General features: G+C 68.9%; 42 protein-coding genes, 4 pseudogenes and 1 riboswitch (1 of these 47 running past the window's edge). Of the genes and pseudogenes, 22 read left to right on the forward strand and 24 right to left on the reverse strand.

Features of this window, described 5'->3' with window-relative positions:
- Both D3869_RS31975 and D3869_RS31980 read right to left on the reverse strand, forming a co-directional pair.
- Positions 1-834, reverse strand: partial view of a ribonucleotide-diphosphate reductase subunit beta gene (locus D3869_RS31975; protein ID WP_137143607.1) — the 5' portion only. 258 nt of this gene lie to the left of the window's left edge; the window shows 834 of its 1,092 coding nt (coding positions 1-834); it begins with the start codon at positions 832-834; its stop codon lies off the left edge, out of view.
- A 67-nt stretch (positions 835-901) separates the two neighbouring features.
- Positions 902-2,830, reverse strand: coding sequence for a ribonucleoside-diphosphate reductase subunit alpha (locus tag D3869_RS31980; RefSeq protein ID WP_137143608.1), 1,929 nt, complete (start codon positions 2,828-2,830; stop codon positions 902-904).
- A gap of 122 nt (positions 2,831-2,952) precedes the next feature.
- A riboswitch (cobalamin riboswitch) is annotated at positions 2,953-3,200 on the reverse strand.
- Between the two features lie 125 nt (positions 3,201-3,325).
- Between D3869_RS31980 and D3869_RS31985 the strand changes: the two are divergent.
- Positions 3,326-3,436 (forward strand): annotated as a pseudogene (locus D3869_RS31985) (methylmalonyl-CoA mutase family protein); the annotation flags it as partial.
- A gap of 96 nt (positions 3,437-3,532) precedes the next feature.
- Here the strand turns inward: D3869_RS31985 and D3869_RS31990 are convergent.
- Entirely contained in the window at positions 3,533-4,429 is an 897-nt protein-coding gene (locus tag D3869_RS31990; RefSeq protein WP_137143609.1) for a LysR substrate-binding domain-containing protein, read from the reverse strand.
- Between the two features lie 135 nt (positions 4,430-4,564).
- Between D3869_RS31990 and D3869_RS31995 the strand changes: the two genes are divergently transcribed.
- The 3 genes from D3869_RS31995 (at position 4,565) to D3869_RS32005 (ending at position 7,268) form a co-directional block, all read left to right on the forward strand.
- Positions 4,565-5,794 (forward strand): MFS transporter, encoded by a 1,230-nt coding sequence (locus tag D3869_RS31995; RefSeq protein ID WP_137143610.1) that lies wholly within the window; start codon positions 4,565-4,567, stop codon positions 5,792-5,794.
- Positions 5,795-5,831: 37 nt separating this feature from the next.
- Positions 5,832-6,593: an SDR family oxidoreductase gene (locus tag D3869_RS32000; RefSeq protein WP_137143611.1), complete on the forward strand. Its 762-nt coding sequence runs from the start codon at positions 5,832-5,834 to the stop codon at positions 6,591-6,593.
- Positions 6,594-7,088: 495 nt separating this feature from the next.
- On the forward strand, positions 7,089-7,268 hold the full coding sequence (locus D3869_RS32005; RefSeq protein ID WP_175426701.1) for a hypothetical protein: 180 nt from the start codon (positions 7,089-7,091) through the stop codon (positions 7,266-7,268).
- A 93-nt stretch (positions 7,269-7,361) separates the two neighbouring features.
- Here D3869_RS32005 and D3869_RS32010 read toward each other — a convergent pair whose 3' ends face one another.
- Entirely contained in the window at positions 7,362-7,985 is a 624-nt protein-coding gene (locus D3869_RS32010; protein WP_247896092.1) for a helix-turn-helix domain-containing protein, read from the reverse strand.
- A 65-nt stretch (positions 7,986-8,050) separates the two neighbouring features.
- Positions 8,051-9,487: an FAD-binding oxidoreductase gene (locus D3869_RS32015; protein WP_137143613.1), complete on the reverse strand. Its 1,437-nt coding sequence runs from the start codon at positions 9,485-9,487 to the stop codon at positions 8,051-8,053.
- 220 nt (positions 9,488-9,707) lie between these two features.
- Here D3869_RS32015 and D3869_RS32020 point away from each other — a divergent pair, with 220 nt between their 5' ends.
- From D3869_RS32020 to D3869_RS32040, 5 genes and pseudogenes are all read left to right on the forward strand, one after another.
- Entirely contained in the window at positions 9,708-10,862 is a 1,155-nt protein-coding gene (locus D3869_RS32020) for an alpha-hydroxy acid oxidase (RefSeq protein ID WP_137143614.1), read from the forward strand.
- 371 nt (positions 10,863-11,233) lie between these two features.
- Positions 11,234-12,132, forward strand: a pseudogene (gene dapA / locus D3869_RS32025) (4-hydroxy-tetrahydrodipicolinate synthase).
- A 172-nt stretch (positions 12,133-12,304) separates the two neighbouring features.
- Positions 12,305-13,159: a transporter substrate-binding domain-containing protein gene (locus D3869_RS32030; protein ID WP_137143615.1), complete on the forward strand. Its 855-nt coding sequence runs from the start codon at positions 12,305-12,307 to the stop codon at positions 13,157-13,159.
- A 107-nt stretch (positions 13,160-13,266) separates the two neighbouring features.
- Complete coding sequence (locus D3869_RS32035) at positions 13,267-13,929, forward strand: amino acid ABC transporter permease (RefSeq protein ID WP_137143616.1); 663 nt, start codon at positions 13,267-13,269, stop codon at positions 13,927-13,929.
- Positions 13,930-13,982: 53 nt separating this feature from the next.
- The gene (locus tag D3869_RS32040; RefSeq protein WP_137143617.1) at positions 13,983-14,747 is read left to right on the forward strand and encodes an amino acid ABC transporter ATP-binding protein; all 765 of its coding nucleotides are present in this window, start codon (positions 13,983-13,985) and stop codon (positions 14,745-14,747) included.
- A 31-nt stretch (positions 14,748-14,778) separates the two neighbouring features.
- Here the strand turns inward: D3869_RS32040 and D3869_RS32045 are convergent, their stop codons facing one another.
- Positions 14,779-15,684: a LysR substrate-binding domain-containing protein gene (locus D3869_RS32045; RefSeq protein WP_137143618.1), complete on the reverse strand. Its 906-nt coding sequence runs from the start codon at positions 15,682-15,684 to the stop codon at positions 14,779-14,781.
- 161 nt (positions 15,685-15,845) lie between these two features.
- Between D3869_RS32045 and D3869_RS32050 the strand changes: the two genes are divergently transcribed.
- The 11 genes from D3869_RS32050 to D3869_RS32100 all read left to right on the forward strand — a co-directional run bounded on the left by D3869_RS32050 (position 15,846) and on the right by D3869_RS32100 (position 25,302).
- Positions 15,846-16,880, forward strand: coding sequence for an ABC transporter substrate-binding protein (locus D3869_RS32050; protein WP_137143619.1), 1,035 nt, complete (start codon positions 15,846-15,848; stop codon positions 16,878-16,880).
- A 67-nt stretch (positions 16,881-16,947) separates the two neighbouring features.
- Positions 16,948-17,991: an ABC transporter ATP-binding protein gene (locus D3869_RS32055; protein WP_137143620.1), complete on the forward strand. Its 1,044-nt coding sequence runs from the start codon at positions 16,948-16,950 to the stop codon at positions 17,989-17,991.
- Positions 17,992-18,017: 26 nt separating this feature from the next.
- Positions 18,018-18,920, forward strand: a complete 903-nt coding sequence (locus D3869_RS32060; RefSeq protein WP_247896116.1) for an ABC transporter permease — start codon at positions 18,018-18,020, stop codon at positions 18,918-18,920.
- Entirely contained in the window at positions 18,917-19,717 is an 801-nt protein-coding gene (locus D3869_RS32065; protein WP_040137502.1) for an ABC transporter permease, read from the forward strand. The genes D3869_RS32060 and D3869_RS32065 overlap by 4 nt, the downstream gene beginning before the upstream one ends.
- Positions 19,718-19,725: 8 nt before the next feature.
- Positions 19,726-20,859, forward strand: coding sequence for an NAD(P)/FAD-dependent oxidoreductase (locus D3869_RS32070; RefSeq protein WP_137143622.1), 1,134 nt, complete (start codon positions 19,726-19,728; stop codon positions 20,857-20,859).
- The gene (locus D3869_RS32075) at positions 20,840-21,136 is read left to right on the forward strand and encodes a (2Fe-2S)-binding protein (RefSeq protein ID WP_035681439.1); all 297 of its coding nucleotides are present in this window, start codon (positions 20,840-20,842) and stop codon (positions 21,134-21,136) included. The genes D3869_RS32070 and D3869_RS32075 overlap by 20 nt, the downstream gene beginning before the upstream one ends.
- Positions 21,137-21,141: 5 nt before the next feature.
- Entirely contained in the window at positions 21,142-22,551 is a 1,410-nt protein-coding gene (locus D3869_RS32080; protein WP_137143669.1) for an NAD(P)/FAD-dependent oxidoreductase, read from the forward strand.
- Between the two features lie 17 nt (positions 22,552-22,568).
- A complete protein-coding gene (locus tag D3869_RS32085) occupies positions 22,569-23,696 on the forward strand; it encodes an NAD(P)/FAD-dependent oxidoreductase (protein WP_137143623.1) in 1,128 nt (375 codons plus the stop codon).
- 38 nt (positions 23,697-23,734) lie between these two features.
- Positions 23,735-24,097 carry a RidA family protein gene (locus tag D3869_RS32090; RefSeq protein WP_172428371.1) on the forward strand — a complete coding sequence of 121 codons (363 nt, stop codon included), beginning with the start codon at positions 23,735-23,737 and terminating at the stop codon, positions 24,095-24,097.
- 35 nt (positions 24,098-24,132) lie between these two features.
- Positions 24,133-24,912 (forward strand): transporter substrate-binding domain-containing protein, encoded by a 780-nt coding sequence (locus tag D3869_RS32095; protein ID WP_137143624.1) that lies wholly within the window; start codon positions 24,133-24,135, stop codon positions 24,910-24,912.
- A 42-nt stretch (positions 24,913-24,954) separates the two neighbouring features.
- Positions 24,955-25,302, forward strand: a complete 348-nt coding sequence (locus tag D3869_RS32100; protein ID WP_094302727.1) for a RidA family protein — start codon at positions 24,955-24,957, stop codon at positions 25,300-25,302.
- 104 nt (positions 25,303-25,406) lie between these two features.
- On the opposite strand, the gene D3869_RS32105 is transcribed toward D3869_RS32100, so the two are convergent.
- From D3869_RS32105 to D3869_RS32130, 6 genes are all read right to left on the reverse strand, one after another.
- Positions 25,407-26,081 carry a TerC family protein gene (locus D3869_RS32105; protein ID WP_137143625.1) on the reverse strand — a complete coding sequence of 225 codons (675 nt, stop codon included), beginning with the start codon at positions 26,079-26,081 and terminating at the stop codon, positions 25,407-25,409.
- A gap of 280 nt (positions 26,082-26,361) precedes the next feature.
- On the reverse strand, positions 26,362-28,740 hold the full coding sequence (locus D3869_RS32110) for a TIM-barrel domain-containing protein (protein ID WP_137143626.1): 2,379 nt from the start codon (positions 28,738-28,740) through the stop codon (positions 26,362-26,364).
- An 81-nt stretch (positions 28,741-28,821) separates the two neighbouring features.
- Positions 28,822-30,123, reverse strand: a complete 1,302-nt coding sequence (locus tag D3869_RS32115; RefSeq protein WP_137143627.1) for a TRAP transporter large permease — start codon at positions 30,121-30,123, stop codon at positions 28,822-28,824.
- Between the two features lie 31 nt (positions 30,124-30,154).
- A complete protein-coding gene (locus D3869_RS32120; protein WP_137143628.1) occupies positions 30,155-30,664 on the reverse strand; it encodes a TRAP transporter small permease in 510 nt (169 codons plus the stop codon).
- A 46-nt stretch (positions 30,665-30,710) separates the two neighbouring features.
- Positions 30,711-31,703: a TRAP transporter substrate-binding protein gene (locus D3869_RS32125; RefSeq protein WP_137143629.1), complete on the reverse strand. Its 993-nt coding sequence runs from the start codon at positions 31,701-31,703 to the stop codon at positions 30,711-30,713.
- Positions 31,704-31,717: 14 nt separating this feature from the next.
- Positions 31,718-33,562, reverse strand: a complete 1,845-nt coding sequence (locus tag D3869_RS32130; protein ID WP_137143630.1) for a glycoside hydrolase family 2 protein — start codon at positions 33,560-33,562, stop codon at positions 31,718-31,720.
- 208 nt (positions 33,563-33,770) lie between these two features.
- Here D3869_RS32130 and D3869_RS32135 point away from each other — a divergent pair, with 208 nt between their 5' ends.
- A complete protein-coding gene (locus D3869_RS32135; protein ID WP_137143162.1) occupies positions 33,771-34,853 on the forward strand; it encodes a LacI family DNA-binding transcriptional regulator in 1,083 nt (360 codons plus the stop codon).
- Between the two features lie 517 nt (positions 34,854-35,370).
- Here the strand turns inward: D3869_RS32135 and D3869_RS33380 are convergent.
- Entirely contained in the window at positions 35,371-35,511 is a 141-nt protein-coding gene (locus tag D3869_RS33380; RefSeq protein WP_175426660.1) for a hypothetical protein, read from the reverse strand.
- Between the two features lie 54 nt (positions 35,512-35,565).
- Entirely contained in the window at positions 35,566-36,000 is a 435-nt protein-coding gene (locus D3869_RS32140) for a DUF983 domain-containing protein (RefSeq protein ID WP_137143163.1), read from the reverse strand.
- A gap of 39 nt (positions 36,001-36,039) precedes the next feature.
- On the opposite strand from D3869_RS32140, the gene D3869_RS32145 reads away from it, so the two are divergent.
- Positions 36,040-37,440 carry an MFS transporter gene (locus D3869_RS32145; RefSeq protein WP_137143164.1) on the forward strand — a complete coding sequence of 467 codons (1,401 nt, stop codon included), beginning with the start codon at positions 36,040-36,042 and terminating at the stop codon, positions 37,438-37,440.
- 311 nt (positions 37,441-37,751) lie between these two features.
- Here D3869_RS32145 and D3869_RS32150 read toward each other — a convergent pair whose 3' ends face one another.
- The 10 genes and pseudogenes from D3869_RS32150 to D3869_RS34315 form a co-directional block, all read right to left on the reverse strand.
- Positions 37,752-38,021 (reverse strand): hypothetical protein, encoded by a 270-nt coding sequence (locus tag D3869_RS32150; protein ID WP_137143165.1) that lies wholly within the window; start codon positions 38,019-38,021, stop codon positions 37,752-37,754.
- Positions 38,022-38,157: 136 nt separating this feature from the next.
- Entirely contained in the window at positions 38,158-38,544 is a 387-nt protein-coding gene (locus D3869_RS32155) for a hypothetical protein (protein WP_137143166.1), read from the reverse strand.
- A gap of 34 nt (positions 38,545-38,578) precedes the next feature.
- The gene (locus D3869_RS32160) at positions 38,579-39,703 is read right to left on the reverse strand and encodes a LacI family DNA-binding transcriptional regulator (protein ID WP_137143631.1); all 1,125 of its coding nucleotides are present in this window, start codon (positions 39,701-39,703) and stop codon (positions 38,579-38,581) included.
- 44 nt (positions 39,704-39,747) lie between these two features.
- A complete protein-coding gene (locus tag D3869_RS32165; RefSeq protein ID WP_137143168.1) occupies positions 39,748-40,794 on the reverse strand; it encodes a succinylglutamate desuccinylase/aspartoacylase family protein in 1,047 nt (348 codons plus the stop codon).
- A gap of 121 nt (positions 40,795-40,915) precedes the next feature.
- On the reverse strand, positions 40,916-41,260 hold the full coding sequence (locus tag D3869_RS32170; protein ID WP_137143169.1) for a RidA family protein: 345 nt from the start codon (positions 41,258-41,260) through the stop codon (positions 40,916-40,918).
- 35 nt (positions 41,261-41,295) lie between these two features.
- Positions 41,296-42,099 (reverse strand): transporter substrate-binding domain-containing protein, encoded by an 804-nt coding sequence (locus D3869_RS32175; RefSeq protein ID WP_137143170.1) that lies wholly within the window; start codon positions 42,097-42,099, stop codon positions 41,296-41,298.
- 94 nt (positions 42,100-42,193) lie between these two features.
- Positions 42,194-42,920: pseudogene (locus D3869_RS32180) on the reverse strand (amino acid ABC transporter ATP-binding protein).
- A pseudogene (locus tag D3869_RS32185) lies at positions 42,907-43,556 on the reverse strand (amino acid ABC transporter permease). Before D3869_RS32185 ends, D3869_RS32180 begins: the two co-directional pseudogenes overlap by 14 nt.
- A 298-nt stretch (positions 43,557-43,854) precedes the next feature.
- Positions 43,855-44,016: a hypothetical protein gene (locus D3869_RS34310; RefSeq protein WP_247896125.1), complete on the reverse strand. Its 162-nt coding sequence runs from the start codon at positions 44,014-44,016 to the stop codon at positions 43,855-43,857.
- Between the two features lie 11 nt (positions 44,017-44,027).
- A complete protein-coding gene (locus tag D3869_RS34315) occupies positions 44,028-44,234 on the reverse strand; it encodes a hypothetical protein (RefSeq protein WP_247896093.1) in 207 nt (68 codons plus the stop codon).
- Positions 44,235-44,323 lie beyond the last annotated feature (89 nt).

A 44,323-nucleotide genomic window follows, 5' to 3' on the forward strand; every position in this document is an offset into this window, starting at 1 on the left:
GATGTAATGGACATAGGCGCGGATGTCCTCGGGAGTCATGCCCTCCACCGTGCCCAGGCCGAAGGCCAGCTCGATGAAGCGCTCCTCCAGCCCGACCATGGTCCGGCAGACGTCCAGGATGTCGTCGCGCACCGCGGGTGTCATGGCGCCGGTCTCGCGGTTCCATTCGTGGAACAGCCGGATGATGCCTTCGCAGTGCAGGCTCTCGTCGCGCACCGACCAGGTGACGATCTGGCCCATCCCCTTCATCTTGTTGTGGCGCGGGAAGTTCAGCAGCATGGCGAAGCTGGCGAACAGGGCCATCCCTTCGGTGAAGGCGCCGAACATCGCCAGGGTGCGCGACACGTCGGCCACCGTGCCGACGCCGAAGCTGTGCATGTAGTCGGCCTTGTCGCGCATCTCGGCATAGTCGCGGAAGGCGGCGAACTCGGTCTCCGGCATCCCGATGGTGGTCAGCAGCAGGGCGTAGGCGTCGATGTGCACCGTCTCCATGTTGGTGAAGGCGGCCATCATCATCTGCACCTCCAGCGGCTGGAAGATCGGCATGTAGCGCTTCAGGTAATTGTCGCTGACCTCCACGTCGCTCTGGGTGAAGAAGCGGAAGATCTGGGTCAGCAGGTTGCGCTCGCCGTCGGTGACGCGGTCGGAGGTCCAGTCCTTGATGTCCTCGCCCAGCGGCACCTCCTCGCCCATCCAGTGGACCTGCTGCTGCTTCTTCCAGTAGGCGTAGGCCCAGGGGTAGCGCGAGACGTTGTAGGCGGCCGAGCCCTGCAACAGGCCGACGCGGCCGGTGCCGATCAGGCTGACCGGGTTGATGTGGAGAAGCGAGCTCATGCGAACGGGTCCGTGATGGCGGGGGAGCGGGCGGTGGGCGGGAAGGCCGGCGGTCACTGGCAGGTGGTCACTGGCAGGCGAGGCATTCCTCGTAGTCGGTGCGCGGCGCCTGCATCGCGGCCGGTCCCACGGCACGGTCCTTGCCGGCGAAGGCGGCGCGCTGCACCGACTTGGAGCGGCAATAGTAGAGGCTCTTCAGGCCCTTCTCCCAGGCGGTCCAGTGCAGCATGTGCAGGTCCCACTTGTCGATGTCGCCCGGCAGGTAGAGGTTGATCGACTGGCTCTGGCAGATGAAGGGCGTGCGGTCGGCGGCGAACTCGATGATCCAGCGCTGGTCGATCTCGAAGGCGGTGCGGAAGACCGCCTTCTCGTCGTCGGTCAGGATGTCGAGATGCTGGACCGAGCCCTCATGCTCGATGATCGACTGCCAAACCTCCGGCCGGTCGGCGCCCTTGGCGGCCAGCAGCTTTTCCAGATGCGGGTTGCGCACGCTGATCGAGCCGGACAGCGTCTTGTGGGTGTAGACGTTGGCCGGGATCGGCTCGATGCAGGCGCTGGTGCCGCCGCAGATGATGCTGATGGAGGCGGTCGGCGCGATCGCCAGCTTGTGGCTGAAGCGCGCCTTGATCCTGCGCTCGGCGGCGTCCGGGCAGGCGCCGCGCTCCTCGGCCAGCAAGACCGAGGCGGCGTCGGCGTCGCGGCGGATCTTGCGGAAGAAGCGCAGGTTCCACACCTTGGCCATGGCGCTCTCGAAGGGGATGCCGCGCGCCTGGAGGAAGGAGTGGAAGCCCATCACCCCCAGCCCCACCGACCGTTCGCGCATCGCCGAATAGACGGCGTTCTCCATCCCTTCGGGCGCTTCCTCGATGAAGCGGGTCAAGACGTTGTCGAGGAAGCGCAGCACGTCCTCGACCAGCCCCTCCTCACCGTTCCAGTCATCCCAGGTCTCCAGGTTCATCGAGGCGAGGCAGCACACCGCCGTGCGCTCGTTGCCCAGATGGTCCTTGCCGGTCGGCAGGGTGATCTCGCTGCACAGGTTGGAGGTGGAGACGCGCAGGCCGAGGTCGCGCTGGTGCTTGGGCAGGGCGCGGTTCACCGTGTCGCCGAACAGCAGGTACGGCTCGCCGGTCTGCATGCGGGCTTCCAGGATCTTCTGCCAGACCTGACGGGCGTTGACGTGCCTCAGGACGGCGCCGGTCCTGGGGCTGATCAGCGGAAAGGGCCTGTCGTCGCGCACCGCCTCCATGAAGGCGTCGGTGATGATGACGGCGTGGTGCAGGTTCAGGCTCTTGCGGTTGAAGTCGCCCGAGGATTTGCGGATCTCCAGGAACTCCTCGATCTCCGGATGGTGGATGTCGAGATAGACGGCGGCGGAGCCGCGCCGCAGGGAGCCCTGGCTGATCGCCAGCGTCAGGCTGTCCATCACGCGGATGAAGGGAATGATGCCCGACGTGCTGCCGCAGCCTTTCACCGGCTCGCCGATGGAGCGCACGCCGCCCCAATAGGTGCCGATGCCGCCGCCGTTGGAGGCCAGCCGGACGTTCTCGTTCCAGATGTCGACGATCCCGTCGAGCGAATCGGGCACCGCGTTGAGGAAGCAGGAGATCGGCAGGCCGCGCGTGGTGCCGCCGTTGCTGAGAACCGGCGTGGCCGGCATGAACCACAGGCGGGAGATCGCGTCGTACAGGCGCTGGGCGTGCGCGGCGTCGTCGGCGTAGGCCGCGGCGACGCGGGCGAACAGGTCCTGGTAGCTTTCCCCCAGCAACAGGTAGCGGTCGTCCAGCGTCGCCTTGCCGAAGGCGGTCAGCAGGGCGTCCCGGCTGCGGTCGATGCGGATGGCGGAGGGATCCGGCGGCGTCCAGCGCTCCGCCGGGGCGCGGCCGCCGGACCGCTCGGGCGTCCGCCGGGGCAGCGCCAGCAGGTTTCCGTGACGGTCGAAGCCGTTGGCGAGGTCCTGGGTGAAATCCTGGGCGAGGTCCTGAGCGAGCGCCGGCATCCGTGATCCCTTGTGCTTGTGCGGCTTCTTGTGCGGCGGGAGGGCACGGGAGCACGACTTGCGGAAGCGCGGACGGAAACGCCGCGCGGGGGCAAGCGTACCACCGGGACACCCCGCCCGTGGACGTTCATTCGGTTACGGCAGGTCTCCTGGCTCACGGGTCGTTGCGGCTCCGTCCGGCCTTCCCGGCGCCGTCGTCCCGAACCGGGATGGGCACCAGTGACGCTGAAACGACGCAGCCGCTCTCCGCTCACAGTTGCGGGGGCAGCGCCGGCCTTGCCGCGATCCACCGTTTGGGGTGGCGACGCACCGGCTTCCCTCTTAGCCCTAGATATTGGATATCCAGAGAACCGTAACGCAAGATGGAGTAGCGGGAAGCCCGCAGCCTGTCAAGCCATACGGATGCGACGGGGTCCCCCCGTTCACGCGCCGTCAGGCCGAAGCGTTCCTCCAGGCACCGCCGAGGCGTCGGGCGCCTCGGAGCCGGCCCGCGCCATGCACCTGACCGCCCGCACGGCGCGGCGCATCATGGCGCGGCGCGATCCTTGGGTGAACACGCTGCGCACCACGGTGGCCGGATTGGTCGCCGGGGTCGGCGGAGCAGACGCGGTGGCGGTGCTGCCCTTCGACGCGGCGCTGGGCGAATCCGATGACGTCGCCGGCCACAGGTCGAGATCCGGCACCGCGGATTTGCCCGGCCCGTCACCGTGGTCCTTGGGCTTCTCCGACCAGCCAGTCGACGAAGCCGGCGACCAGGTTTCCGGCATCGGCCTGACGGGGAACAAGCGCGACGTACCCCGTCCTCGGAACCCGGATCTCTGGCAGCGGCGTCATCAGCCGTCCGCCGGCAACGTCGATCTCCAGCATCGGCAGGGGGCCGATCCCGATGCCAAGCCCGTCTTCCACCGCCTGACGGGTTACGAAAAAGTGATCGAACATCTGGCGGGGAAGCCCGGCAAGGTGCTGGAGCCCGGCCGCATCGAGCCAGCTCGCCCAGTCGCCGGCCCGGGTTTCGCTTGCAAGCAGGCTATGCCCCTCGATGTCGGCGGGCTTCAGGATCGGCCGTTGCGCGAACAGCGCCGGGCTCATGATCAGCGTGTCCACGTCATCCAGCACCGGGACGATACGATGCTGAGGCCACACATGCTCCCGGGCAACGCCGCGCCGGATCGCCACGTCGACACCCCCGCGCAATTCCTCGAGCACGGTGGAAACCGTCGTAACCGCGACTTCGACATGCGGATGGTCGGCGTGGTAGCGATTGAGACGCGGGATCAGCCAGCGCATCGCGAAGCTGGTCGGAGCGCTTACACGCAGGATGCGGCGCGCGTTGGGCCGGCCACACGCTTGCGCCGCGACAGCCAGGCGATCGAAGGAAAGACCGACCTCGGCGGCGAAGATCCTCGCCATCGGCGTCGCGACCATGCGGCGCCCCTCCTTCATGAAAAGCCTCTGCCCGAGCCAGCTTTCAAGCGCGGCGATCTGCCGGCTTACCGCGCCGTGGGTAAGGCCGAGTTCGGTTCCGGCTTCGGCATAGCTGCCGGTCCGGGCCGCGACCTCGAAAATGCGCAGGGCGTTCAAGGGGGGAAGGCGGCGCATCGGCGATCCGTGAGAAAAACGAACGTTATCCGTGATTCAAAGCATACTAGTCGATGAAACAACACACGTATACCATGCCTTCGGTACGGACCCAGCCGGGCAATGCCCGTTGTGCCTCCGAGGAACCCGTTAAAGATGAAATCGAAAGACTGGTGGGATCAGAAAAAGAAAAGCCTGACAGGCGCATGCCTCGCCCACGCGCTGCATGATGGGTATACCGACGCTCTCTACGTCTTTCTGCCGGTGTGGCAGGCGCAATTCGGCCTTTCCTATGCCTCTCTAGCCATTCTTCGCGCCCTCTATTCAGGCACGATGGGAGGTCTGCAAATCCCGGCCGACCGGGTTCTCCGCGGCCTGTCGCCGCGCGCGGCGCTGATCCTGTCGACGGTCCTCGCACTGACGGGCTTGCTGATCATGGCATCGCCGTTCGGCTTTGCGGGGCTTTGCATCGGCCTCATCGTGGCCGGCATCGGATCGAGCATCCAGCACCCGTGTGGTTCGATGCTCGTCACCGTAAGTTATGGCCTGGCATCGCGGCATCCGCTCGGCATCTACAATTTTTCGGGCGATCTTGGAAAAGCCGCGTTGCCCGCGCTCGTCGCGGTGCTGTTGCCCCTTCTCGGCTGGCAGCCGGTGCTGGGGCTGATGGCGGTCTTTGGGATCGCCCTGTCGGTCGCCCTGGTGCCGCTGGTGCCGGCGACCCCAATGGCCAGGAGCGCCTCCGCCAGGACGGCTTCCGGCCGGGGCCGCGGCGGCTTCGGCATTCTGACGACGATCGGCGCGCTCGATACGGCGACCCGCATGGGCTATTTGCTCTTTCTGCCCTTCCTCATCCATGGGCAGGGCGGGGACACGGCGACGGTCGGGCTCGCCCTTGCCCTGCTGTTCGTCGGCGGCGCGTTCGGAAAGGCGACGTGCAGCCGGCTTGGGGAGCGGCTGGGTGTCGTCGGCAGCGTCATGGTGACGGAAGCCGCCACCGCCTTGCTGATCGCGGCGACGCTGTTCACGTCGCTGACGCCTACGCTCATCCTGCTGCCGTTGCTCGGCATCGTGCTCAACGGCACCTCCTCGGTGCTCTACGGCACCGTGCCGGAGCTTTCCGACGGCGATACGGGCCGGGCCTTCGCGGTCTTCTACACGAGCGTTATCGGGTCCGGAGGCCTGGCACCGGTCCTCTACGGCGCGATTGCCGACCACAGCACCCAGACGATCGGCGTGCTGGCCTCGGCGGCGACCGCCGCTCTGATCGTTCCGCTCGTCCTGACGCTGAGGCCGCATCTGAGCGGCTCCACCGCGGGACCGCAAGAGCGGCCCGGCTTCTCCCGACACCGCATGCTGAGGTGGATCGGCCAGGGCCGGCAATGAGCCGCCGGCATTTCACCCCCAAGATAAGGTTCATCCAATGAACACCGTCTCTCAGGCCCCGCTGATTCTGATAACGGGTGGCGGGCGTGGCATGGGCGCGGCGACCGCAAGGCTTGCCGCCGCACAGGGCTACGACGTCGCCATCAGCTTCGTCGCCAACGAGCCCGCCGCCCTTGCGGTTGCGGCGGATGTGGAAGCTCTGGGGCGCCGGGCCTTGCCTGTGCGCGCCGACAGCGCGGATCCGGCGCAGGTCGCCCAGCTGTTCGCCGCGATCGACCGGGAGTTCGGCCGGATCGACGTCCTGGTCAACAACGCCGCCGTGCTCGCCCGGCAGTCCCGGACCGAGGATCTCGGCTTCGAGCGGATGCAGCGCATTTTCGCGGTCAACGCGATCGGCCCGATCCTCTGCGCGCAGCAGGCCGCGAAGCGCATGTCCTATCGCCACAACGGGCGGGGCGGCGTGGTGATCAACATCTCATCGGCATCGGCCCGGCTCGGCAGTCCGAACGAATATGTCGATTACGCCGCCTCGAAGGGGGCCCTTGAAACCTTCACGACCGGCTTCGCCAAGGAGGTCGCGCGGGATGGCATCCGCGTCAACTGCATCCGTCCCGGCCACATCTACACGGACATGCATGCGAGCGGCGGAGAACCGGGCCGGGTGGATCGCGTCAAGGATTCGATCCCCATGGGGCGAGGCGGTCAGCCGGAGGAGGTCGCGCGGGCGATCCTCTGGCTGGCAAGCGCCGAGGCTTCCTTCATCACCGGCACGTTCCTCGATGTCACCGGGGGAAAGTGAGCAGCGGGATTGGCTTCGACCGTCTCGTCACCTTCGCGCAGTTTGGAACAGTATGGCTTCGGCGAGGATGACGGGGAGGCTCCATGACCTGCTGATTGCGGCTCCGCCCCGGCTTGAAGGTTGCACAAACCACCATTCCGCGGCAGCGCAGCCGCCGGCCTTCACGATCTGCGGGCATCGACAGCCCTCATCCAATCATGGGTGCTGGCTGGGAGGACAGAGGGAAGTCCCCGCGCGCGGGCACGATCCAACAGATTTTTGACCGACGCCGCCCAGGTCTGTCCACCACGGGGCGTTGTCTCCCACATTGCCTTCAACGCCTTCAACGGGGCGCCGAACGTCCGCCCGGACGCCGGGCATTTTTCCCCATATTTTTCTTGTGGTTATATATTAAACATATATAGCGCCCGCTGACAGACCCCAGCATGCGCTGTGTCCAATCAAATATAGAGAATGGGAGATGGCCTTATCGGCTTTCCTGTAACGGAGTCCGCGATGAGACTGCGCGCTTTGGCTTTGCTGGCGATGGGCATCCTTCCGGGTGCGCTGCGCGCGGAACGCCTGGAATCGAGCCTGCTCGTCCTGACCAGCTACCCCGACGAACTGGTCACGCGGTTCGAAGCGGCCTTCGAGCGGCCGGATGCCGGCACAGGACGTGGCCGGGAATCGCGATAGCGCCGCCCAAGCCGGTCACCGTCGAGGTGCCGGTGCTGTTCGCCGTGTCGGTCCGGTGAGGCGTCCGCCCGGCCGCGCCGCAAAGGCCGGACGTCACTGATACTTGGCGTAGACCCAGAGCACGCGCGCGTCCCCGTCCCCTTCCGAAACCCAGAGATGGGGGGTGCTGGCGTCGTAATACATGGAATCCCCGGCTTCCAGCCGCAGCGGCTCGTAGATCTGGCTGTGCACGATCAAGGTGCCGGAGACGACGTGCAGGAACAGCTCCGCATCGTATTTGGCCCATTCCGGATAGGCGTCGAGGGAGCGGGCGACGACGGTGGTCATGATCGGGGTCATGACCTTGTTCGTCAGGTCCGGGCAGAGCCAGGCGTTGTTGCAGGTCCCGGTCGGGAAGGGGCGGCCCTGCCCGGATCGCGTCACCGAGCGGCGGCCGGCGACGCGCAGCGCCGGGGTCGGCCCGCCGATGATCGCCGCCGCGTCCATCTCGAAGCCGGCGGCGATCTTCAGGAGGGTGGTGACGGTCGGCGACAGTTCGTTCCGCTCGATCTTGGACAGGGTGGACACCCCGACCCCGGTGCGGTCGGCCGCCTGCTGGAGCGTCAGCCCCAGCCGCTTGCGCAGATTCTTCAGCCGGACGCCGAGGTCCAACTCCCCGTCGGCCCCGCTCTGGGAAGAGGAGGGGGAGGCCGCGTCGGGCCGGTCAATCACATCCATTGCGTCGTCCGCCGCCTGTCTCGTCGCGATTCGTCGTACATGCTTGGTCGTCAGGGCGGGCCGCTTCATTGAGGGTCCTCGAACACCAGAACCTTTCCAGGATTCATCATATGGTCGGGGTCCAGCAACGCTTTGATCTGCGTCATCAGCCGGTAGCGCGCCGGGTCGATGGAGCGGGCGAGCCGTTTGCGGTTGCTGAGGCCGATCCCGTGCTCCGCGCTGATCGAACCATCGCAGGTGAGCGTCGCGGTGTCGACGATCTCGTTGACCCGCTCCGCCGTCTCCTCGAAATCGGCGCGGGACGGGAAGGCGTCGTGGTCGAAATGGATCACCGCGTGCAGGTTGCCGTCGCCGACATGGCCGACGAACAGCAGCCGCGCCTGCGGGAAGGCGGCGCGGACGCCGCGCTCCGTTTCCGCCGCGAAGTCGCCCAGCCGGTCGAGCGGCACCACGGTGTCGTAGGAGACGCTGATTCCGGCAACCTTGTTCGCCTCCGACACCGAATGGCGCAGGCGCCACAGCGCCTCGCGCTGCGCGCCGCTCTTCGGGATCACGGCGTCGGCGACGAGGCCGCGCTCCAGCGCGTCGGCAAGACAGTCCTCCAGGATGGCGGCCAGATCCATGGCGGCGAAGCTGTCCTCCGCCTCGATCAGCACGTACCAGGGGTGCGGCTCGGCGAAGGGCAGGGTGCAGCCGGGAATGTGGTCGAGCACGAGCTGCATCTGGGAGTGTGACATCACCTCGTAGGCGCTGACCCGGTCGCCGAGGCGGGAGCGGACGGCGGCCAGCAACTCCAGCGCCTGGTCGAGATGCCCGGCGCCGGCCATGGCGGTGGCGCTCGCCTGCGGCTGCGGGAACAGCTTCAGCACCGCCGCCGTGATGATCCCCAGCGTGCCTTCCGCCCCGATGAACAGGTGGCGCACGGCGTAGCCGCTGTTGTCCTTGCGCAGCCGCTTCAGGTCGTTCATCACCGAGCCGTCGGGAAGCACCACCTCCAGCCCCAGCACCATGTCGCGCATCGGGCCGTAGCGCAGCACCGCCGTGCCGCCGGCGTTGGTCGCGATGTTGCCGCCGATCTGGCAGCTCCCCTCCGCCCCCAGGCTGAGCGGAAGGAGGCGCCCGGCCTCCTGCGCGCGGGCCTGCAGGTCGGCCAGGATGCAGCCGGCCTCCACCGTCATGGTGTTGTCCAGCGCGCTGACCTGCCGGACCCGGTTCAGCCGGTCGAGCCGCAGCACCACCGCCTCGTCCGAGAAGGGCGTGGCGCCGCCGCACATCCCGGTGTTGCCGCCCTGCGGCACGATCTTGCCGCCATGCTCGCGCACCAGCAGGACGGTCGCCGCCACCTGCTCCGTGTCCGCCGGATAGACGGCGCACAGCGCCGTGCCCTGGTAGCGGCCCCGCCAGTCGCGGGTCAGCGGTTCGAGGTCCGTCGCCTGCGTGACCACATGGCGCTCCCCCAGGAGCGTACGCAACGACGTCAGCAGAGCCTGTGGGTCACGCATCGGGCAGGTCCTTGTGGCTTCGGGGCCGGAGGAGGGGCGCCGGGGTGGAGATCGGTGAGGCGGACAATCGGCCGGGACGATCGGACGTTGACGATACTGTTTGACCATGTCTAGCATACGAAAAATTGTTCCCGAAAAGATAATTTTTGTCGGAGCAGCACCCAATGGGCATACCCTGCGAATCGTGCGAGGCACGCGTCCTCCCCAGGAAACCGGGGACATGGCGGTGACCGCGTCGCTCAACATCGCCGACGCCCGGCAACGGGCACGGTCCCGCCTGCCGCGCGGCCTGTTCGAGTACATCGACCGCGGCACCGAGGACGAAACCGGCATCGCGACGAGCAAAACGGCGCTCGACGGCCTCGTCTTCAAGCCGCGCGTGCTGGTGGACGTGTCGAAACGCGACGCCGCCACCCGCCTGTTCGGGGTGAGCCAGCCCATGCCGCTGGTCGTGGCGCCCACCGCCGTGGCCGGGCTGGTCTGGTACGACGGCGAGGTCGAACTGGCCAAGGCCGCCGCCGCGGTCGGCATTCCCTTCTGCGTCTCCACCCAGTCCATCACCTCCGTCGAGCGGATCGCCGGGGAATCCGGGGCGCGGCTGTGGTTCCAGCTCTATGTCTGGCGCAGCCGCGAGCGCACCCGCGAGCTGGTGCGGCGCGCCGAACGGGCCGGGGCGGAGGCGCTGGTCCTGACCGTGGACACGGCGGTGACGCCCAACCGCGAATACAACATCCGCAACGGTTTCGGCATTCCGATCAAGCCGTCGCTGCGCGCCGGGCTCGACTGCCTCGCCCACCCGCGCTGGTTCGCCGGTGTGTTCGCCAAGTATCTGCGCAACGGCGGCGTGCCGACCTACGCCCACTATCCCGACGAGTTCCGCACCGCGCTGGGGCGGGTCGCCGTCGGGGAGGAGATCAGCCTTGCCCAGGACGTGGGGTGGGATGATGTGCGGAGCCTGCGGGACGCCTGGAAGGGCAAGCTGATTTTGAAGGGCGTGCTGCGCGCCGACGACGCGGAGAAGGCCGCCGAACTCGGGGTGGACGGGATCGTCGTGTCCAACCACGGCGCCCGCAACCTGGACCACGCCATCCACCCCGTGCGCTGCCTCGCGGACATCGCCGAGCGGGTCGGCGACCGGGTGACCGTCCTGGCCGACAGCGGGGTGCGGCGCGGCAGCCACGTCGCCGGCTATCTGGGGCTCGGCGCGCAGGGCGTGCTGCTCGGCCGCGCCGTTCTCTACGGGCTGGCCACCGACGGGGCGGCGGGGGCTCAGGCGGTGCTGGAGATGATCCGGCGCGAGCTTCTGACCACCATGGGTTTCCTCGGCGCCCCGACCGTGGCCGACATCAAGGGGACGGTGGAACGGCCACGTTGACGTGTGTTGGCGCTCCGGATTTTATCGGATCATCACTTTTCTTCCATGAAACGATTTGCTCTTGCAGCAAAAGGAGAAATAGGGTCACATCTCCTTTGTCGGAAGCGGGCGGGGCCGGGTCGAGGTCTCACAAGGGACGCTCCATCGCCCCCGTTCCTTCCGGCCCCGCCCAAGCATTGTTCAGGGCTCGGGTTCAGGCACGGATTTCCGGCGGTGCGCCGGTCTTTGTCGATTTCATCGGACTTGTTTCTTCGCGCTTTTTCCATCGTCCCGAACCGGCTTCCCGCATCGCGGGGGCGAGGCCGCCTTGCGGCCGCAACACACCCTTACGCCACGCCTCAAACGCCACGCTTAGGAAATCCGAGGACCCCATGGCACTCACCCATTCGGAGATCGGCGGCCTCTACAGCGCCATCGTCACGCCGCTGACGGCCGACGGTTCCGTCGACATCGCCGGCCTGAAGCGGCTGGTGCGCCACCAGCTCGACGCCGGGGCGTCCGGCGTCGTGCCGATCGGCGGCACCGGCGAGTATCCCGCCCTGTCGCGGGACGAGCGCAAGCGCGTCGTCGCCGCCTGCGTGGAGGAGGCCGGCGGCAAGCCGGTGATCCCCGGCGTGCTGTCCACCGGCTTCCAGGACGCGGTCGAGGCCGGACGCGACTTCGCCGCCGCCGGGGCCGCCGCGGTGATGACCGTCACCCCCTATTACGCCGCCGGCACCCAGGAGGGCATGCGCGCCTATTTCCGCGCCTACCGCGACGCGGTGGACGTGCCGGTCATGCTCTACCAGATCCCGCGCCGCACCACCGTGGCGGTCACCGCCGAGGGCGTGCAGGCGATGGCGGAGGACGGCTCCATCATCGGCATGAAGTTCTCCTCCTACGACATGCCGGAATTCATCAAGACGATGAAGTACGCCGGCGACAAGATTTCGGTGCTGAGCGGCGAGGAGCCGCTGTTCGCCACCCACGTCGCGCTGGGCGCGCGGGGGGCGTGCTGGCCTCGGCGACCATCTACCCGAAGATCTGGCTGCGCATCTTCGAGTTGGCGCGTGCCGGCAAGCTGAACGAGGCGCTGGCCGAACAGTCCCAGATCGACCCGGTGGTGAATTCCATCTTCCTGGAAACCAACCCCGGCCCGCTGAAGGCCTTCATGGCGATGGCCGGCATGCCGGTCGGCGGGGTGCGCCTGCCGCTGACCGCGCCGACCGCCGAAACCACCGAGAAGCTCCAGGCCGTCGCGCGGCACGCGCGCGACATCGCGCTCGCCTGACGGCCGGAAAGAACACTCCGGGCGCCCCGGCTTCTTTCTCGAGAGCGCCCCAACAACGCGAAGCCGCGGCGGCGGCCGGTCAACGAACACGGAATGGCCTGAACGCACGTAAAGACACACACGTCACGACACATCCGGTCGGACAGCCCGACGGACCACAAGGGAGACGGACATGGTGAATCGCAGGGAACTGGCTGGGTTTCTGGGCGCCGGCGCGGCGGTCGGGGCTTTCGGGGCCACCATGGCGGCGGGCATCGCCCCGGCCGCGGCGCAGGAGGGCGGCAGCTCCTTCGACCGGGTCCTGAAGGCCAAGAAGCTGCGCATCGGCGGCGTGGCGACCGGCGCCCCCTGGATCATGAAGGACCAGACGACCGGCCAATGGTCGGGCCAGTTCTGGGACATCGGCTCGGCGCTCGCCGCCGACATGGACGTCGGCATCGAGGTGGTCGAGACCACCTGGGGCAACGCCATCCTCGACCTCCAGGCCAACAAGATCGACGTCATGTTCGGCATGAACCCGACGCCCAAACGCGCCTTGGCCGTCGACTTCACGGTCCCGGTCTACAACAGCGCCCTGGTCGTCATCGCCAAGCCGGGCTTCGAGCCGAAGAGCTGGGCCGACATGAACAAGCCGGAGGTGAAGATCGCGGTGGACGTCGGTTCCGCACACGATCAGGTGGCCAGCCGCCTCTGCCCGAACGCCCAGATCATCCGCTTCAAGTCGCTGGACGAGGCGACGCTGGCCGTGCGCAGCGGCCGGGCCGACGCCCAGTCGATCTTCTGGATGGGCGGCGTGCGCGCGGTGAAGCGCGACCCGTCGCTGGGCAAGGTGGTGGTGCCGCGCCCGGTCTTCGGTTCCACCTCCAACGCGGCGGTGCGGCGCGAGCCGGACAAGACCCTGCGCGACTTCGTGAACACCTGGATCGTCTACGCCCAGGGCCTGGGCCTGATCCGCGAGGCGGTGGTGAACAGCCTCGCCAAGGTGGACATCGCCATGAGCGACATCCCCGAAGGCATCACCTTTTAAAGGCCCTGTCGACGGATCTGTCGACAGGGCCTGGGTTCCGATGGCGCACGGCGGCCGGCCCCGCGGGGATTCGGCCGCCGTTCCGAAGTTTTGCAAGCAGGCCCGCCATGTACACCTTCAACTTCGAGATGCTCTGGGGATACCGCTGGCTGTTCCTCAACGGCACGCTGGTCACCATTGGCCTGACGGCCGCCGTTGTCGTGCTGGGCCTGCTGCTCGGGCTGGTCGGCGGGCTGGCCCAGCTCTCGCGCTTCGCGGTGCTGCGCTGGATCTCCTGGGCCTACATCGAGCTGTTCCGCTGCACGCCCCTGCTGGTGCAGCTTCTGTGGTTCTACTACGCGCTGCCGATGCTGACCGGCATCCAGATCGACGCGGTGACGGCCTCCGTCCTCACCCTGTCGCTCTACGGCGGGTCCTTCTACGCGGAGGTGATCCGGGGCGGCGTGGTCTCCATCGAGGCGGGACAGACGGAGGCCGGGCTTGCGCTCGGACTGACGCCCGCCAAGGTGATGCGGCGCATCGTGCTGCCCCAGGCGGTCAAGCGCATGATCCCGCCGCTGATGAACCAGTCGATCATCCAATTCAAGAACACCTCGCTGGTCTCGGTGGTGGCGGTGCCCGACCTTCTCTACCAGGGACAGGTCGCCGCGACGGACACCTTCCGCCCGCTGGAGGTCTACACGATCGTCGCGCTGATCTACTTCGTCGTGCTGGTCCCCCTGACGGCCATCGTGAAGCGGGGCGAGAAGCAGCTCCAGACGGGTCATTGAAGGTTCTGGTCACTGATGCTTCCCCGGCGATCCAACGCGAGAGGCCCCTTTCCATGAACACCCCCAAGATCGAAGTCGCCGGGCTGAGGAAGCAGTTCGGCGAACTGGTCGTCCTGCGCGACATCAACCTGAAGATCGACCCCGGCGCCGTTGTCGCCCTGATCGGCCCTTCGGGGTCGGGCAAGTCCACGCTGCTGCGCTGCCTCAACCTGCTGGTGGTGCCGAACGGCGGCCGCATCCGCATCGGCGACGACGCCTTCGACTTCGAAAAGGGCAGGGCGCTGCCCCGGCCCAAGGCGCAGGCGAAGTTCCGCTCCAACACCGGCATGGTGTTCCAGCACTTCAACCTGTTCCCGCACATGACCGTGCTCGGCAACGTGATGGAGGGGCCGGTCTCCGCCAAGAACATGCCGAAGGCGCAGGCCGAGGCGATCGGGCGCCGGCTGCTCGCCAAGGTCGGGCTGGCCGACAAGGCCGACGCCTACCCGGACCGGCTGTCCGGCGGGCAGAAGCAGCGCGTCGCCATCGCCCGCGCGCTCGCCATGGAGCCGGAGGTGATGCTGTTCGACGAGGCGACCTCCGCCCTCGATCCGGAACTGGTGTCGGAGGTGCTGGGGGTGATGCGCGACCTCGCCGCCGAGGGCATGACGATGATCATCGTGACCCATGAGATCGCCTTCGCCCGCGAGGTCGCCGACCGCGTGATCTTCATGCGCGATGGCGTGATCGTGGAGGAGGGGCCGGCGCGCGACGTCATCGACCGGCCGCAGCAGGAGGCCACCCGCGCCTTCCTCAGCCACTTCCACACACGCGGCTGAATCCGGGGCTGAATCCAGGGCTGACCCGGTTTCACTCCTGCTCGGGCAGGCGGAAGGTGGCGACGGCGTCGCGGAACCCCCCCAGGAAATCCTGCGCGAGGGTGGACAGCGACCGCTGCGCCGAATGCAGCACCACCATTTCGAAGGTGATGGCCGGTTCGAAGGGGCGGATGGCGACGCCGCGCCCCGCATACTCCTGCGCCGTGAAGGGGTCGACGATGGAGATTCCCGCCCCGGCGGCGACCATGGCGCAGGCGATCATGGTGAGTTGCGTCTCCACCCGCATGGTCCGGGCGACGCCGTGCTCGGCGAACATCGCGTCGACGGAATAGCGCATCAGCGTGGCGGCGCCGAGCGCGATGAAGGCCTCGCCCGCGAAATCCTCCGGGATGAGCCGCTTGCGCGCGGCCAGCGGGTGGTTGCTCGGCACCACGGCGACCGCCCGCACCCGCGGCATCCGCTCGCACAGCACCGTCGCGTGCTCCACCGCCGACTGGCCGAATCCCAGCTCGCATTGGCCGGCGGCCACCCAATCGAGCACCTGGGGGGAACTGCTGCCCCACAGCGACACGTCCACCCGCGGCCGCTCCTCAAGGAAGCGGGCGACGAAGCGCGGCAGGAAGCCGATGGCCATCGCCGGCATGGCGGCCACCCGCAGCGTGCCCGCCCGCCGCTCCTGGAGGTCGCGCGCCGCCTGCTCGATCCGCTCCAGCCCGACGAAGGACCGCTCCACCTCCTGGTACAGCGACATCGCCTCGCTGGTCGGCGCGATGCGCGAGCCGCGCCGCTCGAACAGCGTCAGCTTCAGCGCGTATTGCAGGTCGGCGATCAGGCGGCTGACCGCCGGCTGGGAGATGTTCAGAAGCTCCGCCGCCGCGGTGATTCCGCCGGTCAGCATGACGGCGCGGAACGCCTCGATCTGGCGGGGATTGAGCATTCCAGAGCGGTCCAAGGGTGTCAGATGCGTTGCAGCATAACATTCGTTTATAGACACCGCCAACAATTCGATTTGACGATTATGCCGACGGGGCGCGACGCTCCGGGGGTGCGACAAAACGCGCAAGCGCTGGGAAACGAACCAGAACAGGAGAGGGACAGATGCGAGCGTTGGTGTACGGCCTGATGGCAACCGCCGCCCTGGGATGCGGTGTCGCGCAGGCGCAGCAGAAGACCCTGTATGTCGCCGCCTACGGCGGGTCCTTCGAGCAGACCATGCGCAAGGACATCATCCCGGCCTTCGAGAGCAAGACGGGCGTGAAGGTCGAGTATGTCGCCGGCAATTCCACCGACAACCTCGCCAAGCTCCAGGCCCAGAAGGGCAACCAGCAGATCGACGTGGTGATCCTGGACGACGGTCCGATGTACCAGGCGGTGGCGCTGGGCTTCTGCGCCGACATCGCCAAGGCGCCGGTCTACGACGACCTCTACGATCTGGCGAAGATTCCCTCGGGCAAGGCGGTCAGCGTCGGCGCGGTCGGCACCGGCATCGTCTACAACAAGAAGGTCTTCGACGAGAACGGCTGGGCCGCCCCCGCCTCCTGGAAGGACATCGAGGACGCCAAGTACCGCAAGAAGCTGGTCATCCCGCCGATCAACAACAGCTACGGCCTGCACGCGCTGGTGATGATGGCGCGGCTCGATGGCGGCGGCGAGAAGAACATCGACCCCGGCTTCAAGGCCTTCAAGGACAAGGTGAACCCGAACGTGCTCGCCTACGAGCCGTCGCCGGGCAAGATGACCGAGCTGTTCCAGAGCGGACAGGCCACCGTCGCCGTCTGGGGCTCGGGCCGCGCCAAGGCGCTGGCCGACACCGGCTTCCCCGCCGCCTTCGTCTACCCGAAGGAGGGCGGCATCGTGCTGGCCTCGGCGGCCTGCGCCATCACCGGCAGCAAGCAGGCGGCGGAAGCCCAGCAGTTCATCCAGCACATGCTGTCGCCCGAGGTGCAGACCGTGATGGCGACCGGCGCCGGCTTCGGCCCGGTGAACAAGACAGTCACCCTGACCGCCGACCAGCAGGTGGGCATCCCCTACGGCCCCGAGCAGATGGGCAAGCTGCTGGTGGTCGACTGGGACACCATCAACGCCAACCGCGAGGTCTGGAACAAGCGCTGGACCCGCGAGATCGAGCGCTGACCGCCGCGTCCGGCCCGCCCCCGCGGCGGGCCGGAGTTTTCCAGGCTCCTTGGTGGGAGACGACGCCATGCCTTACCTTGTCCTCGATCGGCTGACCAAGCGGTTCGGCCCCTGGGTCGCCGTCGACAACCTGTCCCTGACGGTGGAGAAGGGGGAACTGGTCTCGCTGCTCGGCCCGTCGGGCTGCGGCAAGACCACGACGCTCCAGATGATCGCCGGCTTCCTCGACCCCAGCGCCGGGCGCGTCACGCTGGACGGCGCCGACCTTCTGGCGAAGAAGCCCAACGAGCGCGGGCTTGGCATCGTCTTCCAGAGCTACGCCCTGTTCCCCCACATGACGGCGGCGGAGAACGTCGCCTTCGGGCTGGAGATGCGCGGCATCCCGCGCGCCGACCGCGACCGCATGGTGCGCGACGCGCTCCAGCTCGTCGGGCTGGGGGCCTTCGGCGACCGCTACCCGCGGCGCATGTCCGGCGGCCAGCAGCAGCGCGTGGCGCTGGCCCGCGCCATGGTCATCAAGCCGAGCCTGCTGCTGCTCGACGAGCCGCTGTCCAACCTCGACGCCAAGATGCGCGAGGAGATGCAGATCGAGCTGCGGCGCATCCAGCGCAGCGTCGGCACCACCATGATCCTCGTCACCCACGACCAGGCGGAGGCGATGGCCCTGTCCGACCGGGTGGTCATCATGAACAAGGGCCGGGTCGAGCAAGTCGCGGCCCCGCAGGACGCCTACGACAACCCGGCCAGCGCCTTCGTCGCCAACTTCCTCGGCCGCACCAACCTGCTCCAGGGCACGGTGCGCCGCGACGGCGCCGGGCGGCGGATCGACGTGGCCGGCACCGCGTGGCCGGTCGCGGCGGAGCTGCCGGACGGCCCCGGCCTGCTGACGGTGCGGCCGGAGAAGGTCCGCTTCGTGGACGGCGCCGGCGTGCCGGGCCTCGTCCGGGCGCGGGTCTTCCAGGGCACCCAATGGCTGTTCGACATCCGCACAGAGGCCGGCGACCTAACGGTGATCCGCCAGCACGACGGCCAGACCCTGCCGGCGGAGAACGAGCCGGTCATGGTCGGCTGGCGGGCGGAGGACATGCGCGTGATGGCGGGTGAGGTATGACCGCCGTGGACGCTCACAAATCCATGATGGAGTCTTCGGACGCGGCGCCGGAATCGGCTCTGCCGGACCGGCCGGAGCGCCGCCCGCTGGCGCCCTACCTGCTCAGCCTGCCGGCGCTGGCGCTGTTCGCCGTGCTGCTGCTGGTGCCGCTGGTCATGACCGGGCTCCTGTCGCTGAACAGCTTCGGTTTCTACACGGGCATCCAGGACGTCTGGCAGCTCGGCAACTACATCGACATCGTCACCGACGACTATTTCCACGAGATCTTCCTGCGCACCTTCCGCATCGCCGTGGTGGTGACCCTGCTCTGCGCCGTGCTCGGCGCGCCGGAGGCCTACATCCTGCGCCGCATGCGGTCGCCCTGGCGCGGCCTGTGCCTGCTGGTGGTCCTGGGGCCGCTGCTGATCTCGGTGGTGTCGCGCACGCTCGGCTGGGCGCTGCTGTTCGGCTCCACCGGCATCATCAACACGGGGCTGCTGGCGGTCGGGCTGATCGCGACGCCGATCGAGTTCATGTACACCGAGACCGGCGTCATCATCGCCCTGACCCATGTGCTGGTGCCCTTCATGGTGCTGTCGGTCTGGGCGTCGCTGCAGCGGCTGGACCCGCAGGTCGAGAACGCCGCGCTGTCGCTGGGGGCCAAGCCCTTCACCGTGCTGCGCCGGGTGGTGCTGCCGCAGGTCGTGCCGGGCATCCTGTCGGGCTCGATCATCGTCTTCGCGCTGGCCGCCAGCGCCTTCGCCACCCCGGCGATCATCGGCGGGCGGCGGCTGAAGGTGGCGGCGACGCTGGCCTACGACGAGTTCCTGAACACGCTGAACTGGCCGCTGGGCGCCGCCATCGCGATCCTTCTGCTGCTCGCCAACATCGTGATCATCGTCGGCTGCAACCGGCTGGTCGAACGTCGCTACAAGCAGGTGTTCGAATGAACCGCAACGGCCCCGTCGCCCTGGTCTTCCACACGCTGTTCCTGGCCTTCCTGCTGGCGCCGATCCTGGTCGTCTGCGTGGTCGCCTTCACCTCGCAGGGCTATCTGTCGCTGCCGACCGAGGGGCTGTCGCTGCGCTGGTTCAAGGCCATCGGCGACAACCCGGAATTCGCGCGGGCCTTCCGCGACAGCCTGCTGCTGGGGGCGGTCAGCTCCACCATCGCGGTGGCCTTCTCGGTCCCGGCGGCGCTGGCCATCGCCCGCCACCAGTTCCGCGGGCGCGAGGCGATCACCGCGCTGTTCCTGTCGCCGCTGATGGTGCCGCACATCGTGCTGGGCATCGCCTTCCTGCGCTTCTTCACGCAGATCGGGCTGGGCGGGACCTTCGCCGGGCTGGTGCTGAGCCATGTGGTCATCATCCTGCCCTTCGCGCTGCGGCTGATCCTGGCGGCCTCCACCGGCATGGACCGCTCCATCGAGAACGCCGCGGCCTCGCTCGGCGCCACCTCCTGGACGACCTTCCGGCGGGTGACGCTGCCGCTGATCCTGCCGGGCGTGGCGAGCGGCTGGGTGCTGGCCTTCATCAACAGCTTCGACGAGGTGACGATGACCGTCTTCATCGCCTCGCCCGAGACGACGACGCTGCCGGTGCGTCTCTTCCTCTACATCCAGGACAACATCGACCCGCTGGTCGCCGCGGTGTCCGCCTCGCTGATCTTCATGACGGTGGCGGCGATGCTGGTGCTCGACCGGCTCTACGGGCTTGAGCGGCTGCTGGTCGGCCGCGGACAGGAGTGAGCGTCACCATGACCGAGTTAACGAGGTCCGACTGCGACGTCGCCGTGATCGGCGGTGGGCTGGTCGGGTCGGCCATCGCCTGGGGCCTCGCCCAGCAGGGGCAGACGGTCGCCGTCCTCGACGAGGGGGACGTCGCCGTCCGCCCGTCGCGCGGCAACTTCGCCCTGGTCTGGGTGCAGGGCAAGGGGCTGGGCCTGCCGGAATATGCCGGCTGGACCAAGATGTCCTCCGACACATGGACCGGCTTCGCCGAGCGGCTTCAGGAGCAGACCGGGATCGACGTATGCTACCGCCGGCCGGGCGGCTTCCTGCCCCTGCTGTCGGAGGAGGAGATGGAGCGGCGCGCCGGCCAGCTCCGCCGCCTGCACAACCAGCCGAACGTCGTCCGCTACGACTACGAGATGATGGACCGCGCCGCCGTGGCGAAGGAGATGCCCTTCATCGGCAAGGACGTGGTCGGGGCGAGCTACTGCCCGCTCGACGGCCATTGCAACTCGCTGAAGCTGCTGCGCGCGCTGCACACGGGGATGAGCCTCTCCGGGGTCTCCTATCTGCCGCACCACCGGGTGGAGCGGATCGAGCCGCGCGACGGCGGATTCCGCATGGTCACCGCCTCGGGGGACGAGCTGCGGTCGGGCAAGGTGGTCATCGCCGCCGGCCACGACGCCCGCCGTCTCGCCCCCATGGTCGGGCTCGACGCCCCGGTGCGGCCGGAGCGCGGCCACGTCATCGTGACGGAGAAGACCGCCCCCTTCCTGAACTTCCCGGTCGGCTTCATCCGCCAGACCGACGAGGGCGGGGTCATGATCGGCGACAGCTTCGAGGATGCCGGGCTCGACACCACGGTGCGCAACGGCGTCACCTCGACCATCGCCGACCGCGCGCTGCGCATCTTCCCGCTGCTCGGCAAGCTGAACGTGGTGCGGACCTGGGCGGCGCTGCGCGTGCTGACCCCGGACGGCTTCCCGATCTACGAGCAGTCCACCACCATGCCCGGCGCCTTCGTCGCCACCTGCCACAGTGGCGTGACGCTCGCCGCCAACCACGCGCTGGCGCTGGCGCCGCACATCGCCGCCGGCACCCTGCCCGACGAATTCTCGGCCTTCAGCGCCCGGAGGTTCCATGTTCCAGCGGTTGCCTGACGCGGGCGGAGAGCGCGTCTCCTTCACCATCGACGGCCGCCCGGCCGAGGCGCTGTCCGGCGACAGCGTCGCCGCCGCCCTGATCGCCAACGGGGTCGGCGCCTGCCGCACCACCCCGGTGTCCGGCGCGCCGCGCGGCCCCTACTGCATGATGGGCGTGTGCTTCGACTGTCTGGTGACCATCGACGGCACCGGCAACCAGCAGGGCTGCCAGATCCGCGTGCGCCCCGGCATGCGGGTGGAGACCCAGAACGGCAAGCGGGAGATCGACCGGTGACCGACCTGAAGCCTCGTTACGATCTGGCGGTGATCGGCGCCGGCCCGGCCGGCCTCGCCGCCGCCACGCTGGCCGCCAAGCGCGGCCTGTCCACCGTCCTGCTGGACGAGCAGACGGCCCCCGGCGGCCAGATCTACCGCGCCATCACCCGCTCGCCGGTGAAGAATCCCAGCGTCCTCGGGACCGACTACTGGCACGGCGCCGATCTGGTCGGGCCGTTCCGCGACAGCGGCGCGGATTACCTGCCCGGCACCGCGGTGTGGAGCGTCTCGCGCACGCTCGACATCGGCCTGTCGCGCGATGGTGCTGCGCGCATCCTGCCGGCGCGGCATGTCATCCTGGCGACCGGCGCGCTGGAGCGGCCCTTCCCGATCCCCGGCTGGACGCTGCCGGGCGTGATGGGGGCGGGGGCGGCGCAGATCCTGCTCAAGACCTCCGGCCTCGTCGCCTCGGGCAACGTGGTCATGGCCGGCAGCGGTCCGCTGCTCTGGCTGCTCGCCTGGCAGTATCTGCGGGCCGGCGCGCGCATCGACGCGATCCTCGACACCACGCCGCGGGAGAACTGGCGGCAGGCCATGCCGCACCTGCCGGCCTTCGCCCGCTCAGGCTATGTCGGCAAGGGGCTGAAGCTGCTGCTGGAGGTCCGGCGCAAGGTCAAGGTGATCGGCAACGTCTCCGCCCTGCGCGCCGAGGGCGACGGGCGCGTGCAGACGGTCGTCTATCGCCAGGGCGACGGGGCGGAGCAGCGCCTTCCGGCCGACACGCTCCTGCTGCACCATGGCGTGATCCCCAACATCAACCTCGCCAACGCCATCGGCTGCGCCCAGTCCTGGGACGAGGCGCAGCGCTGCTGGGTGCCGGACGTCGACGGCTGGGGGGCCACGTCGGTGGAGGGCGTCGCCATCGCCGGCGACGGGGCCGGCATCGGAGGCGCGTTGGCGGCGGAGCACCGCGGCCGGCTGACGGCGCTGGACGCTCTGCACCGGCTGGGCGCCATCGACCGCGCCACCCGCGACCGCGACGCCGCCCCGCACCGCGAGGCGCTGGACCGGGCGCTGCGCGGCCGCGACTTCCTCGACGCGCTCTACCGGCCGGGCAAGGAGTTCCGCGTTCCCGCCGACGACACCATCGTCTGCCGCTGCGAGGAGGTGACGGCGGGTCAGGTGCGCGACGCCGTGAAGCTGGGCGTCAGCGGGCCGAACCAGACCAAGTCCTTCCTGCGCTGCGGCATGGGGCCGTGCCAGGGGCGGCTGTGCGGCCCGACCGTGGTCGAGGTCATCGCCGACGCCCGCGGCGTCTCCCCGGCGGAGGTCGGCTATTACCGGCTGCGCCCGCCGGTGAAGCCGATCACGCTGGCCGAACTCGCCTCGCTGCCCAAGGCCGAGGACGAGGTGGCCGCCGTGATGCACCACTGACGGGGCAGGGGGACGCCATGTCGGAGCCGGACGTCATCATCGTCGGGGGCGGCCTGCACGGCTGCTCCACCGCGCTGCACCTCGCCATGCGCGGGGTCCGGGCGCTGGTGCTGGAGAAGGACCACATCGGCCGCCACGCCTCCGGCGTGAACGCCGGCGGGGTGCGCCAGCTCGGCCGCCACGCCGCGGAGGTGCCGCTGTCCGTCGCCTCCATGGCGCTGTGGCACGGCATCCGCGACATCGTGGACGACGATTGCGGCTTCGAAAGCCACGGCCAGCTCAAGGTCGCGGAGACCGAGGCGGAGCTTGAGTCCTGCCGGGAGCGGGCGGCTCAGCTCACGGCACTCGGCTTCACGCACGAGGAGGTGGTGGATCAGGCGGAGCTGCGCCGCCTCGTCCCGTCCATCGCGGAGCATTGCCTCGGCGCCCTGGTGTCGCGCCGGGACGGGGCGGCCATCCCCTACCGCACGACCTTCGCCTTCAAGCGCAAGGCGGAGAGTCTGGGCGCCCGCTTCCACGAGGGGGCGGCGGTGGCGCGGGTCGCCCGCTCGGGCCGCAATTGGCGGGTGGAGACGGCGGACGGCGTGGCGCACGAGGCGCCGGTGCTGGTCAACTGCGCCGGGGCCTGGGCCGACCGCTTGGCCGCCCAGCTCGGCGAGCCGGTGCCGCTGGAGGTCATCGCGCCCATGCTGATGATCACCGCCCGCGTGCCGCCCTTCCTGAAGCCGGTGGTCGGGGCGACGGGCCGCACCCTGTCCTTCAAGCAGTTTCCCAACGGGACCGTGCTGATCGGCGGCGGGCTGCTCGGCCGGGCCTACCGCGACGAGAACCGGACGGACCTGGACTTCGCCAACGTCACCACCAACGCCCGCACGGTGTGGGACCTCTTCCCGATCATGCGCAGCGCCACCATCGTCCGCGCCTGGGCAGGGATCGAGGCGCGGATGCCCGACGACATCCCGGTGATCGGCCCCAGCGGCACGGAGGAGGGGGTGTTCCACGCCTTCGGCTTCTCCGCCCACGGCTTCCAGCTCGGCCCCATCGTCGGGCGGATCACCGCCGACCTGATCACCCGCGGGGCGAGCGACCTGCCCATCGACGCCTTCCGCATCCAGCGATTCCGCCACACGGCGGCCGCCGCGTGACCGCTCCGGCGGAGCGGCCTTTTCAGGAGATCCATGTTTTGACGATTCAGCGTTTCGATTGCGGCCCGCGGATGAGCGAGATGGTCGTTCATAACGGCACCGTCTATCTGTGCGGCCAGATTGCCGATTTCGAGGCCATGGGCGGCGTCACCCACGACGTGACGGCGCAGACCCGCGACGTGCTGCGCCAGATCGACGTTCTGCTGGAGCGCGCCGGCACGGACAAGAGCCGGCTGCTCACCGCCACCGTCTATCTCGCCGACATGGCCGGCTTCGCGGCGATGAACGCGGCGTGGGACGCCTGGGTGGACCGCGCCAACGCCCCGGCCCGCGCGACCGTCGAGGCCAGGCTCGCCGACCCCGACCTGCTGGTCGAGATCCAGGTGATCGCCGCTCTCTGACCGGCCCTTGCCGACCCACCAAACCGGAGTTTTCCATGAAACGTCTGGCCCTCGGGCTGGCGATGGGCCTGTGCGCCCTCGCGGCGGCCGTCCCCTCGGACTCGCGCGCCGACGGCCCGCCCCTGCGCATCGCGACGGAGGGCGCCTACCCGCCCTTCAACATGACCGCCCCCGACGGCACACTCGGCGGGCTGGAGGTGGAGCTGGCCAACGCGCTGTGCGAGCGCATGAAGCGCCGCTGCACCCTGGTCGCCCAGGATTGGGACGGCATCATCCCCGGTCTGCTGTCGCGCCGCTACGACGCGATCATGGCGACGATGAACATCACGCCGGAGCGCGCGAAGGCCATCGCCTTCTCCGTCCCCTACATGGTCGTGCCGGCCTATTTCGTGGCGGCCACCGGCGGCGGCATCGACGGAACCGAGGCCACCCTGTCCGGCAAGTCGGTCGGCGCCCAGACCTCGACCACCCATTACCGCTACGTCGAGAAGCACTTCGGCAAGACCGTCTCGCTGAAGAACTACGACACCGCGTCGAATCTGCTGGCCGACCTGAAGAGCGGGCGCATCGACGCCGCCATCACCACCGGCGCCACCGCGTCCGACTGGGTGAAGGCCGACGCCTCGAAGTCGCTCCAGCTCGTCGGCAAGCCGCTGGTCGACGCCGAGGTGTTCGGCCCCGGCGTGGGCGTCGGCCTGCGCAAGGAGGACGCGGACCTCAAGGCCGCCTTCGACGCCGCCATCGCGTCGGTCGTGCAGGACGGCACGCTGGCCCGCATCGCCGCCAAGTACGTCGACTTCACCGTCACCCCCTGACCAACAACCGTACCGATACCAACCAAAACCGGGAGAGTTCTCGTGATCAAGCGCGTTGAGAAGACCAAGATCATGCACCGCGTCGTCGTCAGCAACGGCATCGCCTTCCTCGGCGGCATCATCGCCGACGACGTCAGCGTCGGCATGCAGGAGCAGACCGCCCAGATCTGCAAGAAGCTGGACGCCGTGCTCGCCATGGCCGGCACCGACAAGACGAAGCTGCTGTCCGCCCAGCTCTTCATCACCGACATGAAGGCCAAGGACGCCATGAACGCCGCGTGGCTGGAATGGCTGAACGGCGACGACCTGCCGGCCCGCGCCACCATCGGCGTCGCCGACCTGGGCGACCCGTCGATCCTGATCGAGGTCGTGGTGACGGCGGCCGTTTAACGGCCGATAAAAAAGAACGGGGGCGCCCGGCACCGTCATGGTGCGGCGGGCGCCCCCGGTCAACGTTCCCGACCGTGATCGGCGGTCGGCCTCACGCCATGTCCTCACGCCATGTGGCGGAGGACTTCGTTGCTGCCGCGCCAGATCATGTCGAGAGCGACGTAGGAGATGATGGCGAGGCCGACCCAGCCGATCCAGCGGTGCTTGTGCAGCACATGCGCGATCATGTTGGCCGCGGCACCCATCAGGACGACCGACAGGACCAGACCGATCACCAGGATGGTCGGGTGTTCCTTGGCCGCACCGGCCACCGCCAGCACGTTGTCGAGCGACATCGACACGTCGGCCACGACGATCTGCCAGATGGCCGCGCCGAAGGTGGTCGCTCCCGCCGCCGCGACGGCGGCGTTGCCCGCCACACCAGCGGTGACGGTGCCGCCCGAGGGGTCGGGCGCGTCCATCGCCTCGTCGGGGGCGATCTCGTCGGCGCCATGGCTGCGCAACTCGCGGAACATCTTCCAGCACACCCAGAGCAGCAGGACGCCGCCCGCCAGGGTCAGGCCGATGATGGCGAGGAGCTGGGTGGTGATCAGGGCGAAGAACACGCGCAGCCCCATGGCGGCGGCGATCCCCCAGAAGATGACCTTGCGGCGCTGGGCCAGCGGCACCGCCGCGGCGGCCATACCGACCACGATGGCGTTGTCGCCGGCCAGAACGAGGTCGATGGCGATGACTTGGAGCAGCGCGGCGAGCGCTTCGGCTGTGAACAGATCGGTCATGCGGTGCCTTCCTCTAGCATAGTGCAAGAGAGCAGCACCCACGGGCGGGACCAGGCACAGGGCAGAAACGCTGCCGGCAGGGGCGGGCGGGTGGGGGCCACTCTGAATGTCTCCAGTCCGACATCACAGTTCAGGGAACTGTCAGAGGGGCCCGGCCTGGTAAGCCGGTCTTTATACCAAAGCACCCGATACCACAACTTCGCTTTCGCCGGGGCGGCCATGCGATCCTGTGTGGGGTGGGGCGGCACGCCCTTGGACGTGGGCGTGCCGCTCGGCCCGGTCAGAGAGGCAGGCTGCCGATCGGCGTGCCGTCCGCCGCCTCGATGGACAGGGAGGTCCAGCGCGGCGCCCGCCCGCCGCTGCGGCTCACCGACAGCGCGGCCGCGTCCGTGCCGGTGATGGTCAGCAGGCAGACGGACTCGTCGCGGCACACGCTTTCCCCGTCGTCGTCGAACAGGGTCAGCGGGGCGTAGCCCTCCGGACCGGGGAAGCAGCGGACGGTCAGCGGACCCTCGGCCCAGGACGGGGCGGGGCCGAGCGGCAGCAGCGTGCCGGCCCGGACGAAGGCCGGGGACACGCCCAGCGGCGCCGCCACGGTGACTCGCCCGCCGCCGTCGTAACGCTTGCCGTCGCGCAGATCGTACCAGCCGCCGGGCACCGCCGGCAGCCAGACCTCCAGCTCCGTCCGGCCGGGGTCGAGAACCGGCGCGACCAACAGCCGGTCGCCGACCATGGTGCTGTCCTCCTCCTCATAGGCAGCGGGCTGGTCGGGGAAGTCGTAGAACAGCGGCCGCATCACCGGCTCGTGGTCGCGGTGCGCCCGCCACAGCAGCGTGTAGAGCAGCGGCACCAGCCGCTCCCGCCAGTCCAGCGCGGCCTTCACCTGGGGCAGCAGCTCCGGGTAGGTCCAGGGCTCGGTGACGCTGCCGTCGTCGTTCCAGGAATGGATGGTGAAGCGCGGCCACCAGACCGCCTGCTCGATCCAGCGCATCAGCAGCTCCGGCTCCGGCCGGGGACCGGCGAAGCCGCCGACGTCGTGGCCGTAGTCGAACAGGCCCGACAGGCTGAAGCCGTGCCCCATGCGCAGGTTCCAGCGCAGCGTCTTCCAGCTCGTCCGGTTGTCGCCCGACCAGGTCTGCACATAGCGTTGGAGGCCCGGCCCGCCGGAGCGCGAGATCAGGTAGGGGCGCTTGTCCGGCGCGTGGGCCACCTGGGCCAGATGCGAGGCGCGGATCATCAGGTGCGTCTGCACCGGGCGCAGCGTCGCCATCGTGCCGCCATGGCCGTTGACGTCGCAGACCGCCGCGTCGTCCCAGATCTCGAACTCGTTGTTGTCGTTCCAGGTCGAGCCGATGCCGCGCTCCAGCAGCTCCTTCGTGACGTTCGCCATCCACCAGCGCGTCGTCGCCGGGTTGGTGAAATCGAGATAGGCGCCGTCGCCGCCCCAGAACTGGGTGGTCTGCGGGCGGTCCGGGGCGTCGCTGTCGCGCACGAAGCCGCCGAAACCCTGGACCTCGGCGAATTTCGGGTGGTCGTCAAGCAGCGCCGGCTTGATGTTGGCGACGAGATGGACGCCGGCCTCGGCGAACTTGGCGGTGACCGCCTCCGGCTCGGGGAACTTGTCGCGGTTCCAGTGGAAGACGTAGCGCTTGTCGCCGATCATCGTGTAGCCGGACGACATCTGGAACGACCCGCAGGGCAGATCGTGCTGCTTCAGCGCGTCGAGGAATCCGAGCAGCCGCACCCCGGCGTCCGGCGCGTCGGTGTACTGCATGGTCGAGCCGGAGTAGCTGATTGCCCAGCGCGGCCGGAAGGAGGTGCGGCCGGTCAGGGCGGTGAAGTTCGCCACCACCTGCGGGACGCTCGGGCCGAACAGGACGTAGCAGTCGAGATCGCCGTCCGACGCCTCGAACCGGATAAATTCGCCGTGGTAGGCGTCGATGGTCTGGCCCAGATCGAAAAGGCCGCGCGACAGGTTGTCGTAGAAGACGCCGACCGCCGCCCCGCCGCGCTCCGGCCGCACGCTGAGGCAGAAGGGGATATGCTTGTAGAGCGGGTCGCTCGTCTCCGCGTCGTAGCCGAGCGCGTCGGTCGTCCCCATGGCGAGACGCCGGCCGCGCTTGTCGGTGCCGCCGCTCTTGTCGCCGAAGCCGTGGTAGCGCTCCCCGGCGTGGCTGACCAGATGGTGGGCGAAGCGGGGAGAGCGGTCGTCGAACAGGTAGGGCTGCGTCGGCCGGTCGGCCAGGACGAGGCGCCAGCCGTCGCCCTCCGCCGCCGGCTCGTACCAGCGCAGCGCCAGGGGCGCGCGCTGGACCACGACGCGCCAGCCGGGGGTGGTCACGGTGACGCTGTCGGCGTTTTCCTCGACCGCCGCCGGCGTGCCGGGGAAGCCGGTCAGGTCGCGGCGGTCGCGCCCGTCGATGGGGTCGGCCAGCGCGGGATCGGTCTGGCCCGACAGCTCGGGCGCCAGCGACCAAGTGCGCGGCGTGCGCAGCCCGCTCGGCCGTTCGATGAGGACGCGCGCCAGCGCGGGCCCCAGCGGGAACAGGGTCAGGCGGTAGCCGCGGTCGAGGTCAAAGGCGATCCCCTGGGGGCCGGCTTGCGCCCCGTCGCGGGACGGGGCGGGCGCGGCAAGGGTGGCGCCGGTCAGCGTGCGCATGGCGCGTGAACTCCTGAAGTCATGAGACCTGAGGTTTGGGGGGAGCCGGCTCCTGGGGGCAGGACCCGGCCTGGGTCCCGCTTACTTGATGAGGCCGAAGAGGCTGGGCAGCCAGAGCGACAGGCCGGGGACGTAGGTGACCACCAGCAGCGCCGCGGTGCTCCAGGCGAAGAGGGGGATCAGCGGCCGGATCACCTGCTCGATCGACACGCGCGCCACGGCGCAGCCGATGAACAGGGCGCTGCCGGTCGGCGGCGAGACGATGCCGAGCGACAGGTTGAACACCAGGATCACCCCGAAATGCACCGGGTCCACCCCCAGCTCCACCAGCACCGGCAGGAAGATCGGCGTGAAGATCAGGATGCCCGGCGTGATGTCGAGGAAGGTGCCCATCAGCAGCAGCACGACGTTGACCAGCAGCAGGGCGATGATCCAGTTGCCCGACACCGACTGCACCCAGTCGCCGATGATCTGCGGGATCTCGGCCAGCGACATCACGTAGGCCATCGCCATGGAGGTGCCGACCATCAGCGCCACCACCGCCGTCGCCACGATGGTGTCCTCCAGGATCTGCCCGATGTCGGCCACCGACAGCTCCCGGTAGGCGAGCGCCAGGGCGAGCGCGTAGACGACCGCGATGGCCGACCCCTCGGTCGCGGTGAAGACGCCGCCGACGATGCCGCCGATCACCACGATGATCAGGCCCAGGCTGGGCAGGGCGGACAGCAGGGCGCGCGAGGACTGGGACAGGGTCGGGGAGGGCAGGCGGGCGTAGCCGCGCTTTTTCGCCATCATCCAGGCCGGGATCATCACCGCCAGGCCGAGCAGGATGCCGGGCAGGTAGCCGGCGACGAACAGCGCCGCGATGGAGGTGCCGCCCGACACCAGCGAATAGACGATGAAGGCGCCCGACGGCGGGATCAGCAGGCCGGTGATGCAGGAGGAGATGTTGACCGCCGCGGTGTAGCTGCGGTCGTAGCCGGCCTTGTCCATCGACGGCTGCATGGTGCCGCCGATGGCCGAGGCGGCGGCCACCGCCGACCCCGACACGCAGCCGAACATCATGTTGGCGAGGATGGTGATCTGCGCCAGCGGTCCGGGCATCCAGCCGACGAAGACCTTGGCGCAGTCGATCAGGCGGCGGGCGATGCCGCCGCGGTTCATGATCGATCCGGCCATGAAGAAGAAGGGGATCGCCAGCAGCGCGAAGCTGTCCAGGCCGGTGGCGATGCGCTGCGCCGTCACCGAGATCGCCGGCAGCGGCGGCATGATGGTCAGCAGCGCCGTGATCGAGGCGAGCCCGGTGGCGTAGGAGATGGGAACGCCGAAGGCCAGAAGGGCGACGAAGGCGGCGCTGAGGACGAGGGCGGGGGAGAAGTCCATGGCTGCGTTTCCGCGACGGGTGTGGTGGGCGTCAGTCGAGCGAGACGGCGTGGCTTGTCACGCCCGGCCCTTCGCGCAGGCTCTCCATCAGGGCGATGACCATGTAGATCAGGGTCAGCACGCCGGAGAGCGGGATCACGGCGTAGACCAGCCACATCGGCAGCTGGAGCGCCGGCGTGACCTGGCCGAGCGTGCGCGCCTTGTCCACCAGCAGCCAGCCGCCGCCGCACAGGATCGTCACCGTGAACAGCGCGACCAGCGCCGCGATGGCGATCTCGACGCCGCCGCGCGGCCGGGCCGGCAGAAGATCCACCAGCCCGGTGATGGCGATGTGCCCGCGCTTGCCCAGCACATAGGCCGAGCCGAGCAGGCTGACCCAGATGAAGGCGAAGCGGGCGATCTCGTCCGTCGCCGACGTCGAGACGTTGAGCGCGTAGCGGGCGACGACCTGCCACACCACGCAGCCCAGCATGGCGACCGTCAGCGGGATCGTGATGGCGAGCACGACGCGGTCGAGCGTGCGGTGGATGGATGCCAGCATGGGAACGCTCCTCTGTTTCGACGCGGCGAGCGGGCGGGGCGGGGGCTTACTTGACCGCCTGGATGCGGTCGGCGAGCGTGGCCAGCGCCGGGGTGGCCTTCAGGTCGTCGTACATGGGCTGCACCACCTGACGGTAGGCCGCCTTGTCGGCGTCCACGAACTTGACGCCCATCTTCGCCGCCTCGCCCTCGGCCTTCTCCAGCTCGGCCGCCCAGCGGGCGTTGTGGGCCTTGGCGCTGTCGCGGGCCGCCTGGCGCAGAAGCTCCTGCTGCTCCGGCTTCAGGCGGTCCAGCGTGGAGGTGGCGACCAGCACCACGTCGGGCACGCGGGTGTGCTCGTCGCGGGTGTAGACCTTCATCACCTCGCCGTGGCGGGCCAGCGTCAGGGCGGTCACGTTGTTCTCCGCCCCGTCGACGACGCCGGACTGCAGGGCCGTGTAGACCTCGCCCCAGGCCAGCGGGGTGGCGGTGGCGCCCAGCAGGTTGATCATGCGGGTGGCGATCGGGCCGGGCTGGACGCGGACCTTCAGACCCTTCAGATCCTCCGGCTTGGCCAGCGGCTTGTTGGCGTAGAAGCTGCGCGTGCCGTTGTCGTAATAGGCGAGGCCGACAAAGGCCTTGGCGCGGCTGGAGGCCAGGACCTCATCGCCGACCGGGCCGTCGACCACCTTGAAGAAATGGTCGTTGTCACGGAACAGGAAGGGCATGTCATAGACGCCGAAGCTCGGCTCGAAGGCGGCGAGCGGGGAGGCGTTGGCGTGCACGAGGTCGAGCGCGCCGTTCTGCATCTGCTCGATCAGCTCGCGCTGCTGGCCGAGCTGGCCGGCGGGAAACACCTTGATGTCCAGCTCGCCCTTGCTGCGCTCGCGCACCAGCTTGGCGAACTCGTCCAGCGAGACGTCCACCGGGTGGCCCTTGGCCAGCCCGTGGCCGAGGCGCAGCGTGGTCTTGGCGGCGGCCGGCCCGGCGAGGGTCAGGCCCATGACGGCGGCGACGGCTGCGGCGAGAAGGGCGGCGTGACGACGGTTCAACGCGAGCATGACGAATCCTCCGGTTATCGTGATTTGGCTGAATCGGTGTGCGGCGACGGCGGCGCCTCGGCGTCGGCCATCGCTTGGTAATGGGCCGCAAGGACGGCGAAGGCGCGCTTGCGGGTTGTCTTGTCCTCGGCGATCAGCCCCTTGCGGTTCCAGCCGCGCTGGAAGGCGGTCTGCCGCCGCTCGGTGCGGAAGTCGTAGAGGACCCAGGGCGTCATCCCGCGCACGTAGGCGGCGGTGGCGAGGATGGCGAGCTGCTCGCGGTAGACCGCCTCCTGGCAGTCCTCGGTGAAGAGGTCGCGCGGACCGCCGCGCAGACCGGCCACCGCGTCGGCGCCGAACTCGGAGATGATCACCGGCTTTCCGGGGGCGGAGTTGGCGAGCAACCGGCGCAGCCCGTCGAAGGAGGGCTCGTACCAGCCGAAATACTCGTTGAGGCCGATCACATCGAGATGGTCGGCCAGACGGTCGGCGATGGCGAAGCGCTCGCGGTCGATCAGGCAGGCCGCGGTCACCAGCCGCGTCGGGTCCAGCTTGCGGGCGAGAGCGGCCAGCCGCGCCATGAAGGACAGGCGGGCGTCGGTGTCGGCGTTCTCGTTGCCGACGCCCCACAGGATCGTGCTGGCCCGGTTGCGGTCGCGGGCAATCAGCTCGGCGAGCTGGTTGGCGGCGTCCTCATACGTGTCGGGGTTGGCGAAGTCGATGGCCCAGTAGACGGGAATCTCCGACCACAGCATCAGCCCGACCTCGTCGGCGATGGCCGCCGCGCGCGGGTCGTGCGGATAATGGGCGAGGCGCAGGAAATTGCAGCCCAGCGCCTTGGCGTCGGCATAGCGGCGGCGGATGTCCGCCTCGTCGCTGGCCTTGCCGAGCGTGAGGTCGTCCTCATGCACCGAGACGCCGCGCAGCGTGATGTCGCGCCCGTTGAGGAGGATGCGCTCCCCCGCCACGGCGATCTCGCGGAAGCCGACGTGGTCGGCCACGGAATCGCTGCCGAAGCGCAGGGTGACGCCGTAGAGGCGGGGCGACTCCGGAGACCACAGCTCTGGGGAAAGGTCGAACTCCACCCGCCCGCGCCCGGCGGCGACGGGAACGGGGGAGGGCGGCAGCAGCCCGTCGATGGCGACGGTCGCCGTGCCGTCCACCGGATCGGACAGGGTGACGTCCACGGCGACGCGGCCAAAGCCGCTGCCGGGCACCAGCGCCACGCCGAAGTCCCGAATGAACAGCGCGGGCAGCCGCAGCAGAGCGACGGAGCGGTAGAGGCCGCCGTAGTTGAACCAGTCGGTGTGGCGCATCGGCACCCGGTTGGTCCGGCGCGCGTTGTCCACCTGGATCTGGAGGCGGTTCGGGCCGGGGCGCAGATGCCCGGTCAGCTCGACGCAGAAGGGCGTCGAGGCGCCGCGGTGCGCGCCGAGGAATTGGCCGTTCAGGAAGACGCGCGCCTCGTAGGCGGCGGCGCCGATGTGCAGGACGGTGCGTTCCCCGGCTTCGCCAGGGTGGTGGTCCAGCGTCCGCGTGTACCAGGCGCCGCCCTCGTAATGCCGCCATTCCGGGCGCAGCATGTTCCAGCAGGCGGGGACCGGGGCGGTCTGCCACGCGCCGTCGTCGTAATCGCGCGGCGCGGTCCACTCCGAGGCCGGCACCGGCTCGTCGGCGTACCATCTCTGGCGCAGCCCCTCGTCATGAGGGTCGATGGCGAATCGCCAGTCGCCATCCAGCGACTCGACGGCGCGCCCGGCGACGGTCACCAGGGCTGCGGCGCCCACCCGCCCGCGGGCGAAGGCGTCGGCGTAGCTCTCGTCATGGAGATGGTCGTAGGGGTCAACGACCGTGGCGCGGTCGGCGCCTTCGGCTGTCATGAGCGTCCTCTCCCTAATCTTCTTTTTCCGCACCCGCCTTGTGGGAGGGGCGTATGGGCAATTCGTCCGTCGGCCGGCGTCGATAGCGATATCACCGCCGAGGGAAATCGATTACCCTTGCCGAAACAATAGGCGCGCGTGCATCTCTACGCAACCGGTTTTCACGCCGCCGCCCGCCGCCAACCCTCTTGCGCAAACCGAGGTGCCGATGCCCCCGCCAGCCGACCGCAGCCGCGCCTCGCGCACGGAGCGTGCGTCGCTCGCCCCGTCGCTCGCCCAGGTGGCGGCCCGCGCCGGGGTGTCGGTCGCCACGGCCTCGCGCGTCATCAACGGCGTGGCCAACAAGGCGACGGAGGAGACGGCGGAGCGGGTGAGGGCGGCGATCCGCGAGCTGGGCTACCGGCCCGGCAGCGTCGGGCGGGCGCTGCGCCGCCGGGAGAGCCGCATCGTCGGCGTCCTGGCGGCGAATCTCGCCAACCCCTCCATGGCCGCCATCGCCTCGTCCATCGAATGGTCGCTGCGCGGGGAGGGGCTGGTGATGTCGCTGTGCGACACGCACGAGCGCGCCGACGTGCAGGACGAGTACATCCGCGAAATGCGCGCCCAGCTCGTACGCGCGATGATCCTGGTGGGCGCGGTGGACAGCCCGGCACTGGACGAGGCGCGGGCCGCCGGCGACACGCTGGTCTTCGTGAACCGCCCGGACCCCGGCGACCCGTCCTCGCCCTATGTCGGAATCGACAATGTGGGCGCTGGGGCGGAGATCGCCGACCGGCTGCTGGAGCGCGGTGTGCGTCGCATCGGCGTCCTCCACGCCTCGCTGGACCGCACCGCCGGTCACTGGCGCCTGCTCGGCCTGTTCGACCGGCTGGCCGCGGCGGGGGTGGACACGGCGGCCATTCCCTGCGCCACAGGCCCGGGGCTGGATCACATCGTGGCCGGCTACCACGCCATGGGAACGATGCTGGAGCTTGCGGACCGCCCATCGGTGATCGTCTGCCTGAGCGACCTGCTGGCCTACGGCGCCTACCGCCGCGCGCGGGAGGCCGGGTTGGAGGTGCCGGGCGACGTGGCCTTCTTCGGGTTCGACGACAACCCGATCAACCCGTGGATCGCCGACTGGCTGAACTCCGTCCGCGTGCCGTCCGACGATTTCGGCCCGGCCATCGTTGGCATGCTGCACCGGCTCTGGGACGGGGAGGAGCGGCTGGACCCGCTGCTGCTGGCCCACCAGCTGACCATCCGCAACCGGCGTCTGCCGGGCGAAACCGAGCCCACCCTGCGGCGTTGAGGGGAAACCCGGACGGCGACCCCCACGAGCCGGAAAGCGGTGTACGGAACCGGTCGGTGGATTTGGCGGGAGAGCTTCGTTGGGGAGGCATCCTAAAATCCCATAAGATGCCTTATGGAAAATATCCGCCATGCCTGTCGCCGGCGCCGCGCTGCGACACGCTGACAAGCGGCCACGATCCGTTCACTCTCGACTTTCAGCAGCATCGTCACCGGATGGAGAGGCTCGCTCATCACCGCCTCGGCCGCCCGAATATCCAGGCCGAGTGGATCGTTCCGGCCGGTCTCGGCTGTTCTGCCTTCCTCACCGTTCCTACGCTCGGAACGAAAGCCGAGCCTGCCCCGTCACAGATCGGTTCGACAGCGGCGTCTCGACTGGCCCAGATGGCGGTACAAGACCGCGCTCGCCACCTGCCCCCCCGGTGCTGAGTGCGCAGCCACTGTTCTGGCACGCCGGCCCGCAGCGCTCGATATGTCCGAGGCCTCGACCGTGACTCGCGGGTGCGTTCGGCGGGCGCTTACGGTTCGCTGGTTTCGTTCTTCTTCTTCGCTTGATCCTTCTTCGCTTGATCGTGATGCCACTTGATGGCGAAGAACATGCCCGTGCCTAACACGATAATCTTGAACGGAAAGAAGACCAAAGGGAACCAGTCATACATTTTGAATATCTCCAATCCATGACACCAGATATCGTCAGGAGAATCTGACGACAATCAGGTCGATCGTGGGTCTTTGTCTGCGGGCGGGGCCGCCGACGGCTGGGTTGGCGCGGCTGTACCGAAGCGGGCTTCCCCGGCCTTGCGGAAGCATTGGCTGGCCACCAGCCAATGCTTCAATGGCCGCAAGGGCGGAATACAGGCCAGCAACAGGAACGGCAGGGTCGTGACAAGGTGCATCCAGCAAGGGGGCTCAATCTTTGTCCCGATCCCGAGCGCCAAGAGGACCGTGGGAATGCCGACGAAGCAGGTCAGGAAGAAGGCGGGGCCGTCAGCCGGGTCGGCGTTGGAGCAGTCCAGACGCCCGGCCTCGCGGCGGGATCGCAGCTTCAGGAAGCCGCTGAACAGATGACCCTGCCCATGACGTGGGCAGCATCCACACGGTGCGGTGCTGAGAGGGGGAAGAGGCGGCCACTCCTGTTCGGATGACATCGCGTGTTCCTTCGGTAGGCAATGGCAAGCAATGCCTGCATGCAATTCGTAACCGTATGCTCCTCGAAGACCAACAATGTCAACTTGAATGCATCCAATTTCCCGCCGGAACTCATACAAGCATGGAAGACATACAGGTGCCTCGGCCACCATGTCGGCCACTTGCCGCAAGGCGTCGCGCAGACCCTGGCGGACCTTCGGAGCGCCGAGCGCAATGCGGTCAGCTCGGTCAGCACCTCCTCGCCAAGTCGCCTCGAAGCAGGGTCAGTCCCGCGCGCCGCTCTCCCCACCGCAGCGCTGTCAGGCCTCGCCGCCAGTGGTTTCCTGTGCATCGTTACCGAGACGCTCCCCGCTGGATTGCAGCCGCAGATTGCGTCCGGCTTGCGGATCTCCGAAGCGATCGCGGGACAGCTCGTCGCTGTCTATGCCTTGGGGTCTCTGTTGGCGGCGATCCCGCTTACGAGCCTGAGCCAAGGCCTTCCCAGAAGGAGCGTTTTGCTCGCCGCCATTCTCTGCTTCGTCATCGGCAACACGCTAACGGCATGGGCGGGATCGATCACCGTTGTGCTGGTTGCGCGGTTCGTCGCCGGGTGTGCGGCGGGGCTCGCCTGGGGGATCCTCGCGGGCTACGCGCGCAGCATCGTACGTCCGGACCAGACCGGGCCGGCAATGGCGCTCGCCATGGTTGGCGTGCCGCTGGCGCTCTCGCTCGGTGTACCCTTGGGGACCTTTCTCGGGGGCTTGGTCGGGTGGCGCGGTTCGTTCCTGATCCTATCGGCGCTCAGCGTCATGCTGATTGGGTGGATCATTGCGAAAGTGCCCGATGCGCCCGGTCGGACCGGCGACGATCGGCCTTCGCTGCGCCGTGTCATCGCTACGCCAGGTGTCGTGCCGATCTTCCTCGTCATCCTCACATGGATGACGGCACACAACATCCTTTACACCTACATCGCGCCGTTCGCGACGGCTGCGGCCGTGCGGGTCGATCTCGTACTGCTGGCATTCGGCGCCAGTTCGCTCGTCGGCATTTGGATGGTCGGGCGGCTGGTGGATCGGATGCTGCGCGCACTGGTACTACTGGCGATCGGTTCGTTCGCAGCCGTCGCGATCCTCCTGACTTTCGCTGGCGAACAGGGCGTTGCCGTCTATGCGGCGGCCATCATTTGGGGTCTCGGCTTTGGCGGCGCCGGCGCGATGATGCAGACGGCGTCAGCGGACGCAGCCGGTGATGGCGTCGATCTGGCACAGGCAATGGTGACCACGGCGTGGAACCTGGCGATCACGGCCGGCGGGGCGCTTGGCGGGGCGCTGCTCACGACCGGAGGGACGCCGCTGCTACCACCCGTGGTCACCGCACTGGCCCTGGTCGCCTTTCTTATCGCGCTGGCCGCACGCCGCTTCGCCTTTCCGCCCGGTCTCCGTGCCCCATCGGGCTGCTGACCTGCCCCGCTCCCGCGGGTGTCAATCGTTAGGCGGTACTGTCTGTTTGGGAGCAGCTTGCTTGGCCTCCGAAATTCGATTCGGATGGAATGGCGCCGCAGCCTGTCCTGTCGTCGGTCCAAGCGCTTGTTCGCCAGCAGCCATGCGCACCCATGCTCGACAACGCATCGGACCTTGCCGAGCCCCGAACCGTGGGGTTCGCCGATCTTGCGGATGTGCGGCTGGACCCCGTCGCGCAGGCAGAGCCAGCGGTTGTGGTTCCGGGCTCACCGCGGTCGGTCGGGTTCGCCCCGGTCAGCTCGCCACCCCGCTTAGCCCGCGCCGAGCAACTGTCCACCACGACGTCCCATGCGGTGGCGCCGGGTGGAGCCCGAGACGCGCCCGTCCGCGGCCTTCAACTTCGGCCATTGGACGCCTTCGCGCACAAAGAAGCCGAGCGTCCGGATCACCTCCGCCGTCGGCACCGGTGGGCCTCCTGGACCGGGGTGCCGGTTCTCGATCCGGTCGATGATGCCACCCACCCGTTCCACCGCCTGCGCGCGCATGTCCGCTCCCATGCCAAAGGCACGGGGAACCGGCATGCGGTTCCCTGTTCACGCGCGGAGCCGTCCTCGGGACGTTCTGGAAACCGAGCTTAAACGCTGGCGCGGCACCCTTCCCCGGCCGGCTGACTGCCGAGCCGCCTTCGCCCCCCCTGCCCTTCCGGTTCCTTCGGCTTCAGCGGCAAGTAGGCCGCGGCCGGCAGGGCGCCCTCCAGCGCGTCGTCCGGGAGCCGACAAGGGCCACGACACCAAAAATTTCGAGGCGGACCTGCGCGCGCTGGGCGCCGCCCTGCACGTCCCGCAGAACACCAGCAACCGCCGCCTCCTTCTCGTCGCGGAAAGCGGTCATCCTGCGTCTGGTCATCGCGTCGTGGAGGTCGGCATCGGCTTCCGCCAGAACCTGCGCCCGTTCGAGCCTCGCCGCATTGCGGGCAAGACGATCGCGGCAGCGACCGACCGCCTCCTGCTCCGCGACTTCTGGCTCCAGGCTGCGGAGGTGGATCGTCAGCACGCCCCCGCCCGGCGTGGCGATGTCGGCCTGGAAAAAGGCATTGATGAGCATTTCGTCTACGAAGACGATTTCCTCGGCCGACCCATCAGCTGCTGCCGCGGCGGGTCAGCGTCAGTTCGACGGCACAGGTCGGTTCCGAAAGCGTCTCGCCGCGCATTCGTTGCAGGATCATCGACCCGGCCTGACGGCCAAGGTCACGGCTGTCGATCCCGATGGTGGTCAGGCCGGGCGGCAGCTCTTCGGCAACGTCGTTGTGGCCGAAGCCGAGAATGGCGATGTCGTCGGGCAGGCGCATGCCCAGCCGGCGCGCCTCCAGCAGCGCGCCGGTCGCCAGCAGGTCGTTGGCGCAGAACACGGCCTCGACCTCCGCGTTGCGCGACAGAAGGTCGGCGAGCGCGCGGCGGCCGTCGACCATGCTGCTGACCCCGTCGACAGACAGTTCGGCGACGATGTCGAGCCCGGCGGCGCGTGCGCCCTCGCGGAAGCCGGTGAGTCGGAGGGCGCCGCGGCCGCTGCGGCGACCGATGAATCCGATGCGACGGTAGCCGCGTTCGGCGAAATGCTCGGCCGCCAGGCGGCCGCTGTCGATGTTCGAGAAGCCGACCAGCATGTCGATCGGGTCGCGGGGATAGGCCCAGGTTTCCATGATCGGGATTCCCAGAGCCCGCAGCGCCCGCCGGTTCTCCTCGATCTCGATGACGCCGGTGAACATGACCGCCGCCGGACGCATCTCGCGCAGCGACTGGATCATCGTCGTCTCCTTGGCGTAGGAGTAGGAGGTCTGCCCGATCATCAGCTGGTAGCCCTGCGGCTCCAGCACCTCGCCGCAGCCCTGAACGGCGAGGCAGAACTGCTGGCTCTGCAGGTTCGAGACGAAGGCGGCGACGATGTTCGACTGGCCGGACCTCAGCGCGCGGGCATGCGGGTTGGTGGCGTAGCCGGTGCGCTCCACGATCTCCAGGATCTTGCGGCGCTTGGCCTCGGCCACCTTTTCCGGATGGCGCAGGGCGCGCGAGACGGTGATCGGCGAGACACCGGCAAGCCGCGCGATCTCGACGATGCGCGGCGGAGCCGCCCCATCACGGGACACCCCGTCGCCGGCCCCCCCCTCGACCGGCCCCCCGTCGCTGGATGGCAACGGTTCCGCGGCCCGGAGGCGGAGGACGTCGTCGATGGTCGGCGGCCGCCTTGCCGCACCGGTGTCACTCATGCCGCCCGTCTCCCGTCTGTTGATCCGCGGTTGTCAATCCGCGGTCAGGCCGCGCGCGTCAGGACGCCCGCCTCCTCGACCGGTCGCGCCACCTGGATCAGGCAGTCGCCGGCCTCGCTGTCGCTGTGCAGGCGCCGCGAGATGACGATGCCCGCCTCCTGGAAGCGCAGTTCCTCCTCCGGCTGGTCGAAGCGCGTCAGGTCGTGGAACCAGCCGGCGAGGTCACCGGCGTCGACCCGCGCCCCGACGTCGACCGCCGGCTCGAACCAGCCGCGCCGCAGCGCGTAGATCGCCTGCCGGTGGCTGTCAAGCTGAAGCAACTGCATAGGCAATTGCTGGGGGACAGGAACCGGCCCGGAAACCGAGAGGACCGGCGCATCGGTCAACCCGACGGCGATCAGCAGGTTGTCGATCGCGCGGGCGGTATAGGCCATGGTCTCCGGCGTCACCGTGCCGCCGCCGCCGAACTCGCCGCTGATGCCGATGACCCCGGCCCGCGCCGCCGCCGCCATCGAGGTCGGCGCCGTGGCGCCGTTCTCGGCCACGAAGCCGTAGGGCATGCCCAGCGCCCGCATCAGTTCCAGGGCGCGGCCCAGCCGGTCGGGCGTGCCTTGCCGCTCGATCAGGGCGCACGGCAGGTGGGCCATCGAGGTGCCGCCGGAATGCAGGTCGAACACCACGTCGTGGCGCGGAAACAGCTCGTGCTCGAGGAAATGCGCCAGTCGGAAGGTCGGGGATCCGGCCGGGTCGCCGGGGAAGGCGCGGTTGAGATTGCCCTCGTCCAGCGGCGAGCGGCGCCGCGCCGCCATCACGGCCGGCGCGTTGGTGGCCGGCAGGATCGTCACCTCGCCGCGGATGCGCGCGGGATCGAGCCGGCGGAACAGGCGGCCCAGCAGCAATTCGCCTTCGTACTCGTCGCCATGGTTGCCCGCCATCAGCAGCACGCGCGGACCGGCCCCGTTGCGCACGCGGCAGACCGGGACCTTCACCTGATAATAGGGGGAGCGGTCCACCGAGAACGGGATGCTGAGGAAATCCAGCGACTTGCCGTCGGCGGCGAAATCGAGCGCGTGGTAGAGGCCAGTGTGCATTCCAAAAACCTTCTGACGGAGGGGCGCCCTGACAGCGTTTGCCGTGACAGCGTTTGCCGTGACAGCTTTCGCCAGGGCAGCGGTTGCCCGGCGCCTCCTCCGGTTCGCCGAAAAAGCCCGCTTACAGAGCGGCCAGCGCCGTCATCTCGACCCGCAGGTCCGGATCGGCCAGCCGCGCCTCGGTGCAGGCGCGGGCCGGCGGGTTGGCGGGGTCGATCCAGGCGTCGTAGACCTCGTTCATGGCGTCGAAGTCGGTGATGTGCGGCAGGAAAACGTTGACGGCGACCAGCTTGGACTTGTCGCTGCCGGCTTCCTCCAGCAGGGCGTCGATCTTCGCCAGCACGTCCCGGGTCTGCTCCCCGATCGAAGCCTTGCGGTTGTTGGCGACCTGACCCGCGATGTGGACCATGCCCTGGCAGACGACGGCCTGGCTCATGCGCGAACCAACCTGGAACCTCGTAATCATCGAATGAAACCTCTCTTGCGATGCCGAACGGCGGATTACATCTGCGGAAGCGTCTGCTTTTCCTTGAACCACTTCATCTGAAGGGCGCTCAGCTTGCCGTTCAGGCGGTTGTAGAACAGGAAGGTGTTGATCCAATTGACCATGTCCTGTTCGCCGTGGCGGACGGCCACATGGGCCGGCGACTGGCGGATCAGGAACTTCAGCTCGACATCCTTGCCGGGATTGTCTTCCGTGACCTTCAGCGCGATGGCGCTGTTCTCGGCGAATGCCTCGACCTGGCCGGCCAGATAGGCGGCGATGGCGCCGGGGGTGTCCTCGAAACGGACCAGCTTGGCGCCGGGGGCGTTGTCGGTCAGCCAGATGTCGAGCGTCGAGCCCTTGGCGACGCCGATGCTGTGGCCCTTCAGCTCGGCCGCGTCGGTGGCGGTGGCCATCCCCTTCAGCCCGTAGACGCCGAGATTGACCGCGGCGTAGGGCTGGGAGAAGGTCACCTGCTGGGCGCGCTCCGGCGTCGCGCCGGCGGCGGCGATCAGCACGTCCACCTTGTTGGCGAGCAGGCTGGGGATGCGGTTGGCGCCGGTCACCTGGACCAGATCCAGCTTCACGCCCATGTCGGCGGCCATCAGCTTGGCAAGGTCGATGTCGAGGCCGGCGGCCTCGCCCTTGGCGTCCTTGAAGCCCCAGGGGGCGGCGTCCATCAGCACGCCGACGCGCAGCTTGCCCGCCGACAATACGTTCTGCAGGGCATCCGCCTTCGCGGCGGACGGCAGGGCGGTGGCGGACAGGGCGACGGTGGCGCAGACCGCCACGGCGGCGGCAAGGGTCCGGAAGAGTCTCACGACATTGCTCCTCTGTTCTGGTCGTTGTCCGGCCCTCAAGGGCCGGTGAAGGGGGGCCGGTGAAGCGGGATCGGTGAAGGGGACCGGTGGTGGCTCAGCGCGCGGAGGCGATGAAGCTCCGCAGTTCGGGGTGCGGGGATTGGCGAAGAGTTCCGCCGGCGGCCCCTCCTCCCAGACGCGGCCCTGGTGCATGAAGACGATCTTGGAGGCGACGTTGCGGGCGAAGCCCATCTCGTGGTGACCAGGACCATGGTCATGCCCTGCCGCGCCATGTCCTCCATCACCTTCAGAACCTCGCCGACCAGCTCCGGGTCGAGGGCCGAGGTGACCTCGTCGAACAGCATCAGGTGCGGCCCCATGGCGAGGCAGCGGGCGATGGCGACGCGCTGCTGCTGCCCGCCCGAGAGCTGGGCCGGATAGGCGTCGATCTTGTCGGCCAGCCCGACGCGGGCCAGCACGTCCAGCGCCAGCGCCCGGCCCTCCGCCTTGGCGATCCGCTTGTTGAGGACCGGGGCCAGCGTGATGTTGCGTTCCACCGTCAGGTGCGGGAACAGGTTGAAGGCCTGGAAGACGATGCCGACGCGCTGGCGGAAGCCGCGCAGGTTCGGCATGTCGGTGCGCACCGACTGGCCCTCCACCGTGATCTCGCCGCCGTCGATGCGCTCCAGCGCGTTGATGCAGCGCAGCAGGGTCGATTTGCCGGAGCCCGACTTGCCGATGATGGTGACGATCTCGCCCTCGTCGATGCTGAGCGAAACCCCCTTGAGCACCTCGATGGAACCGTAGCTCTTGGTAACGTTCTTGATGTCAACGAGCGCCATTGAGACGGGCCTCCAGGGAACGCGCCCACAGGGTGAGGGGCAGGCAGGCGGCGAAGTAGATCGCCGCGACGATCGAATAGACCAGCAGGGGCTGGAAGGTGGCGGCGCTGACCAGCTGCCCGGCGCGGGCGAGTTCGACGAAGCCGACGATCGAGGCCAGCGACGTGCCCTTGATGAGCTGGACGAGGAAGCCGACGGTCGGCGGCAGCGCCATGCGGAAGGCCTGCGGCGCGATGACGTAGCGGAACTGGTGCCAGGTCGACAGGCCGAGGCAGGCGCGGCCTCCCACTGCTCGTGCTTCACCGCCTCGATGCCGCCGCGCCAGATCTCGCCGAGGAAGGAGGCGGTGTAGACGGTCATGGCGATGCCGACGGCGACCAGCGGCGGCATCTCCACCCCCAGGAAGACCGGCATGCCGAAGTAGAAGAACATCAGCAGGCCGAGCAGCGGGACGCCCTGGACGAGCTGGAGGAAGGCGGTGGCGGTCCAGCGCAGCGCGCGGCGGGCGCTGGTCCGCATCAGGGCCAGCCCCAACGCCAGCGGAGCGCCGAAGGCGAGCGCGATGAGGACGAGGACGCCCGTCCATTGCAGCGCGCTGAGCAGCGACAGGAAGTCGGCGAGGGAAAAGGAACGCATGGCCGGTGTCTCCGTCAGCGCCGCACCGGCCAGCGGAAGGCGAGGTGCCCCACCGCGGCGAACAGCAGTTTGAAGGTCATCACCAGGGCGAAGTAGATGCCGCAGATCACGGCATAGACCTCGAAGCTGCGGTAGGTGCGCGTCTCGATGAAGCCGCCGTGTGGAACAGCTCCTCCGCCGAGATCTGCGAGGCGAGCGAGGTGCCGAGCAGCAGCAGGACGAACTGGCTGGTGAAAGCGGGATAGACGCTGCGCAGGGCCGGCGGCAGCACGACATGGCGGAAACACCTGCCAGCGGGTCAGCCCAGGCACTGGCCGGCCTCGACCTGGCTGCCGGGGATGGCGTCGAGCCCGGCGCGGACGATCTCGGTGCAGTAGGCGCCGAAATAGAGGCCGAGCGCGATCGCCGCCGCTCGAAGCTCCCATCCGCAGCCCGAAGCCCGGCAGCACGAAGAAGACACGAACAGCTGGATCAGCGAGGGCGTTTGCGGATCAGCTCGACATAGCCGCGGATCGCCCAGCGCACCGGGCGCGGCCCGCTGCGCACTGCCGCCGCCCCGGCGACGCCGATGGCGGTGCCGATCAGCGCGGCGACCAGGGTCAGCAGCAGCGTGTGCAGCGTGCCGTCGATCAGCTGGTCCTGGTAACGCAGGAGCTGCTGGAAATTCAATGTCTGCATGGCGTGTCGGACCGCCTTGGATCAGCCGAAGAAGGTGCGGTAGGCGCTGCGGACCCGCCCGTCGGCGCCGAGGCCGAACAGCACCCGCC

Source organism: Azospirillum brasilense (assembly GCF_005222205.1).
GTDB classification, from domain to species: Bacteria; Pseudomonadota; Alphaproteobacteria; order Azospirillales; family Azospirillaceae; genus Azospirillum; species Azospirillum brasilense_G.

Excerpts from the sequence above, each read along its gene's own strand:
- D3869_RS32125 (WP_137143629.1), bottom strand. The coding sequence starts at position 31,703 with ATGCTCGCGTTGAACCGTCGTCACGCCGCCCTTCTCGCCGCAGCCGTC.
- D3869_RS32050 (WP_137143619.1), top strand. The coding sequence starts at position 15,846 with ATGCGAGCGTTGGTGTACGGCCTGATGGCAACCGCCGCCCTGGGATGC.
- D3869_RS31995 (WP_137143610.1), top strand. The coding sequence starts at position 4,565 with ATGAAATCGAAAGACTGGTGGGATCAGAAAAAGAAAAGCCTGACAGGC.
- D3869_RS32055 (WP_137143620.1), top strand. The coding sequence starts at position 16,948 with ATGCCTTACCTTGTCCTCGATCGGCTGACCAAGCGGTTCGGCCCCTGG.
- D3869_RS32140 (WP_137143163.1), bottom strand. The coding sequence starts at position 36,000 with ATGTCATCCGAACAGGAGTGGCCGCCTCTTCCCCCTCTCAGCACCGCA.
- D3869_RS34315 (WP_247896093.1), bottom strand. The coding sequence starts at position 44,234 with ATGCAGACATTGAATTTCCAGCAGCTCCTGCGTTACCAGGACCAGCTG.
- D3869_RS32035 (WP_137143616.1), top strand. The coding sequence starts at position 13,267 with ATGTACACCTTCAACTTCGAGATGCTCTGGGGATACCGCTGGCTGTTC.
- D3869_RS32005 (WP_175426701.1), top strand. The coding sequence starts at position 7,089 with ATGAGACTGCGCGCTTTGGCTTTGCTGGCGATGGGCATCCTTCCGGGT.
- D3869_RS32155 (WP_137143166.1), bottom strand. The coding sequence starts at position 38,544 with ATGCTCATCAATGCCTTTTTCCAGGCCGACATCGCCACGCCGGGCGGG.
- D3869_RS32110 (WP_137143626.1), bottom strand. The coding sequence starts at position 28,740 with ATGCGCACGCTGACCGGCGCCACCCTTGCCGCGCCCGCCCCGTCCCGC.
- D3869_RS32040 (WP_137143617.1), top strand. The coding sequence starts at position 13,983 with ATGAACACCCCCAAGATCGAAGTCGCCGGGCTGAGGAAGCAGTTCGGC.
- D3869_RS32020 (WP_137143614.1), top strand. The coding sequence starts at position 9,708 with ATGGCGGTGACCGCGTCGCTCAACATCGCCGACGCCCGGCAACGGGCA.
- D3869_RS32015 (WP_137143613.1), bottom strand. The coding sequence starts at position 9,487 with ATGCGTGACCCACAGGCTCTGCTGACGTCGTTGCGTACGCTCCTGGGG.
- D3869_RS32045 (WP_137143618.1), bottom strand. The coding sequence starts at position 15,684 with ATGCTCAATCCCCGCCAGATCGAGGCGTTCCGCGCCGTCATGCTGACC.
- D3869_RS32170 (WP_137143169.1), bottom strand. The coding sequence starts at position 41,260 with ATGATTACGAGGTTCCAGGTTGGTTCGCGCATGAGCCAGGCCGTCGTC.
- D3869_RS32115 (WP_137143627.1), bottom strand. The coding sequence starts at position 30,123 with ATGGACTTCTCCCCCGCCCTCGTCCTCAGCGCCGCCTTCGTCGCCCTT.
- D3869_RS32150 (WP_137143165.1), bottom strand. The coding sequence starts at position 38,021 with ATGCCGGTTCCCCGTGCCTTTGGCATGGGAGCGGACATGCGCGCGCAG.
- D3869_RS32120 (WP_137143628.1), bottom strand. The coding sequence starts at position 30,664 with ATGCTGGCATCCATCCACCGCACGCTCGACCGCGTCGTGCTCGCCATC.
- D3869_RS32145 (WP_137143164.1), top strand. The coding sequence starts at position 36,040 with ATGCAATTCGTAACCGTATGCTCCTCGAAGACCAACAATGTCAACTTG.
- D3869_RS32070 (WP_137143622.1), top strand. The coding sequence starts at position 19,726 with ATGACCGAGTTAACGAGGTCCGACTGCGACGTCGCCGTGATCGGCGGT.
- D3869_RS31980 (WP_137143608.1), bottom strand. The coding sequence starts at position 2,830 with ATGCCGGCGCTCGCTCAGGACCTCGCCCAGGATTTCACCCAGGACCTC.
- D3869_RS32030 (WP_137143615.1), top strand. The coding sequence starts at position 12,305 with ATGGTGAATCGCAGGGAACTGGCTGGGTTTCTGGGCGCCGGCGCGGCG.
- D3869_RS32165 (WP_137143168.1), bottom strand. The coding sequence starts at position 40,794 with ATGCACACTGGCCTCTACCACGCGCTCGATTTCGCCGCCGACGGCAAG.
- D3869_RS32130 (WP_137143630.1), bottom strand. The coding sequence starts at position 33,562 with ATGACAGCCGAAGGCGCCGACCGCGCCACGGTCGTTGACCCCTACGAC.
- D3869_RS32060 (WP_247896116.1), top strand. The coding sequence starts at position 18,018 with ATGGAGTCTTCGGACGCGGCGCCGGAATCGGCTCTGCCGGACCGGCCG.
- D3869_RS32075 (WP_035681439.1), top strand. The coding sequence starts at position 20,840 with ATGTTCCAGCGGTTGCCTGACGCGGGCGGAGAGCGCGTCTCCTTCACC.
- D3869_RS32095 (WP_137143624.1), top strand. The coding sequence starts at position 24,133 with ATGAAACGTCTGGCCCTCGGGCTGGCGATGGGCCTGTGCGCCCTCGCG.
- D3869_RS32000 (WP_137143611.1), top strand. The coding sequence starts at position 5,832 with ATGAACACCGTCTCTCAGGCCCCGCTGATTCTGATAACGGGTGGCGGG.
- D3869_RS32135 (WP_137143162.1), top strand. The coding sequence starts at position 33,771 with ATGCCCCCGCCAGCCGACCGCAGCCGCGCCTCGCGCACGGAGCGTGCG.
- D3869_RS32105 (WP_137143625.1), bottom strand. The coding sequence starts at position 26,081 with ATGACCGATCTGTTCACAGCCGAAGCGCTCGCCGCGCTGCTCCAAGTC.
- D3869_RS33380 (WP_175426660.1), bottom strand. The coding sequence starts at position 35,511 with ATGTATGACTGGTTCCCTTTGGTCTTCTTTCCGTTCAAGATTATCGTG.
- D3869_RS32160 (WP_137143631.1), bottom strand. The coding sequence starts at position 39,703 with ATGAGTGACACCGGTGCGGCAAGGCGGCCGCCGACCATCGACGACGTC.
- D3869_RS32010 (WP_247896092.1), bottom strand. The coding sequence starts at position 7,985 with ATGGATGTGATTGACCGGCCCGACGCGGCCTCCCCCTCCTCTTCCCAG.
- D3869_RS32085 (WP_137143623.1), top strand. The coding sequence starts at position 22,569 with ATGTCGGAGCCGGACGTCATCATCGTCGGGGGCGGCCTGCACGGCTGC.
- D3869_RS31990 (WP_137143609.1), bottom strand. The coding sequence starts at position 4,429 with ATGCGCCGCCTTCCCCCCTTGAACGCCCTGCGCATTTTCGAGGTCGCG.
- D3869_RS32065 (WP_040137502.1), top strand. The coding sequence starts at position 18,917 with ATGAACCGCAACGGCCCCGTCGCCCTGGTCTTCCACACGCTGTTCCTG.